The following is a 43,188-nucleotide window of genomic DNA, read 5'->3' as shown; positions in this document are numbered from 1 at the left end:
GGTTGATAGGCCGGATCTGGAAGCACGGTAACGTGTGGAGGTGACCGGTACTAATAGGCCGAGGGCTTGTCCTCAGTTGCTCGCGTCCACTGTGTCGGTTCTGAAACCACGAACAACCCCGCGCCCCTTGGTGGGTGCGGCCGGGTTGTCAGTTTCATAGTGTTTCGGTGGTCATAGCGTGAGGGAAACGCCCGGTTACATTCCGAACCCGGAAGCTAAGCCTCACAGCGCCGATGGTACTGCAGGGGGGACCCTGTGGGAGAGTAGGACACCGCCGAACAATTCTTGAGAAAGCCCCCGTGCCATTCGGCACGGGGGCTTTCTGCGTTTTCGGACCGCGGGCGGCGGGCCGGCCCTGACGCTCAGAGCCGGCCCGCCGCCTTCAAGGCGAGGTAGGCGTCCGCCAGTGCCGGCGCAAGATCCTCCGGGGTCGCGTCCACGACGGTGACGCCGTGGCGGCGTAGCTGCTCCGCCGTGCGGGTGCGCTCCGCCTGGGCCCGGGCTGCCGCCGCGGCCTCGTACACCGCATCGACGCTGCCGCGCGCTGTGGCCATCTGGGCGATGTGCGGATCGGCGACCGAGGCGAGCAGCACCGTGTGGCGCTGACTGAGGCGGGTCAGCGCCGGTAGCAGCCCCTCCTCCACGGGTGCCGTCTCGAGTGTGGTCAGCAGGACGATCAAGGAGCGGCGCGGTGCCGTACGGAGCGCCGTGGCCGTCAGTCCTCGGGCGTCCGTTTCGATGAGTTCCGGCTCCAGTGTCGCCATTGCGTCGACCAGGGCCGGCAGCAGCTCACGAGCCGCCCGGCCCTGGACCAGGGCACGTACCCGTCGGTCGTAGGCCAGCAGGTCCACGCGGTCGCCCGCACGGGACGCCAAGGCGGCCAGGAGCAGCGCTGCGTCCATGGAGGCGTCCAGGCGGGGCGCGTCGCCGACCCTTCCGGCGGACGTCCGGCCCGTGTCCAGAACCAGCAGGATGTGGCGGTCGCGCTCGGGCCGCCAGGTGCGTACGGCGACCGTGGTCTGGCGGGCCGTGGCACGCCAGTCGATGGAGCGGGTGTCGTCGCCGGGGACGTAGTCGCGCAGGCTGTCGAACTCCGTGCCCTCGCCTCGGATCAACACGCTGGTCCGGCCGTCCAGTTCACGGAGGCGGGCCAGCTTGGAGGGAAGGTGTTTGCGGCTGGCGAAGGGCGGCAGGACCCGTACCGTCCACGGGACCCTGTGGGTGCCCTGACGGGAGAAGAGGCCGAGGGGGCCGTAGGAGCGGATCGTGACGCGGTCAGCGTGCCGGTCGCCTCGGCGGGTCGGGGTGAGACGGGTCGTGACCCGGCGGCGTTCGCCCGGAGGGACCGTCAGGCGGTGGCGGGACGCGGTCACTTCGGTTCCCGGCTGCCAGCTGCTGGGCGGCCACGCGTCGCGGAGGTGGGCGCGCAGCGGACGGCGGGAGGGGTTGGCGACCGTGAGCGTCACGTCGGCGGCCTCGCCCAGTCGTACGGAGGTGTCGCCGGACCGGCTCAGGCCGAGGCGGCGTACGGGCGCGGCCAGTGCGAAGTCACAGGCGCAGGCCAGGGCGAGTGGGCCGTTGACGGCGAGGATGCCCGTCCAGTCCGGTGACCAGATGCCGACGGGGAGGGTGCCGAGTGCCGCGAGGAGCGCGGCTCGTCCGGTGAGTGCCATCAGCGGGGCACGGGGACGTGGGCGAGGATCGCGTTGATGACGGAGTCCGCGGTCACCCCTTCCATCTCCGCCTCCGGGCGCAATTGCACGCGGTGACGGAGTGTCGGAAGAGCCAGGGCCTTTACATCGTCGGGGATGACGTAGTCACGGCCCGTCAGCCAGGCCCAGGCACGGGAGGTGGCCAGGAGCGCCGTCGCGCCGCGCGGTGACACGCCGAGAGTGAGCGACGGCGACTCGCGGGTGGCGCGGCAGACGTCCACCACGTACGCCGTGATCTCGGGGGAGACCGTCGTCTTGGCGACGGCGGCGCGTGCTGCCTCGAGGTCGACGGCGCTTGCCACCGGGCGTACGCCGGCGGCGCGCAGGTCGCGGGGATTGAAGCCGGCGGCGTGGCGGGTGAGGACGTCGATCTCGTCCTGCCGGGACGGCAGAGGGATCGTCAGTTTGAGCAGGAAGCGGTCCAGTTGGGCTTCCGGGAGCGGGTAGGTGCCCTCGTACTCGACCGGGTTCTGGGTCGCGGCGACCAGGAACGGATCGGGGAGCGGGCGCGGGGTGCCGTCGACCGTGACCTGACGCTCCTCCATGGCTTCGAGGAGGGACGACTGCGTCTTCGGTGGGGTTCGGTTGATCTCGTCAGCGAGCAGCAGATTGGTGAAGACCGGCCCGGGCTGGAAGGAGAACTCCGCGGTCCGCGCGTCGTAGACGAGGGAGCCGGTGACATCGCTCGGCATCAGGTCCGGTGTGAACTGGACGCGTTTGGTGTCGAGTTCGAGGGCGGCGGAGAGGGCGCGGACGAGCAGGGTCTTGGCGACCCCGGGGACTCCTTCGAGGAGCACGTGTCCGCGGCAAAGGAGGGCCACGACGAGACCGGTGACTGCGGGGTCCTGGCCGACCACGGCTTTGGCGATCTCGGCGCGCAGAGCCTCCAGGGAGGCCCGGACGGCGTCCGTATCCCCGGCGTGCCCGGCGTTGTCAGTGGTCGGGTCCATCATGGACGGCGTACCTCTCTTTCGAGGGCGTCGAGTTGGTCGGCGAGTGCGATCAGGGCCGCGTCGTCGCCGGGCGGCGGGCCGAAGAGGAGGGAGTGCAGGGATTGTCCGTCACCGTGGAGGTGGGCGGACAGCGCTGGCAGCAGGGCCTCGGGCGTATGCGCCTGGGCGAGGGGGATTCCCACGAGGGCGGCGAGGCGGGTGCGGGTGGTGGAGCGAAGAGCGGCGGCCGCGCGGTCGCGGGCACGCGCCTTGCGGTAGAGGCGGGCGCGGCCTTCGACGGTTTCGGAGGCGCGGATCGCGACAGGAAGTTTTTCGGGCACGAGCGGGCCCAGCCGGCGTGCCCGCCACAGGGCGGCCAGGGCCGCGGCGATGAAGAGTTGCAGTGTGCCCCAGAGCCAGCCCGAGGGGAGCAGGTCGAAGAAGCTGCGGCGGCCCGAGTCGGTGGCCGAGGTGTCGGAGAGCGAGGGGAGGTACCAGACCAAGTGGGAGCGCGAACCGAGCAGTTGGAGGGCGAGGGAGGCGTTGCCGTGCTCGTCGAGGCGGTTGTTGTAGAAGACGTCGGGCGCGCCGAGGACGACGGTGTCGCCGCTTCCGGATGCGGCCGGGAGCCGCACCAGGGTGGGCAGGCCGTCGCTGGGGTAACAGCGGTCGGCGTGGGCGCCGGCCGTGAGGTAGCGGACCCCGCCGGTGTCGGCGGTGCCCGCGCGCCGGGTGGCGGGAAGCGCGCAGCGGGGACTGAGCAGCGAGTCGAAGCTGGGCGCGGGGTCCGCCGAGACGCCGGGGGCGAGGCCGTCGACGGAGATCTCGGGCGCGATCAGGACCGTCCGTCCGCCGGAGTTCTGCACCGCCTTTTGCAGGCGGCTCTGTTGATGGTGGGTCAGAAGGTCCGGCGCGGCGACCAGAAGCGTGGTGTCGGGGCCGGTGGCGGTGCGCGCCGCGTCGAGGGTGGTGACGACCCGGGTGGAGACACCGCGTTCGGCGAGGAGCGCGGCGACGGCGTGGCTGCCGTAGGGGTCGGCCGAGCGCGGGTCGAGGCGGCCGTGGTGGGCGCTGGAGCGGACCACGGCGATCACGACGGCGGCGACCAGCAGGAGGACGACGGCGAGCAGCAGGCCGCGCGACCGGGTCCACAGCCGGCGGGCGGTGGGCGAGACGGAGGTGGCGGGGAGGGTGGCCTCGGACGTCATCCGGCGGCTCCCGTGGGGGCGTCGGGGGCTGTGGTGGGGGCGCTGTCGGTGAGCTGGGGCCTGGTGCGCTCGAGGTCGTCGTCGAGGTCGGCGAGCCGACGGTACGTTCCTTCGGCCGCGGCCCGGCCGCCGTATGTGACGTCGTCGAAGTCCCGGGCGGCCACCCGCAGTCGGTCCGCGTGGTCGGGGAGTGCGCGGCCGGCCTCGACGGCGGCCTCGTCCGCGGTACGGCCGGGGCGTACGTCGAGCAGGGCGCGTTCCTCCAGCGAGCGGACGACGGCGCGCATGCGTTCCTGGACGGCCTGGCTCCAGTGGCTCTGGGCGGCGTGCGCCTCGGCGGCCGCCCGGTGTTCGGCGGCGCTCTTGGGGCGGTCCTCGAAGAGGGCGGCGGACGAGGTGGGCATGCGGCGTGGGGTACCCAGGCGCCACCACAGGGCCCCGATGAGCGCCAGGACCGCCAGCGCGATGACGAGCAGGCCCACGGAGCCGCCCGGCGCCGCGGACGAGGCGGTGTCGAAGAGGCCGCCGACCCAGTCCCAGAAGGCGTTCAGGGCGCGCTGCAGCAGGCCGGGGTCGCTCTCGTGGTACATCCGCTTGGACAGCTCACGCCGAGCCGCCTCCCGCGCCGGGTCGCGCGGGATCGTGACCGGTGGCTGGTCGCCCGAGCGCCACAGCACCCGCACGGCCTTCCCCACTCCCCCCGTCGGGCTCACCCCATCAGCTCCCCGGTGTGGCGTCGGTGACGGCGACGCCGTAGCCCTGGACGCCGGCGGCGCGGGCCAGGTCGAGGTCGAGGGCCTCGCGGCGGATGCGCTGGTCGATGTAGAGCAGCACGGTCACGCCGGCGCTGATCGGAAAGGTGAGCGTGCTCCCGATCACCGAGCCGACACCGCTGATGATCAGGAACGTCCAGCCGGGGCCGCCTCCGGCGCTGTTGAAGAGGCTGCTCATGCCGTCACCGCTGAGGATGCCGGCGACGACGGCGAAGGGGATGACGACAAGCGCCCCCACGATGCTCGCGATGATCTGGGCGAGCGCCTGAATGCTGCTGACCCGCCACCACGAGCCGCGCATCAGCTTGGCGGAGCGGCTCATCGACGTGCGGATGCTCTGCCTTTCGAGCATCAGCGCGGGCGAGGCGAGCGAGAAACGCATCGTGATCCATATGGCTACCACCGCGGCGCCGAGGCCGCCGAGGAAGGCCAGCGAGATCCCCGCGGCGGTCGCGCCGGCGGCCGCGATGAGGATGCCGGGCACTGTGCCGATGGCGAAGATCACGAGGGCGATGAGCGGCAGCACGAGCGTCAGACCGGCCAGCTTCAGCAGCTGCGGGCGGGCGTCGCGCCAGGCTTCCGCTATGGTCACCGGCTTGCCGAGCACCGCCCGGCTGGTGACGGTCGTGAGCAGGGCGGTCGCCACGATGGTGCCGATCATGGTCACCAGGAAGACCACTCCGGAGCTCAGCAGCACCCCGCCCAGGGCGCGGCCCACCTCGCGGGGGGAGGAACTGGGGTCGCTGAGGGTGTCGGCGGTGGCGCGGTCGTCGAGGACGAGCTTCTGGAACAGGATGGCGACGATCTCCGTGAAGACGGAGACGCCCAGCGTGATGCCGAGGACCGAGCGCCAGTGGGTGCGCATGGTGGAGACCGCGCCGTCGAGGATTTCGCCGACCCCGAGCGGCCGCAGCGGGATCACACCGGGTTTGGCGGCGGCCGGCGGGCCCCAGGCGCCTCCCCAGCCGCCGGGACCGCCGACGGGAGCCCCGTAGCCGCCGGGACCGCCGACGGGAGCCCCGTAGCCGCCGGGACCGCCGGGCGGGGCGCCCCAGCCCGCTCCGGGCGGGGGCGGCGGGACCTGACCGGGAACCTGAGGGTGCGGAGCGCTCCACTGCCCGGGCGGGGGCTGCTCCTTGGACCACTGCGTCGGCGGCTGCGGCTCATCGCCACCGCCCTGGTCCGAGGGCTGCTGCGGGGGCTGCACACCGGTGGCGTCCGGCTGCGTCCCCTCGGAGGGGGCAGATCCGGGCGAAGCCCAGCCCGGAGTGTCGTTCATCGTCGCTCCTTCACGGTGCCCGCTCCGCGGATGCGGCGGCGAGTTGGCAGACATCGTGCCACGCTGTGTCCGGCGGGGGACCAGGGGTGGTGTGGGCTGTACACCTTCAATTGTCGGCCGGGTACGGGGCAGACTGACCGCATGGCTGATCAGTACGCGCGTGCAGGCGAGGACAAGCAGTCGACGGAGACACCCGTGATCCGCTGGGAGGAGCCGCCCGAAGGGCCCGTACTGGTCCTTCTCGACCAGCGGAGACTGCCGGCCGAGGAGGTCGAGCTCGTGTGCACGGACGCGTCCGCGCTGGTGGACGCGGTCCGCACGCTGGCCGTGCGGGGAGCGCCGCTGCTCGGGATCGCCGGGGCGTACGGTGTCGCGCTCGCCGCGGCGCGTGGCTTCGACGTGGACGAGGCCGCCACCGCGCTGGAGGGCGCCCGGCCGACCGCGGTGAACCTCGCCGTCGGCGTGCGCAGGGCCCAGGCGGCGTACCGGGCCACGGCCGCCGGCGGCGGTGATCGGCGGCAGGCCGCCGAGGCGACGCTGGCCGCGGCGCGCGCCCTGCACCGGGAGGACGCCGAGGCCAGCGCACGGATGGCACGGCACGGTCTGGCGCTGCTGGACGAGCTGCTGCCCGGGGGCGGGCACCGGGTGCTGACCCACTGCAACACCGGGGCGCTGGTGTCCGGGGGTGAGGGCACGGCGTTCGCGGTGGCGCTGGCGGCCCACCGGGCGGGGCGGCTGCGCAGGCTGTGGGTGGACGAGACGCGGCCTTTGCTGCAAGGTGCTCGCTTGACGGCGTACGAGGCGGCCCGCAACGGGATGGCGTACACCTTGCTCACGGACAACGCGGCCGGTTCCCTGTTCGCGGCGGGCGAGGTGGATGCCGTGCTGATCGGGGCGGACCGGATCGCGGCCGACGGTTCGGTGGCGAACAAGGTGGGGAGCTATCCGCTCGCCGTTCTGGCCAGGTACCACCATGTGCCGTTCATCGTGGTGGCCCCGGTGACGACGGTGGATCCAGGCACGCCCGACGGGGCGTCCATCGAGGTGGAACAGCGGCCCGGGCACGAGGTGACGGAGGTCACCGCGCCCCGGGTACCGGTGGCGGGAGCGGAAGCGGGAGGCGGGATACCGGTGGCACCCCTGGGAACCCAGGCGTACAACCCGGCGTTCGATGTGACGCCGCCCGAGTTGGTGACGGCGATCGTCACCGAAGAGGGCGTCGTCTCTCCTGTGACGGCCGATGCACTCGCTGCGCTGTGTGACAGGTCACGCCAGGTAACAATTTAGTTAATGGGATGATGTGGTCCATGAAGGGACGAGTCCTTGTCGTCGACGACGACACCGCACTGGCCGAGATGCTCGGCATCGTGCTGCGTGGTGAAGGTTTTGAGCCGTCTTTCGTAGCTGACGGCGACAAGGCGCTGGCCGCTTTCCGCGAGACCAGGCCCGACCTGGTGCTGCTCGACCTGATGCTGCCCGGTCGGGACGGCATCGAGGTGTGCCGCCTGATCAGGGCGGAGTCCGGCGTGCCGATCGTGATGCTCACCGCCAAGAGCGACACCGTGGACGTGGTGGTCGGCCTCGAGTCGGGTGCGGACGACTACATCGTCAAGCCGTTCAAGCCGAAGGAGCTGGTGGCCCGGATCCGGGCGCGGCTGCGCAGGTCCGAGGAGCCGGCGCCGGAGCAGCTCGCCATCGGCGACCTGGTCATCGACGTGGCCGGTCACTCGGTGAAGCGGGACGGTCAGTCGATCGCGCTGACGCCCCTGGAGTTCGATCTGCTGGTGGCGCTGGCGCGCAAGCCGTGGCAGGTGTTCACCCGTGAGGTCCTGCTCGAGCAGGTCTGGGGCTATCGCCACGCGGCGGACACCCGTCTCGTCAACGTGCACGTCCAGCGGCTGCGCTCCAAGGTCGAGAAGGATCCGGAAAGGCCGGAAATCGTGGTGACCGTCCGTGGCGTCGGTTACAAGGCCGGACCGAGCTGACGTGCCGGGGGACAGTGCCGCTTCGGCCCCCGGTCGCCCGGTGGCCCGCCCGGAGCGGCCTGTCGGACGGCGCACGGCGGGCTCCGGGTGGGAACGGTTCTTCGAGGGCGGGTTGCTCCAGGGCGGAGTCCAGGGCAGCCCGGTCCTCCGGCTCGTCATGCGCTGGGTGCGCCGTCCGCTGCTGCCGGTGATGCGGCTGTGGCGGCGCAACATCCAGCTAAAGATCGTCGTGACGACGCTGCTGATGTCCCTGGGCGTCGTGCTGCTGCTGGGCTTCGTCGTCATCGGGCAGGTGCGCAACGGTCTGCTGGACGCCAAGGTGAAGGCGTCCCAGAGCCAGGCCGTCGGCGGCTTCACGGTCGCCGGGCAGAAGGCGGACAGCGCGGCCAGCGCGAGCGGCGGCGACGACAACGCGGGCACGGGCAACAACCCGGTGCAGAACGTCAGCGGGTGGATGAGCGACCTCGTCGAGTCGCTGTCCAGTGGCGGCCAGGGCGCCTTCGACGTGGTCACGCTCAGTACCACCGTCGTGGACAGCGGCGACAACCGTGGCTTCGGGCCCCGCGCGTCGGGTGATGTGGACCCCAACCTGAGCGTGCCGGAGGCCCTGCGCCGGCGCGTCGGTGCCGGCATGGGCGTGGCGCAGAGCTACACCCGCATCGTCTACACCGACAGCGACCGCGATCCGCAGCCGGCGCTCATCATCGGCAAGCAGATCAACGACCCGAACGGGCACCCCTACCAGCTGTACTACCTCTTCCCGCTCACCCAGGAGGAGAAGTCGCTCAGCCTGGTCAAGGGGACGCTGGCGACCGCGGGGCTGTTCGTCGTCGTGCTCCTCGGGGCCATCGCCTGGCTGGTGGTGCGCCAGGTCGTCACCCCCGTACGGATGGCGGCGGGCATCGCCGAGCGGCTGTCCGCCGGGCATCTGCAGGAACGTATGAAGGTCACCGGCGAGGACGACATCGCACGCCTGGGCGAGGCCTTCAACAAGATGGCGCAGAACCTCCAGTTGAAGATCCAGCAGCTGGAGGATCTGTCGAGGATGCAGCGGCGGTTCGTGTCGGACGTGTCGCACGAGCTGCGTACGCCGCTGACGACCGTGCGGATGGCGGCCGACGTCATCCATGAGGCCCGCGTCGACTTCGACCCGGTGACCGCGCGGTCCGCCGAGCTGCTCGCCGACCAGCTGGACCGTTTCGAGTCGCTGCTCGCGGACCTGTTGGAGATCAGCCGTTTCGACGCGGGCGCGGCGGCTCTGGAGGCCGAGCCGATCGACCTGCGCGAGGTCGTGCGGCGGGTGGTGAGCGGAGCCGAGCCGCTTGCCGAGCGCAAGGGGACGCAGATACGCGTCGTCGGCGACCAGCAGCCCGTTGTCGCGGAGGCCGATGCCCGGCGTGTGGAGCGGGTGCTGCGCAACCTCGTCGTCAACGCGGTCGAGCACGGTGAGGGCAAGGACGTCGTCGTCAAGCTCGCCGCGGCGGGTGGCGCGGTGGCGATCGCGGTGCGGGACTACGGCGTGGGGCTCAAGCCGGGCGAGGCGACCCGGGTGTTCAGCCGGTTCTGGCGGGCGGACCCGGCACGCGCGCGTACCACCGGCGGTACGGGCCTGGGGCTGTCCATCGCCCTGGAGGACGCCCGGCTGCACGGAGGCTGGCTCCAGGCGTGGGGCGAGCCGGGAGGCGGTTCGCAGTTCCGGCTGACGCTGCCGCGGACCGCGGACGAGCCGCTGCGGGGCTCCCCGATACCCCTGGAGCCCATGGACTCGCGGCGCAACCGCGGGCTGAACGACGCCGGGCTGCCCCAGGGCGGCTCGGGCAAGCTCGCCACGGTTCCCGCACAGGCGACGGGCGAGCGGGCCCCGATCGCGCCGAGAATGGCAGCCGTGACGCCCACGGCCGACCCGACCGCGCTGCCGGGCAACGGCGCGCGGGTGGTGCCGCGGCCCACCGGTGCCGTGCGGCACCGGGAGGACAGCACACAGGACCCGTCGCGGGGCGACGGGCCGCACGAGTGAAGTGAGCAAGGGGAGGCAATCCGTGGGCGCTGTGGGGGGCGGACGGCGGCGTGTGCCGCGCACCGGCGTGTTCGTCGGCTGTGGTGCCGTGCTGCTGGCCGGGTGCGCCTCGATGCCGGACAGCGGGGATCTGCGCGGGGTCGAGTCGACGCCCCGGCAGGACCCCCAGGTCCGCGTGTTCGCGATGCCGCCGCGCGAGAACTCCGGGCCCGAGGAGATAGTGCAGGGCTTCCTGGAGGCGCTGACCAGTGACGACCCGCAGTACGAGACGGCCCGCAAGTATCTGACCGCCGGGGCGTCGCGCAGATGGCGCCCGGACCTGTCCACCACCGTGCTGTCCGACGGACCGAACCCGGTGCCTCAGCACAGGAGCCGGGAGGCGGCCGACGACTACTCATACACGCTGACGGGCAGCAAGTTCGCCGTCGTGGACGGCCAGCACGCGTACACGCCGGTCTCGGGCACGTACGGCAGGACGGTGCACCTCACGCTGGACAAGAAGACCGACCAGTGGCGCATCGACTCGCTGCCGCAGGGCGTGATCATGGGCCGGTCCGACTTCCAGCGCAACTATGTGTCGGTCAACAAGTACTACTACGCCTCGAACGTGCCCGCCGCGGAGGGCGGACAGCTGAGGACCGTCGCCGACCCCGTGTATGTGCGCAGCAAGGTCGACGCCGTCACCTCGACGGTCCGGGCGCTGCTGAAGGGCCCCACACGCTGGCTGGACCCCGTGGCGACCTCGAGCTTCCCCTCGGGGATCGCGCTCGGGAAGGGTGTCACCTCGCTGTCGCCCGACGACCAGAACAAGCTGACGGTGCCGCTCAACGACAAGGCCGACCGGGTCGGGCGGACGCAGTGCTCGCGGATGGCGGCGCAGCTGCTGTTCACGCTGCAGGACCTGACACCGACCGGCGTGACCCAGGTCGAGCTGCGGCGCTCCGACGGCAGGAAGCTGTGCGAGCTCAACGAGAGCCGGGCCGAGATCATCGCCTCCCACGGCACGGCCAGGCGGCCCGAGTACGAGTACTTCGTCGACGGCAAGCAGCGGCTGGTCCGCCTGGGCGGCAGTGGCTCCAATCAGTTCACCCCGGTGCCGGGGGCTCTGGGTGAGGGGAACAGGAAGCTGCGTGCGGCCGCCGTGGCGCGTGACGAGGACAGGGCGGCCGGGGTCTCGTTCGACGGGCAGAGTCTGTACGTCGTGCCGCTGGTGGCGGGTGCCCCGCTGGGGAACACGGTGCTGACCAGCCGGGGCCTGTCCGAGAACGACCGGCTGACGACCCCGAGCTGGGACGGCGCGGGCGACCTGTGGGTGGCCGACCGCGACCCGAAGAACCCCCGGCTGGTGATGCTGGAGCAGGGCGCCGGCCAGCCGATCGAGGTGCGCACACCGGACCTCGACGGGCGCATCGAGGCGGTGCGGGTGGCGGCCGACGGTGTGCGGATCGCGCTCATCGTGGAGAAGGACGGCAAGACGTCCCTGCAGATCGGTCGCATCGACCGGGAGACCGGGGCCGATGGGCGGCCCGCCGTGTCGATCTCCGCACTGCGTTCCGTCACTCCCCAGTTGGAGGAGGTCACGGCCATGTCGTGGGCCGGGGACAGCCGGCTCGTGGTGGTGGGACGCGAGTCGGGCGGGGTGCAGCAGATGCGCTACGTGCAGGTCGACGGCTCCATGCCGGCGGGCAACGCGCCGCCCTCGCCGACCGGGGTGAAGCAGATCGCGGCGTCGGAGGACGAGCGGCTGCCGCTGGTGGCGTACTCGGAGGACGGGATCGTACGGCTGTCGTCCGGGGCGCAGTGGCAGAAGGTCGTGAAGGCGGGGACGGCTCCGGTCTATCCGGGGTGAGCCGTCCCCGGCGTGCCGGGGCCCGGCGGGGAGGTGGAGTTTTCCACAGGCCTGGCGGGCCGCCTTCGGCCTTGCCACAGTGGTGGTCATGCGGGGGTGGTGGCACGACCTCACCGATCTGGTGCTGCCGGCCGAGTGCGGAGGCTGCGGGAGGCCGCGCACGGTGCTCTGCCCGGAGTGCCGAGCGGCCCTTCACGGGACCGCACCGCGGCGGGTGCGTCCGGTCCCGGAGCCGGCGGGGCTGCCCTCGGTGCATGCGGCGGCTCCCTACGCGGGCGCGGTGCGCGCCATGCTCCTGGCCCACAAGGAGCGGGGCGTCCTGACCCTCGCGAGACCGCTGGGTACGGCGCTGGCCGGAGCCGTACGGGCGGGGCTGGGCGAGGCCGGGTCCCGTGCCGTCGTTCGCCGGCAGGCCGAAGGCGCGGTGCGGGAAGGCGGTCGGCCGCCTGTGCTGCTGGTGCCCGTGCCCTCCGCGCGTCGGGCCGTGCGGGCGAGGGGGCACGATCCCACGCGGCGGATCGCGCTCGCGGCCGCGGGGGAGCTGCGCCGGACGGGGACGGTGGCCCGGGTGGTGGCCGTGCTGCGGCAGCGGCGGGCGGTGGCCGACCAGTCGGGGCTCGACGCCCGGCAGCGGCTGGACAACCTGGCAGGAGCGCTGGAGGTGGCCGAAGGGGGCGCGCGGCTGCTGGCCGACGGTCCGGTGGTCCTCGTCGACGACCTGATGACGACGGGAGCCTCGCTGGCGGAGGCGGCGCGCGCGGTACGGGCGGCGGTGGGGCACCCTCGAAGGAGGGACACGGAGGTGTATGCGCGCGCGGCAGGGGAAGCAAGGGGGGAACGAAGAACAGTGGAGACGATGGCAGTGGCGTCCCGAAGCCGGTTGTTCCCGGGAATGCCCGCTGCTCTCGGCGTCGAGGAAGGGATCCGCGCGGCCGTGATCGCCGTGTCGCCGGGTTCCTTCGAAATCAACCGGAACTGACTGGCAACTTACGTCGTTGCAGGTAATGAGCAGGTCAATTCACCGGAACGGAGGTACGCCGCAGTAGAGGGTGACGACATCCGGCCGGGCGAGATATGTTCGGTTGTGAGAGAAAGGCGCAGGCCATCCCTCACTTATCCGAATGCCGTGCTGCGGGCTTTCTGTAATCACCCGCAGCGGTGGGATGGAGATCTCGCCCACGGGGGAGGAGGAGGTGGAAGTCACCGAGTCCGTGGCTCCGGAGCTCACCGGAGCCTGGTGCACAAGGGAGATGCTCCGCCGGGAATGCGGAGCGATCCGGGAACGGAGTTCTGCGTGGACATCGTCGTCAAGGGCCGCAAGACCGAGGTGCCCGAGCGGTTCCGGAAGCACGTGGCCGAGAAGCTGAAGCTGGACAAGATCCAGAAGCTGGATGCCAAGGTGATCAGCCTCGACGTCGAGGTGTCCAAGGAGCCCAACCCCCGACAGGCCGACCGTTCCGATCGAGTGGAGATCACCCTCCGCTCCCGCGGTCCGGTGATTCGGGCGGAAGCAGCGGCCAGCGATCCTTACGCGGCACTCGACCTGGCGGCGGAGAAACTCGAGGCGCGACTGCGCAAGGAGCACGACAAGCGCCACACTCGCCGCGGGGTCCGCAGGCTCACGGCAGCCGAGGTGCCCGACCACGTCCCGGGTGCCGCGATCCTCAACGGCAACGGCCTCCTCGTGCACGAGGAGCCGGAGGTGCCGACCAAGAAGATCGGATCGCTCGAGGTGAAGGGTGAAGGCCCCCTCGTCGTCCGCGAGAAGACACATGTCGCGTCGCCGATGTCGCTCGACCAGGCCCTCTACGAGATGGAGCTGGTGGGGCACGACTTCTATCTGTTCGTCGACTCCGAGACGAAGCAACCCAGTGTCGTCTACCGCCGGCACGCCTATGACTACGGCGTGATCCACCTGAGCACCGACCAGATGGTGGCTCAGGCGCAGTCGGTGACGGCAGGCGGAGCGCTCGGCGGCTGACCCGCCGGGTGACGGCTGTACCGGTGTGCCCCTGGGGGAGCCTGTGCGCCCCCGGGGGCATCGGTGTGCGGCCATTTCTCGCCGCGCACTGTCACCTGGTGGTGGCCCGGGCATGGAATCATGGCCGCAACGGCCCAATCGGTGGGCCGTTGCCTTGGGTTGGCGATGGCCCCGGACCACAGGCCACAGCCTTCAGGGGGAGGAACGATGGCGGACAGCTTCGGACCGATGCAGGACGAGGATGCCGACGACGGCGTCGCCGGCATGGGCCCGGAGGCGGGCTGTGCGGGCGACGAGCCCATCCGCGTCCTCGTCGTGGACGACCACGCGCTCTTCCGCCGCGGACTGGAGATCGTGCTGGCCGCCGAAGAGGACATCCAGGTCGTCGGCGAGGCGGGAGACGGTGCGGAGGCGGTCGACAAGGCGGCCGATCTGCTGCCCGACATCGTGCTGATGGACGTGCGGATGCCCAAGCGGGGCGGGATCGAGGCCTGCACCTCCATCAAGGAGGTGGCACCCAGCGCCAAGATCATCATGCTGACGATCAGCGACGAAGAGGCCGATCTCTACGACGCGATCAAGGCGGGCGCGACCGGCTACCTCCTCAAGGAGATCTCCACGGACGAGGTGGCCACGGCCATTCGCGCGGTCGCCGACGGACAGTCGCAGATCAGCCCCTCCATGGCATCGAAACTCCTCACCGAGTTCAAGTCGATGATCCAGCGGACCGACGAGCGCCGGCTGGTCCCGGCCCCGCGGCTCACCGACCGCGAACTGGAGGTCCTCAAGCTCGTCGCCACCGGAATGAACAACCGGGACATCGCCAAGGAACTGTTCATTTCCGAGAACACCGTGAAGAACCATGTGCGCAACATCCTGGAGAAGCTGCAACTGCACTCCAGGATGGAGGCCGTGGTCTACGCGATGCGGGAGAAGATCCTCGAGATCCGCTAGTCCGGGGGCACGATCCGCTGGTCCGAGAGGCGCGCCCGCGGCGAGCTGCCGTGTCAGTCCAGGGTTCGCGCCAGCTCCCCGATCAGCGCCTCACGCAGGGCCGGGGCGTCCACCCGCTCCACGCGTACGTTCGTGCACTCCACCCAGGACGCCGCCTCCAGCAGGGCCTGGGCCACCGCCGGGACCGCCCGGGAGTCCTCCAGCGTGACCTGCTTCGCGACCAGTGTCCCGCCCTCGCGCGCCGGGTCCACACGGCCGACCAGCCGGCCGCCGGCGAGCACCGGCATCGCGAAGTAGCCGTAGACGCGCTTCGGCTTGGGGACGTAGGCCTCCAGGCGGTGGGTGAAGCCGAAGATCCGCTCCGTGCGGGCCCGCTCCCAGACCAGGGAGTCGAAGGGCGACAGCAGCGTCGTACGGTGGCGGCCGCGCGGCGGGGCCGCGAGCGCCGCCGGATCCGCCCACGCCGGTCTGCCCCAGCCCTCGACCGTCACCGGGACCAGGCCCGAGTCCGCGATCACCGCATCGACCTGCTCGCCCTTGAGGCGGTGGTAGTCCGCTATGTCCGCGCGTGTGCCGACGCCGAGGGACTGACCGGCGAGGCGCACCAGACGACGCAGGCACTCGGAGTCGTCCAGCTCGTCGTGGAGCAGAGCCGGCGGGACGGCGCGCTCGGCGAGGTCGTACACACGCTTCCAGCCGCGGCGCTCGACACACACCACCTCGCCGTACATCAGGGCGCGCTCCACCGCGACCTTCGTGCCGGACCAGTCCCACCACTCGCTGGTCCGCTTCGCACCGCCCAGGTCCGTGGCCGTCAGCGGGCCCTCGGCGCGCAGCTGCTTGATCACCTGGTCGTAGGCGCCGTCCGGGAGCTCGTGGTTCCAGTGCGGGCGGGAGCGGTAGGCACGGCGACGGAAGGCGAAGTGGGGCCACTCCTCGATCGGGAGGATGCAGGCGGCATGGGACCAGTACTCGAAGGCGTGGGGGGACGCGGCCTGGCCGGCGGGCGACGACGTCCAGTACGCCGCGTCCACCGCCTTGCGGCCTATCGCGCCCAGGCGGGCGTACGGAATGAGTTCGTGGGAGCGGGCGAGGACCGAGATGGTGTCGAGCTGGACCGCGCCGAGGTGGCGCAGAACCCCGCGGACGCCGGCCTTTCGGTCGGGGGCCCCGAGGAAGCCCTGGGCCCGCAGGGCGATGCGGCGGGCTTCGTCGGCGGTCAGTTCGGCGGCGGGACGCGGCAGACTCGGCATGGTCACACCGTAGGGTGCGCCACTGACAACGCCGGGCGGCCCCCGTGTCCCGGCACACGGCACGGCGGGCGACTGTGACGTCCGGCACGGCACGCGGTGCGCCGGGCCGGCCACCGCAGCCGGCTATACCGGCCGGGACGGTGCCGGCAGATAGGGCGCCGCCGACGGCAGGCCCAGGTCGGACGGCAGGAGCGAGCCCACCCAGCAGTCCCGGCGGACCCCCTTGTTGTTGACCGCGGCGCGCAGGACGCCCTCGACGACGAAGCCCGCGCGTTCCGCGACCGCGCGCGATCCCGCGTTGCCGACCTCGGCACGCCACTCCAGGCGGTCGATCGACAGGTGCGTGAAGGCCCAGCGGGCCGCCGCGAGGGTCGCCTCCACGATGTAGCCGTTGCCCCGGTGTTCCTTCGCCGTCCAGAAGCCCACCTCGGCGACGCCCAGGGAGCGCATCGTCAGGCTCAGCATGCTCACCAGCTCCCCGGAGGGCAGGAACACACCGAATGTGAACATCGAGGCGTCGGCCCAGCCGTCGGGCGCCATCTGCCCGACGAACACCTCCGCGTGCTCGCGCAGATACGGCGACGGAATCGTGGTCCAGCGCTGGATCTCGGGGTCCTGGGCGGCCGCGAACACCGCGTCGGTGTCCTGCGGGCCCACGGGACGCAGCAGCAGGCGTTCGGTGGTCAGGGTGACGGGGTCCATCGCCCGATTCTGCTCGGCTCCCCGCCCCGCCGCCACGACATTTCGTGCCCCGGCCGGGCTCCGCCGTCGTATGCTCGCCCTCCGGCGGACCACGGTCGCGGCCGCCGCCGCGCCCGGTGGGACGGCTGTCACCGCCGCCACGCCGTCGTCTCTCCTCCTCCGCCACCGGGTGAGAGGCCGGTTACTTTTCGTGGCACGGACGCGGCACCTTCCGTCGCGCCCGTCCGTTGTCCTAGTGGCTGTCGGCGACAGACCTCCCGGCGCGGCGGGGTCCTCGCTTACGATGGCCGTTGCTCAAGCTGTCATAAGTAACCGACCGTCCCAGGCCCGACCGGCAAGGAGACAAACCCCCGTGTCCGTCCTCTCGAAGATCATGCGTGCAGGCGAAGGCAAGATCCTGCGCAAGCTGCACCGCATCGCGGACCAGGTCAACTCCATCGAAGAGGACTTCATCAACCTCTCCGACGCCGAGCTGAGGGCCCTCACCGACGAGTACAAGCAGCGGTACGCCGACGGTGAGAGCCTCGACGACCTGCTGCCCGAGGCGTTCGCCACCGTCCGCGAGGCCGCCAAGCGCGCCCTCGGCCAGCGGCACTACGACGTGCAGCTGATGGGTGGCGCCGCGCTCCACCTCGGCTATGTCGCCGAGATGAAGACCGGTGAGGGCAAGACCCTGGTCGGCACGCTGCCCGCTTATCTCAACGCCATCTCCGGAGACGGCGTCCACATCGTCACGGTCAACGACTACCTGGCCGAGCGCGACTCCGAGATGATGGGCCGCGTCCACAAGTTCCTGGGTCTCAGCGTCGGCTGCATCCTTGGGAACATGACCCCGGCCCAGCGCCGCGAGCAGTACGCGTGCGACATCACCTACGGCACGAACAACGAGTTCGGCTTCGACTACCTGCGCGACAACATGGCGTGGTCGAAGGACGAGCTGGTGCAGCGCGGCCACAATTTCGCCATCGTCGACGAGGTCGACTCCATCCTCATCGACGAGGCCCGTACGCCGCTGATCATCTCCGGCCCGGCCGACCAGGCCACCAAGTGGTACGGCGACTTCGCCAAGCTGGTCACGCGCCTGAAGCGCGGTGAGGCGGGCAACCCGATGAAGGGCATCGAGGAGACCGGCGACTACGACGTCGACGAGAAGAAGCGCACGGTCGCCATCCACGAGTCCGGCGTCAGCAAGGTCGAGGACTGGCTGGGCATCGACAACCTCTACGAGTCGGTGAACACCCCGCTGGTGGGCTACCTGAACAACGCCATCAAGGCCAAGGAGCTCTTCAAGCGCGACAAGGACTACGTCGTCATCGACGGCGAGGTCATGATCGTCGACGAGCACACCGGCCGTATCCTCGCGGGCCGCCGCTACAACGAGGGCATGCACCAGGCGATCGAGGCGAAGGAAGGGGTGGACATCAAGGACGAGAACCAGACCCTCGCCACGATCACCCTGCAGAACTTCTTCCGCCTCTACAAGAAGCTGTCCGGCATGACCGGTACGGCGATGACCGAGGCCGCCGAGTTCCACCAGATCTACAAGCTCGGCGTGGTCCCCATCCCGACCAACAGGCCGATGGTCCGCATGGACCAGTCGGACCTGATCTACCGCACCGAGGTCGCGAAGTTCGAGGCGGTCGTCGACGACATCGCCGAGAAGCACGAGAAGGGCCAGCCGATCCTGGTCGGCACCACCTCGGTCGAGAAGTCCGAGTACCTCTCGCAGCAGCTCAGCAAGCGCGGTATCCAGCACGAGGTGCTGAACGCCAAGCACCACGAGCGCGAGGCGGCGATCGTCGCCCAGGCGGGTCGCAGGGGCGCCGTGACCGTGGCCACCAACATGGCCGGCCGTGGTACGGACATCAAGCTCGGCGGCAACCCCGAGGACCTCGCCGAGGCCGAGCTGCGCCAGCGCGGGCTCGACCCCGAGGAGCACATCGAGGAGTGGGCGCACGCCCTGCCCGCCGCCCTGGAGCGGGCCGAGCAGGCGGTCAAGGCGGAGAAGGACGAGGTCGAGGGCCTCGGCGGCCTGTATGTGCTGGGCACCGAGCGCCACGAGTCCCGCCGTATCGACAACCAGCTGCGCGGTCGTAGCGGCCGTCAGGGCGACCCCGGCGAGTCGCGTTTCTACCTCTCCCTGGGTGACGACCTGATGCGCCTGTTCAAGGCCCAGATGGTCGAGCGCGTCATGTCGATGGCGAACGTCCCCGACGACGTGCCGATCGAGAACAAGATGGTCACGCGCGCGATCGCGTCCGCCCAGTCGCAGGTCGAGACGCAGAACTTCGAGACCCGGAAGAACGTCCTCAAGTACGACGAGGTCCTCAACCGGCAGCGTGAGGTCATCTACGGCGAGCGGCGCCGCGTCCTGGAGGGCGAGGACCTGCACGAGCAGATCCGGCACTTCATGAACGACACGATCGACGCCTACGTCCACGCCGAGACCTCCGAGGGCTTCCCCGAGGACTGGGACCTGGACCGGCTGTGGGGCGCCTTCAAGCAGCTCTACCCGGTGAAGGTCACCATCGAGGAGCTGGAGGAGGCCGCGGGCGACCGTGCCGGGCTGACCGCCGAGTTCATCGCCGAGTCCATCAAGGACGACATCTACGAGCAGTACGAGCAGCGCGAGGCGCAGCTCGGCTCCGAGATCATGCGTGAGCTGGAGCGCCGCGTCGTGCTGTCGGTCCTGGACCGCAAGTGGCGCGAGCACCTCTACGAGATGGACTACCTCCAGGAGGGCATCGGCCTGCGGGCGATGGCGCAGAAGGACCCGCTGGTCGAGTACCAGCGCGAGGGCTTCGACATGTTCACCGCCATGATGGAGGGCATCAAGGAGGAGTCCGTCGGCTATCTGTTCAACCTGGAGGTCCAGGTGGAGCAGCAGGTCGAGGAGGTCCCCGTCGAGGAGGCCAAGCCCTCCCTGGAGAAGGAAGAGGCCGTGGCGGCCCAGGCGGCCCGCCCGGAGATCCGCGCCAAGGGCCTGGACGCCCCGCAGCGCCGCGAGCGGCTGCACTTCTCCGCCCCGACCGTGGACGGCGAGGGCGGCATCATCGAGGGCGACTTCGCCAGCGACGACGGCGAGCCGGTGCGCTCGGAGGCCGACGGCCTCACGCGTGCTGAGCGCCGCAAGCAGGCGAAGGGCGGACGCCGCCGCAAGAAGTGACGCGGCTGTAGCGCCAGGAGCGTCGTCGTCCGGCGGCAGGGCCGGATGAGGGGCCGGGCACCCGACCAGGGTGCCCGGCCCCTCGTGTCATGGCGCTCAGTCGTCGTCCGCCCGTTGCGACCGGGGCCCGCCCAGTTCCACCGCGGTGCAGCGCCAGCGGTGGTCGGAGCCGCACTCCAGACGGAACGCCATGGCGCGCAGCTGGTCGCCCGCGCCGATCCGGGCGAAGGCCTCGATGGCCCCCGGGCGCGGGACGTAGTAGCCGATGTCGCGGACGACGGGACGGGTGCCGCGGGTGCGCAGCGGGCCGCGTTCGGCGAGCCGGGCCAGCTCGTCGTAGGCCCGGCCGACGGTGTGGCGGAGCATGCTGTGCACCGGGCGCTGACCGCTCAGCACGGACAGGAGGCGGTCGGCGAAGAGGTCGGTCGGGCGGGGCTGGGGGACCGTCGCCGTCCGGCCCGGAGCGCGGGGCGGTGCGGTCTCCGGCGTGTCCTGACCCGGTGCGAGGGCCGGTGTGCGGTGGCCCGGTGCCTTGGCGGGTGGGCGGTCGCCCGGTGCCGTACCGCGGGTCGTGCCCTCGCCGGGGGCCGTGCGGCGAGGAGTGCCGCCGGGGCGGCGGCTGTCGTGGCGGACCGGCGGGCGTCCGTCCGGCCGGGCCTTCGCCCGGGGGTGTGTGCTGTTCCTGGTCATCACCTTGTTCATGCGGGATCCCCGTTTCGCGGGACCGGCGGATACCGGTCGGTAACTTCTCGATGGGAATCCTGTACGCGGCGGACCGGGCGCGCAGGGAAGCCGGCGCCGGGCGGAGACGGCCGGAGGGTTCACCTATCAGGGTGGGCGGCGAGGCGGCGGCCCTCGGCACGGCCGGGAGGAACGGGTGACCGGCAAGCGCCCTGGTTGACGGCGGGGAACGGTGCCGACGGGGCCCGAAGGGGGACGCCCGCACGTATCCTGGGGTGACCGCCGGAGGAGCGGAACGATCTCCGCGGGGGCCCTGCGGGGTCGCCCGGCGTCCCTGACCGACTACGAAAGCGGCTCGTCAATGCGCGTCTACGTCCCCCTGACCCTCTCCGGTCTCGCCGAGGCGTACAAGACGGGCGAGCTGGGCGCCGGGCCGGTCGTCGCATACGCCGTCACCCCCGCCCTGCGGGAGTGGTACCTCTCCGACGACATCGAGGAGCTGGAGTACGCGGCGCTCAGCCGGGCCTCGCTGGCCTCCCTGCGGCTGCTGGCGGCGGACCCGGGGGCGCCACGGCGGCGGGTGGTCGTCGCGGTCGACGTGCCGGACGGCGCGGCCGCGGCCGACCCGGACCGCGGCCTCGACCCGGCCGCGCTCGGCGAGGTGCGGATCGCGGGAACCGTGCCGCTGGCCAAGGCGGCCGCCGTGCACGTCGACGCGGCCGACGCGGAGGCGGACGTGACCGAGGCGGCCCGGGTGCTTCCGGCGGCGGAGGACGGGGACGACGACGCGCAGTTCGTCGTGGACGGGGCCGAGGACCACGAACTGCTCTGGTACGCGACGCAGGAAATCCCGAATCTCCTGGGGCCGGGCCGCTGACCTGGGGGATCCCTCTCCTCGTGGTCGCGGCACCGGTGAGTGTCGGTGGTACCGGGTACGTTTTCCGGCATGGGGACGTACAAAAGCGCGCACATTGTGTGGGACTGGAACGGGACGCTGTTCCACGACAATGAGGCGATCATCGGGGCGACGAACGCGGCGTTCGCGGAGCTGGGCCTGGAGCCCATCACGCTGGAGAAGTACCGGACGCTGTACTGCGTGCCGGTGCCGAAGTTCTACGAGCGGCTGATGGGACGGCTGCCCGCCGACACCGAGTGGGAGGTCATGGACGAGATCTTCCACCGCTACTACGCGGAGCACCGGATCCGGTGCGGGCTCACCGAAGGCGCGGTGGAGCTGCTCGCGGGCTGGCGGTCGGCGGGCCGCAGCCAGTCCCTCCTGAGCATGTACGTCCACGAGGAACTCGTGCCGCTCGTCCGGGGATTCGGGATCGAGGGGCACTTCGTGCGGGTGGAGGGGCGGACCGGTCCCTCCGGGGGCAGCAAGGCCGAACACATGGTCCGCCATATACGGGCCCTCGACGGCGTCGATCCCTCGCGCACGGTGGTGATCGGGGACGCCGCCGACGACGCGGTCGCCGCCCTGCACGTCGGAGCGCGGGCCGTTCTGTACACGGGGGGCTCGCACGGCCGCGCCAGCCTGGAGGGGGCCGGGGTGCCGGTCGTCGACACACTGGAGGAGGCGGTCGCGGAGGCCGAGCGCCTGGCGGCGTGAACGGACGCGGCGCCCGCAGGCGCCGCACCCGCACGCACGCTCCGCCCAGGCACCGCTCCCCCCGTACCGCACCCCCGCGAGGCGGCTCAGGTCGCCGGTGCCTTCGCCCGCAGTACCGTCAGGAACTCACGCATCCAGCCGGGGTGGTCCGGCCAGGCGCGGGACGAGACGAGGGTGCCGTCGACGACCGCCTCGGTGTCCTGGAAGGTCGCGCCGGCCGCCTGCATGTCCAGCTCCAGGGCCGGATACGCGGTGACGCGACGTCCGCGCAGGGCGTCCACCGCGGCGGTCAGGAGGGGGCCGTGGCAGATCTGGGCGACCGGCTTGTCGGTGTCGAAGAACGCCTTCACGATCTTGCGGAGCTCGGCATCGTTGCGGAGGTACTCCGGGGCGCGCCCGCCAGGCAGGACGAGGGCGACGTAGTCACCGGGGTCGACATCGGAGAAGGCCAGGTCGGCGGGCCAGGTGTAGCCCGGTTTCTCGGTGTAGGTGTCGAAGCCGGGTTCGAAGTCGTGGACGACGAAGCGGAGGGTCTTCCGGGTGGGTGCCGCGATGTGGACCTCGTAGCCCTCCTCGCGCAGGCGCTGGTAGGGGTACAGGACCTCCAGCGATTCCGCCGCGTCCCCGGTGACGATCAGGATCTTCTGCGTCATGTCCGCCGTGCTCCCCTCGGTCGTGCGGGCGGCCCCGTCGGGTGCCTTCCGGCAACGTGCCTCAAGCCGGGGACGCTGCCAAGGGGGCCCGTACGGTTCGTACCGCCATGCTCGCACCGAAGGCCCTGCACGGCAGTGCCTCCCTGGCCCCTGTGCAGAACGTCAAACTTCGACCCCCTCTTTTGTACACATACGGCTCATGACGTGCCCCCCGTGGGGAGCGATAGCCTGGTGGCGTGATCAGCGCGATACCTCGCGGGGACGTCGTCGTCCCTGCCTTGCGCCCGGTGAGCACGGACGACATCCGTGACCGGGCGGCGGTCGCTGGTCTTCGCAGGCGGGGCCGGTCGGACAGGGCGCCGCAGGCGCCCGGTACGGCAACCGGGGCGCCGGGGACGCGAGGGGCGCGAAGCGCGCCGAGAGCAGCGTCACAGTCGCCGAGGGCGTCGGAGTTGGCCGATAACCCCCCACCCATCTCTCCATGCGGCATAGCGTCGAACCAGACCGGACACCCCGCGTCGCGGCGTTACGCCGGAGAAGAGACCGTACTTCCTTCTACGTCACGCAACGGCGCGCGACAGGAGCCAGAGGACAATGCAGACCAAGCTGGACGAAGCCAAGGCCGAGCTGCTCGAGAGGGCCGCCCGGGTAGCTGAGAACAGCCCGGTCGGGGGGCACCTACCGACTGGGACGACGGGCGCGGGAACCCCGGACCGGGACACCGTGCTCGCGTTCCTCCAGCGCTACTACCTGCACACCGCCCCGGAGGACCTGGCCGACCGCGACCCGGTCGACGTCCTGGGAGCCGCGTTCTCGCACTACAGACTGGCCGAAACACGTCCCCAGGGCACGGCCAACGTGCGGGTCCACACCCCCACCGTCGAGGAGAACGGCTGGACGTGCAGCCACTCCGTCGTGGAGGTCGTGACCGACGACATGCCCTTCCTGGTCGACTCCGTGACCAACGAGCTGTCACGGCAGGGCCGCGGAATCCACGCCGTCGTCCACCCGCAGTTCGTCGTCCGCCGCGACCTGACCGGCAAGCTGCTCGAGGTGCTCCCCGAGGCGCCCGGCGGCGAACTGCCGCACGACGCTCACGTCGAGTCCTGGATCCACGTCGAGATCGACCGGGAGACCGACCGCTCCGACCTGAAGCAGATCACCGCCGACCTGCTGCGCGTCCTGTCCGACGTCCGTGAGGCCGTCGAGGACTGGGAGAAGATGCGCGAGTGCGCGCTGCGCGTCGCCGAGGGGCTCCCGAAGGAATCGCTGCCCGGGGATCTGCCCGAGGCCGAGCTCGAGGAGGCCGGCGAGCTGCTGCGCTGGCTGGCCGCCGACCACTTCACCTTCCTCGGCTACCGCGAGTACGAGCTGCGGGAGGACGACGCGCTGGCCGCCGTGCCCGGCACCGGACTCGGCATACTGCGATCGGACCCGCACCACGCGGGTGGCGAGAGCCACCCGGTCAGCCCGTCCTTCGAACGGCTGCCCGCCGACGCCCGCGCCAAGGCCCGCGAGCACAAGCTGCTGGTCCTCACCAAGGCCAACAGCCGCGCGACCGTGCACCGGCCGTCGTACCTCGACTACGTCGGCGTGAAGAAGTTCGACGGAAACGGCAACGTCATCGGCGAACGCCGGTTCCTCGGCCTGTTCTCGTCCGCCGCCTACACCGAGTCGGTGCGTCGCGTGCCCGTCATCCGGCGCAAGGTCGACGAGGTCCTCAGGGGCGCCGGATTCTCCCCCAACAGCCACGGCGGTCGCGACCTGCTCCAGATCCTGGAGACCTACCCGCGCGACGAGCTGTTCCAGACCCCGGCCGACGAGCTGCGCTCCATCGTCACCTCCGTCCTCTACCTCCAGGAGCGCCGCCGGCTGCGGCTCTACCTGCGCCAGGACGAGTACGGACGCTACTACTCGGCCCTCGTCTACCTGCCGCGCGACCGCTACACCACGGGCGTGCGACTGCGGATCATCGACATCCTCAAGGAGGAGCTCGGCGGTACCAGCGTCGACTTCACGGCCTGGAACACCGAGTCGATCCTCTCCCGGCTGCACTTCGTCGTGCGTGTCCCGCAGGGCACCGAGCTGCCGCAGCTGTCCGACGCCGACAAGGAGCGCATCGAGGCGCGGCTGGTGGAGGCCGCCCGCTCCTGGACCGACTCCTTCAACGAGGCGCTGAACGCCGAACTCGGCGAGGAGCGCGCCGCCGAGCTTCAGCGCCGCTACACCAACGCCTTCCCCGAGGGCTACAAGGCCGACCACACCCCGCGCGCCGCGGTCGCCGACCTGGTCCACCTCGAGCAGCTCAGCACCGAGGAGGGCGGCCGGGACTTCGCGCTCAGCCTTTACGAGCCGGTCGGTGTCGGCCCCGGCGAGCGCCGCTTCAAGATCTACCGCAGGGGTGAGTCGGTCTCCCTGTCCGCGGTGCTGCCGGTGCTCCAGCGGCTCGGCGTCGAGGTCATCGACGAGCGCCCCTACGAGCTGCGCTGCGCGGACCGTACGAACGCGTGGATCTACGACTTCGGTCTGCGCCTGCCCAAGTCGCTCACCGGCAACGGCGACTACCTCGGCGACGACGCCCGCGAGCGGTTCCAGGACGCCTTCACCGCCACCTGGACCGGGCAGGCCGAGAACGACGGCTTCAACGCCCTGGTGCTGAGCGCCGGGCTCACCTGGCGGCAGGCGATGGTGCTGCGCGCCTACGCCAAGTACCTGCGCCAGGCCGGTTCCACCTTCAGCCAGGACTACATGGAGGACACCCTCCGCAACAATGTCCACACCACCCGGCTGCTGGTCTCGCTGTTCGAGGCGCGGATGTCGCCGGAGCGGCAGCGGGCGGGCCTGGAGCTGACCGACGCCCTGCTGGAGGAGCTGGACGCCGCCCTGGACCAGGTCGCCTCGCTGGACGAGGACCGTATCCTGCGCTCCTTCCTCACCCTGATCAAGGCCACCCTGCGCACCAACTTCTTCCAGGAGTCGCGCGCCGGCAAGCCGCACGACTACGTCTCGATGAAGTTCGACCCGCAGGCCATCCCGGACCTGCCGGCGCCGCGCCCGGCGTACGAGATCTGGGTGTACTCGCCGAAGGTCGAGGGCGTGCACCTGCGCTTCGGCAAGGTCGCGCGCGGTGGTCTGCGCTGGTCCGACCGGCGTGAGGACTTCCGCACGGAGATCCTCGGCCTGGTCAAGGCGCAGATGGTGAAGAACACCGTCATCGTGCCGGTGGGTGCCAAGGGCGGCTTCGTCGCCAAGCAGCTTCCGGATCCGGCGGTGGACCGCGACGCCTGGCTCGCGGAGGGCATCCGCAGCTACCGCACCTTCATCTCGGCGCTGCTCGACATCACCGACAACCTGGTGGCCGGCGAGGTCGTGCCGCCCGCGGACGTGGTCCGGCACGACTCCGACGACACCTACCTCGTGGTGGCCGCCGACAAGGGCACGGCGACGTTCTCCGACATCGCCAACGAGGTCGCCGAGAGCTACGGCTTCTGGCTCGGTGACGCCTTCGCCTCCGGCGGCTCGGCGGGCTACGACCACAAGAAGATGGGCATCACCGCCCGCGGCGCCTGGGAGTCCGTGAAGCGGCACTTCCGGGAGCTGGGCGTCGACACCCAGACCGAGGACTTCACCGTGGTGGGCATCGGTGACATGTCCGGTGACGTGTTCGGCAACGGCATGCTGCTGTCCGAGCACATCCGCCTGGTCGCGGCGTTCGACCACCGGCACATCTTCCTCGACCCGAACCCGGACGCGGCGACCTCGTACGCGGAGCGCCGCCGCCTGTTCGAGCTGCCGCGCTCGTCGTGGGCCGACTACGACACCGGACTGCTGTCGGCGGGCGGCGGTGTGTTCCCGCGGTCGGCGAAGTCGATCCCGGTCAACGCGCACATCCGCGAGGCGCTCGGCATCGAGGGCCCGGTCACCAAGATGACCCCGGCCGACCTGATGAAGGCGATCCTCGCGTCGCCGGTGGACCTGCTCTGGAACGGCGGCATCGGCACCTATGTGAAGTCCTCGGCGGAGTCGAACGCGGACGTCGGCGACAAGGCGAACGACGCCATCCGCGTGGACGGCAAGGACCTTCGGGTCAAGGTCGTCGGCGAGGGCGGCAACCTGGGTCTGACCCAGCTCGGCCGGATCGAGTTCGCCCAGCACGGCGGCAAGATCAACACGGATGCCATCGACAACAGCGCGGGCGTGGACACCTCCGACCACGAGGTGAACATCAAGATCCTGCTCAACGCGGTCGTGTCCAACGGCGATCTGACGGTCAAGCAGCGCAACCAGCTGCTCGCCGAGATGACCGACGAGGTCGGCTGCCTGGTGCTGCGCAACAACTACGCGCAGAACGTGGCGATCGCCAACGCCCTGTTCCAGTCGAAGGACATGCTGCACGCCCAGCAGCGGTTCATGCGCCATCTGGTGCGCGAGGGGCACCTCGACCGGGCGCTGGAGTTCCTGCCCACCGACCGGCAGATCCGCGAGCGGCTCAACGCCGGTCAGGGCCTGACCGGTCCGGAGACGGCCGTTCTGCTGGCGTACACCAAGATCACGGTCTCCCGGGAGCTGCTGGAGACGCAGCTGCCCGACGACCCGTATCTGCGCCGCCTGCTGCACGCCTACTTCCCGACGGCGCTGCGCGACCGGTTCCCCGAGCAGATCGACGGCCACGCGCTGAGCCGTGAGATCGTGACGACCCTGCTGGTCAACGACACGGTCAACACGGGTGGTACGAGCTTCCTGCACCGTCTGCGCGAGGAGACGGGCGCCTCGCTGGAGGAGATCGTGAGGGCGCAGACCGCGTCCCGTACGATCTTCCACTCCGGTGCGGTGTGGGACGCGGTCGAGGCCCTCGACAACAAGGTCGACGCCGACGTCCAGACCCGTATCCGGCTGCACTCCCGCCGGCTCGTCGAGCGCGGTACGCGCTGGCTGCTGAACAACCGGCCGCAGCCGCTTCAGCTGGGCGAGACCATCGCGTTCTTCGGCGACCGCGTCGAGCAGGTCTGGAGCGAGCTGCCCAAGCTGCTGCGCGGCGCGGACCTGGAGTGGTGGGAGAAGATCTACGACGAGCTGACGGGTGCGGGCGTCCCGGACGAACTCGCCACGCGCGTGGCCGGGTTCTCCTCCGCCTTCCCGGCTCTCGACATCGTCTCGGTGGCCGACCGCACCGGCAAGGACCCGATGGACGTCGCCGAGGTCTACTACGACCTCGCCGACCGCCTCGGCATCACCCAGCTCATGGACCGCATCATCGAACTGCCGCGTGCGGACCGGTGGCAGTCGATGGCGCGGGCGTCGATCCGCGAGGACCTCTACGCGGCCCACGCGGGTCTGACGGCCGAGATCCTGGCCGTGGGCAACGGCGCCTCCACGCCGGAGCAGCGGTTCGAGGCGTGGCGGGAGAAGAACGGGGCGATCCTGTCCCGGGCCCGGACGACCCTCGACGAGATCGCCAACTCGGACTCGTTCGACCTCGCGAACCTCTCGGTCGCGATGCGCACGATGCGGACGCTGCTGCGGACGCACAGCTAGTCCCGGTACGAGGGCGGGGGCGCTCCCTGGAGGGGGCGCCCCCGTCGGCGTATCGATGGAGCATTCCCCGTCCGCCCGTCACGTACCGCTTTCTTGCCAAGACCTAGGGGAATTCCGGCGGTCACTTTACCCTCGCCCGCTAAACACGACATTTGGACTAGGTTTGGCGTGATCGTCGGACGAGCGTGGAGGACCCGTACCCGTGACTGTGAACCTCTCCGAGCAGCGGCCCCAGGTCGCTCGCCCGGTCGCCGAGCCCGCCGTCCCCATGCCCGTGAGCGCCCCCGTCCCGGCGCTCGTCCGGGTCCGGCGGCTCGCGCTCGAGGCGGCCAAGTTCGGGGTCGTCGGCGGCAGCGGTGTCGCGGTCAATTTCCTCGTCTTCAACGCCCTTCTGCACGGCCTGGCATGGGCCCCCATGACGGCGACCGTGCTCGCCAGCGTCATCGCCATGGGCACCAACTACCTGGGCTTCCGCTTCTTCGCCTACCGGGACCGGGCCTCGCGCACCCGGCAGCAGATCATGCTGTTCTTCGTCTTCAGCGGGATCGGTGTGGTGATGGAGAGCGTGCTGTTCTACGCCGGCTACCACGGCCTGGGCATGAACGGGCCGTTCGGCTCCAACGTGGCGAAGGCGCTGTCGATCGTGCTGGCGTCGGCGTTCCGCTTCCTGGTGTACCGCACCTGGGTGTTCCAGCACGAGGCGAAGCAGGGCCACGGCACCCGATGAGCGTCACCGCGCAGAACACCGGCGGAGGGCAGGGGGCCGGGGGACGACTCAGGGGGCCCGGGGGGCCGTTCGCGGCCGCCGGGACGCCGCGTGGTGCCGTGGGCGTCGCACTGTGGGCGGCCGCGGCGCTTCTCGTCGTGCTGATGCTGCTGGTGATCGAACGGCTGCCCTGGGCCGGCGATCTCGGCATGCACGCGGCGACCGTGGAGCGGCTGCGGCACCGGCTGCTGGACCCCGGCAACCCCCTCGTCGACGAGAACACACCGAGCCCGTACTACTCCCCGTGGACCGTCTTCCTCGGTGTGCTCGCCCGCCTCACCGGGCTGTCCGTCTGGGTCGTGCTGCGCATCGGCGCGCTGATAGGACTGACGCTGCTGGTGACGGGCGTGTGGCGATACGTCCGGGCGTTGACCGCGCACCGTCTCGCGCCGCCGCTCGCCCTGCTGTGCGTGGTGCTGCTGTGGGGCACCCAGGTGTTCAACTGGAGCGGCCTGCTCGGGCTCAACTCGCTGGCGCTGACGGTTGCCTACCCCAGCGTGCTGGCGCTGGGCCTCGCCTTCCACTTCTGGGCGCTGCTGACACGGGCACTGAAGGGCGGGTCCGCGGGGTGGGCCGTCTTCCTCGGGCTCGGCGCCCTGTGGGCGGTGATACTGCTCAGCCACCAGTTCACCGGAGTGGTGGCGACGCTGGGCGCGCTGGCGACGGTGGTCGGTGCGCGCGCCGGGCGCCGGGAGTGGCTGCGGCTCGGCGTCGGGATCCTGCTCGGTGTGCTGGTCCTCGCGCTGTGGCCCTACTACGACTTCTTCGCGCTGTTCCGGGTGGGCGGCCTGGAGGCGATCCACCGGTCGCTCTACCAGCATCTGTTCGCCCGGTTCTGCCTGGTCCTGGTCGGGGTGGCGGCGCTCGCCCTGCGGGCCCGGCGTGACCTGCGGGATCCGCTGGTGGTGTTCTTCCTGCTCGGCGTGCTGATGTTCGCGGCGGGCGGGCTGACCGGGCACTACTCCTGGGGGCGGGCGCTGCCGGCGGTGCTGATCCCGGCGCAGGTCGCGGCAGCCGTGGAGGTGGCCGGCGCGGCGCGCGGCACCCTGCGGAACGCGGGGGCGTGGGTGCTGGCGGCCGCGCTCGGGGTGGGCGCGTGGACACAGGTGCAGACCGTCGGATACGTGGTGGGGCGCAGCGCCCTGCCCGCGCCGGTCGCCGCGAAGTACCGGGTGCCGTGGGTGGGGTACCACTGGATCACGCCGTGGGTGCGGTACGGGGACGTGGTGATGGCGACGACGTATCCCGCGCGGCAGATTCCGGCGTACGGGGCGTACACCGTGGCTCCGGGGTATCCGGACTTCTTCCTGCCGGACGAGGCGAAGCGGGAGGCGGCGGTGCGGACGTACTTCACGGCGGGTTCGTCGCGGAGCGAGCGTCTGGGCGTGCTGCGGACGTACGGCGTGCGGTGGGTCGTGCAGCGCCCGGCCGACGGCGGACTGCCGCAGGGAGACCGGGCGTTGCGACGGGTGGCATCGGGGCCGGGCGGCCAGGTGCTGTACGAGGTGATGCACTGAGGCACCGCCGCCGGCCTCCAGGCTCCGGACCCTTACGGGCCCCGGCTCTTGCGGGTCCCGGCGGCGTCGACGTGCGGCCGGGGGTTCCGGGCCCGCCGTCCTTGCGGGCCCGTGGCTTCGATGGCCAAGACAGTGGGGCGGACCGATCGGTCCGCCCCACAACGTGTCACCGCAGGACGCTGCGGACCAGCCGTGCCGCCTCTCGCACCCGCGGTCCCGCCACCCTGCGTACCACCGGGCCCACCCGGGCCGTGAGGCCCACCGGGCGCCACCGGATCTGGAGGCGGCCCGCTCCGCGGCCCTCCGGCTCCACCGTCACCTGGTGCGGCAGCGTGCCGACCTGGGTGGCCGTCAGGACGGGGAAGGACAGCGGGGCCAGCAGGACGCCCGAGTTGGACATGCCCTGCTGGTTCAGGCGCAGCACCGGGTGACGGATGCCGTCGAAGCCCTGCACGGGCAGGTGCGCCGCCGCGATGTCCAGCCGGACCTGCCCCTCGAAGACACCGGGACGGACCGGGTCCAGGCGGAACGCCGTCGCCAGCTGACGCCGTCCGGGCGTGACCACGATGCTCGCCCGCTGCGGTCCCACAGGCAGCCGCAGGCCGGGGTCGTACGTCCGGATCGAGAGGTCGACCGAGGCGCCGGGGCCCGGCGTCACGGACGTGATCTCGTGGCGGAACTGCGCGCTGGAGAACGGCCGGTACTCCAGCTCCAGGTCGGTGATGTCGAGTTCCCGGCGCGCCCAGGTGGAGGACGGGATCTCGGCCCCCCAGTAGGTCCGGCCCGATTCGTCCGTCACCGTCCGGCGAGGGGCGACCCCGTGGCCGAGGCCTCGCGCCGCCAGCTGCGCCTCCGCCGTCCGCCGCTCACGCACCAGCTGGGTCACCACCCGCTCGGCACGCGGCAGCCGCGCGTACGCGGCGGGATCCAGCGTCTCCAGATACGGCGTCACCAGGTCCGCGAAGCCGGCCAGCCACTCCTCGTCGCGGTACGGCAGGTCACCCGCGTACATCCGGAAGTCGTGCTTGAGGAACTTGTAGTCCTTGTCCGCCCGGAGGGACTCATGGCCGCTCTCGGTCAGGAACGCGTCGATCAGGGTCTGCACATGGATGCGGTCGCGGACGTTGGAGAGCTTGTGCCGCTGGTTGGAGATCGACGCCGCCTCCGCCGCCACGTACGGGGCTATGTACCAGCGGTAGACCGGCTCCGGGATGACCGTGAAGGCGCGGGCCAGGCAGTACGCCTGCGCCGAGAACAGCTGGTCCTCGTAGTGGATGCCCTCGGGGAAGCGCAGCTCGTGCCGGTCCAGGAACTCCCGCCGGTACATCTTGCTCGTCGACAGGTGCTCGAAGAGCAGGCCCGGCTCGGACCCGATGCCCTCGACCGTGCGCCGCTCGGCTACCAGATGGGGCATCCAGGTCGAGCGCCCGCCGGTGTCGACGCGGATGCGCTCCACCGCGCCCATGGCGAAGTCGACATCACGCTCGCGGTGCGCGTTCAGCAGCAGCTCGACGGCGTTCTCGGGCAGTTCGTCGTCACTGTCCAGGAACATCAGGAACGGCGCCTGGGCGATGTCGATGGCCCGGTTGCGCGGGGCGCTGCAGCCGCCGCTGTTCTCGGGCAGGCGCAGATACCGCACCCGCTCGTCCTGGGCCTGAAGCCGGCGTGCCACCGTCGGGGTGTCGTCCGTCGAGTGGTCGTCGCTGATGATCACTTCGATGTTGGTGTACGTCTGCCGCAGCAGCGAGGCCACCGCGCGCGGCAGGCGTTCCGCGTCGTTGTAGACGATGACGGTGATCGTCACATCGGGGGTACGGGTCGTCGTCACGCCGTCGCCTCCTCGGGGGTCGGGGCCGGGGTCCGTTCGTCCACCGGGATCACGGGTGGGAGCGACTTCTCGCTCTCGCCCAGGAAGACCCGGCGCACCACCCGCTCGGCCGCCCGTCCGTCGTCGAACTCGCAGAACCTGCGCCGGAAGGCGGTGAGGGCCTTTCGCGCGGCCTCGTCCCGCCATGCGCCCGTCTCGAAGACGGCCGCCAGCTCCTCCTGGGTGTGCGCCACCTGGCCCGGCGCCTCGGCCATCAGGTCGAAGTAGACGCCCCGCGTCTTCGCGTACGTCTCCCAGTCGTCGGCGTAGATCACGATCGGACGGTTCAGGTTGGCGTAGTCGAACATGATCGACGAGTAGTCCGTGACCAGGGCGTCCGCCGCCAGGGAGAGTTCCTCGACCGGGTCGTACGACGACACGTCGATCACCCGGCCCGAGCGGCGCAGTCCGGCCAGCGGGGAGGCCGCGCCGCCGTAGAAGTAGTGGCCACGGACCAGCAGGACCGTGTCCTCGCCGAGCCGGTCGGCGAGGGAGGCGAGGTCCAGGCGCGGCGTCCAGCCCGCCTCGTAGTCGCGGTGAGTGGGGGCGTACAGGATGGCCCGGCGCCCCGGGGCTATGCCCAGGCGGTCGCGTATGGCGCGGACGTCCTCGGCCGTCGCCGAGTAGAAGACGTCGTTGCGCGGGTAGCCGTAGTCCAGCGAGGTGTAGCGCGAGGGGTAGGCGCGCTCCCACATCCGGGTGGAGTGGCCGTTCGCCGAGACGCTGTAGTCCCACTTGTCGATCCGGGCCAGCAGGGCGTCGAAGTCCAGCCCCTTGGAGGCGGCGGGGAAGTCCACCTGGTCCAGGCCCATGCGCTTGAGCGGGGTGCCGTGGTGGGTCTGCAGATGGACCGCGTCCGGGCGCTTCACCACCGCGTTGGGGAAGTTGACGTTGTTGACCAGGTACTTGGCCTTCGCCATCACGTCCCAGTAGCGGCGCGTGCCGGGGACGATGTGGTCGGTGCCCGGCGGCAGCAGGGCCGCCTTGCTCCGGGAGACCACCCACACGGCGTGGATGTGCGGGGCGAGTTCGGCGAGCTTCGCGGCGATCGCGGCCGGGTTGCAGGCCACGCCCCGGTCCCAGTACGCCGAGAACACGGCCAGGTGGGGGTCTACGGGCTCCGTCAGCGCGCGGCGGTAGCGGTGGTCGCGCAGCTTGGCGCCGACCTGCCGCTTGCCCGACGCGACCGCGGACCGCACCTCGCGGCGCTTCTGGTTGGCGGCCTGGAAGACGCGGTACTTGGTGTACGCGTTCTCCTCCAGGAAGGCGTGGCGGACACCCTCGAAGCCGGCCGGGCGCCGGTGGTGCTCCGGCCGCCACCGCACGGCGGCCTGGGAGGCGCGGCCGAAGAACTCCCGCGCCTCGGACTCCGGCATCCCGCTGCGGCTGAAGACGCGCAGCAGGTCGCGGACCATCAGGTCGTACAGCACCGCCCGCGGCCCCTCCGGGGCGCCGCGCGCGGCGAGCAGCCGGTGCAGCCGCTCGTACCGTTCGAGGGACTGGTAGCGCTGTGCCGTGGTGACCGGCGGCAGGCTCTGCTCGCGCAGCTCCCGTATCTCGTAGGCCACCTCGTCGAGCGCGGCGATCTCGTCGGCGTGCAGGAGCACGGCGAGGGCGGTGTACGTCTCGTCTTCGCCGAAGTCGGCGTCGGCCAGGTCGTCGCAGACGGCCCGGGAACGCCAGAAGTCCGCGCGGATGATCCGGTTGCCCAGGACCGGGGCCATCCAGAGCAGCTGGGGGAAGTCGCCGAGCGGGGCGGCACGGCGGCCGGCGCGAGCCAGGTACCGGCCGTCCTGGCCGGGCCTGCCGGCGGTCTGCCAGGTGGAGCGGACATGGTCGACGACGAGGACGTCCGCCGAGTCGGCCAGTTCGGCGGTGCGGTCGGCGATCGACCGCAGGGCGCCGGCGGGCAGCCCGTCCTTGGCGTGTACGAAGTGCAGCCAGCGGCCGGTGGCCCGGTCGGCGCCCGCGGCCCGGGCCGCGCCGTCGCTCGTGCCGTCCGGCAGCGGCAGTACCACCATCCGGGGGTCGTCGGCCGCGCGCTGCTCGGCCTGTTGTCTGGCCCAGTCGCCCACGGCCGCGACGATCACCTCGGCTCCGGTGAACGGCTGGGCGGTGAGGGAATCCAGGAGTTCTCCCAGATGACCTTGGGGATCGGGGCCGTGGACGATGACGCTCAGCCCTGGTTGCACGTGGTCTCCTTGCTCTACAGACGCCCACGGCGGCACTGCTGTCGATGGTCGGTGTGTTCGAGCGTTGTACTGGCTCAAGAGTGAAGAGCCGCCTTTGCGGGTTCCGGTTGCTTCTGCCGCGGTTTCGGTGGCGGGGCTGTCTTCTTCTCGCCCCCCGTGAAGGCCTCGTACGCCTCGAGGACCTCCTCGGTCGGGCCGTCCATGCGCAGCTCGCCCCGCTCGAGCCACAGCACCCGGTCGCAGGTGTCACGGATCGACTTGTTGTTGTGACTGACCAGGAAGACGGTGCCCGCGTGCCGTCGCAGCTCGCGGATGCGTTCCTCGGAGCGCTTCTGGAAGGAGCGGTCGCCGGTGGCGAGGGCCTCGTCGATGAGGAGGACGTCGTGGTCCTTGGCGGCGGCGATGGAGAAGCGCAGACGGGCGGCCATGCCGGAGGAGTAGGTGCGCATGGGCAGCGTGATGAAGTCGCCCTTCTCGTTGATGCCGGAGAAGTCGACGATCTCCTGGTAGCGCTCCTTGACCTGCTCCCGGGACATGCCCATGGCGAGGCCGCCGAGGTGGACGTTCCGCTCGCCGGTGAGGTCGTTCATCAGGGCGGCGTTCACGCCCAGCAGTGAGGGCTGGCCGTTGGTGTAGATCCTGCCGTTCTCCACGGGCAGCAGCCCGGCGACGGCCTTGAGCAGCGTCGACTTGCCGGAACCGTTGGTGCCGATCAGGCCGACGGCCTCGCCCTTGTACGCGGTGAAGGACACATTCTTGACGGCGTGCACCCGGCGTACGCCCGCGGCCTTCTCCGTCTGCTTGCGGCGCACGATGCGGTTGAGCGCGGCGGTGGCGGTGCCTCGGCCGGCGCCCGTGCCGTTGACGCGGTAGACGATGTCGACGCCCTCGCAGATGACGGTCGGGATGAGCTGGTCGCTGATCGGGTTAGCCACGGCCGTACGTCTCCTCAGCCTTCCAGAAGTAGATGAAGCCTCCGACACCGGCGAGCAGGGCCCAGCCGGTGGCCGCCGCCCACACGTGCGGGGGCAGCTGGTGCGCGTGGAAGCTGTCGATCAGCGCGAAGCGCATGAGGTCGATGTAGACGGCGGCCGGGTTGGTCTCCAGGGCGATCGTCACCAGGCGCGGCAGATGGTCCTTCGCGGTGAGCTTGTCGATGCTCCACATGACGCCCGACACGTACATCCAGGTCCGCAGGATGAACGGCATCAGCTGCGCGATGTCCGGCGTCTTCGCACCCATCCGGGCCATGACCATCGACACGCCGGCGTTGAACATGAACTGAAGGGCCAGGGCCGGGATCGCCAGCAGCCAGGAGGCGGCGACCGGCACGCCGAAGAACAGCAGGATGACGACCAGGGCGGCCATCGAGAACAGCAGCTGCTGGAGCTGCTGGAGGCAGAAGGAGATGGGCAGCGCGGCGCGCGGGAAGTGCAGGGCGCGCACAAGGCCCAGGTTTCCGGAGATCGCGCGGGTGCCCGCCATGATCGAGCTCTGTGTGAAGGTCCAGATGAACACGCCCGTGACCAGGAACGGGACATAGTCCGGGACGCCGTGCTTGGTGCCCAGCAGCACACCGAAGATGAAGTAGTACACCGCCGCGTTCAGCAGTGGCGTCATGACCTGCCAGACCTGACCGAGCTTCGCCTGGCTGTACTGGGCGGTGAGCTTGGCCGTGGCGAACGCCGTGATGAAGTGGCGGCGCGCCCACAGCTGGCGGACGTACTCGGGCAGGGAGGGACGGGCGCCGCTGACCGAGAGGCCGTACCGGGCGGCGAGCTGTGCCGGGGTCTCGGCCGCTTCGGATGCCGTGGGGGGCGGTGTGTGGAGGACCTGGCTCACATCCGCTGCTTTCGCTCGGGGGGGTCGGTTGCGCGAACCGGTCCGCAGTCTTCCGCCATAGCGCCCCTTCCGGTACCACTGTCCGGCTTTTCTCACTTTTCTTGCCGGGGTCTTGCTGGACTCTAGGGCTCTTTTGCTGCTCTTGGGACTTTTGACTACTGCTTTTTACGTCGGAACGGGACCGTATCGTCGCCACGTGAGCGTAAGCCGTTCTGACGTCGGAACGCAACCGTTCCGTCGTCACGCCCTATGCTGGTCCGCATGACCACGAACGCCGACACTCCCCAGGTGAATCGGCGCCGCAGGGCGCCCGCGGGTGCGGCGGTGCTGCGCGAGGACGTGACGGAGGCCATTCGTGCGGCCGTCTTCGAGGAGCTCGCGGCCGTCGGCTACGCCCGGATGTCCATCGAGGGCATCGCGCGCCGGGCGGGCGTCGGCAAGACCGCGGTGTACCGCCGGTGGCGCTCCAAGCTGCACCTGGTCCTCGACCTGGTCTCGGCGGTCGCGGTCCAGGGTCTGCCGGCCCCCGACACGGGATCCCTGGAGGGAGACCTGCGTCTGCTGTACGAGCTGACGTCACGCGCCCTGCGGCACCCGGTGGCCGGGCAGATCATCCCGGATCTCCAGGCGGAGGCGGCCCGCAACCCCGAGATCGCGGAGGCCATGCAGAAGGCGCTGCGGGAGGGGCAGCAGAGCGTGGCGAGCGGCATCGTCGCGGCGGCCGCCGTCCGCGGCGAGATCGGTGAGGGCATCGACCAGGACCTCGCCCTCGACCTGATCTCGGGACCGCTGTACTGGCGAGCGGTGGTGGTACGGGGCCCGAAGCTGCCGAAGGGATACCTGGCGGGTCTGGCCCGGGCCACCGCGGGGGCGCTGAAGGCGTTGTGAGGCGGGCGCCCGCCCGAGCCCGTGGTGTCGGCCGGTGTGTCCGCGGCAGGTGACTGATCCGGGCTGCGGTGGTCCACCGGGCCTGCCGGGGCATCGGGCGCCGGCAGCCCAGGGCGAACGCCGTCCGAGGCGGTACTAGCTCGTGCGCGTGCTTCGGAGAGCCAGGCTCCGGGCCAGCTCCACCAGTTGGGGCGACCTCAGCACGCGGTCGCCGAACCCCGGCAGCGGGACGTGCAACAGCTCCGCCCAGCGCTCCGGGATCGCGGCCGGGCCGTACACCGCTCCGGCCAGCCCGCCGGTCACCGCCGCGACCGTGTCCGTGTCGCCGCCGAGGTCCACGGCGGCACGTAGGGCGTCCTCGTACGACGTGGTGGTCCGCAGTGCCCAGACGGCGGAGCCGAGACATGGCCAGACCGCCCCGTTGAACTCCGTCGCCAGGTCCGGATGCCAGCCGGGGGCCAGGACGGTCGCGTAGCGGTCGCGGTGGTCGGGGTGGACGGCCGCGAGGGTGCCGGGGAGCGCGGCAAGGGGGTCCTCGCCGGTGAGTGCCACGCGGATCAGCTCGTGGAAGATCGCCGTGCCCTCCCAGGCCGCGCGGTCCCCGTGGGTGAGGGCGGCGATCCGGCGGGCGGCGCCCATGGTGGGCTCCCGGCCCTGGGGCGCGAAGTAGACCGCCGAGGTGGCCGCGCGCATCAACGCGCCGTTGCCCGCGGCCCGTTGGTTCACCTGGAAGTGCAGCGCCGCCGCGAGGTCCCAGGGGTCGCCGCTGGAGAGGACGGCCTCGGTCTGCAGGCGATGTCCTTGGGGCCGGCCGCCGCCCAGCGCCGGAACCGGTCGAAGACGTCCCGGAGTTCGAGGCCGCCGCGCTCCAGCAGTGACTCCCCGAGGAGCGCCGCCATCCGTGTGTCGTCGGTCGCCTCGCCCGGATCCCAGCCGCCGCCCCCGCACATCTCGCCGCCGTGGCCCCGCCGGGGGAAGCGGGCCGAGAACGCGCCCTCCGGCCCGAACTCGAAGGGCGCGCCCAGCGCGTCGCCGACGGCGGAGCCGAGGACGGTGGCGATCGCGCGCTCGATGGGGGTCGGGTGCCTCATCCGTTCATCTCCGGAGCGCAGCCCCGCAGGATGTACGCGATCAGCTCGTCCAGGTCCTGTGCGCACACTTCCGGCGGCAGGGAGTCGCTCGCCGCGAGGGACGCGTAGCCGTGCAGGGTGGAGAAGACCCCGACACCCACGCGCTCCGGGGGGCCCTCGCGCACCTCTCCGCGACGCTGTGCGTCGGTGATCAGGCCCACCATCTCCTCGGTCCACCGCTGGGCCGCGGCGCTCAGCTCCTCGGACGCCTCGGGGGTGTGCTTGATCGAGTACATGAGGTCGAGCAGCTCCGCGTTGGCGGTGGCGAAGTCCACGTACGCACGTGCCCCCGCCCTCAGTCTTTCGGCGAACGACTCGCCCGTCTCCTTCAGTGCCGTCGTCATCGCCTCCGCGAGCCGGCCGAAGCCGGCCAGCGCGAGCGCGTCCAGCAGTGCCTGCTTGTCCTTGAAGTGGCGGCTCGGCGCCGCGTGGCTCACGCCCAGGTCGCGCGCGAGTTCGCGGAGGGACAGCGCGGCCGGTCCCTTTTCGCGGAGCGTCTCCTCGGCGCGGGTCAGCAGCGCGGCGCGGAGGTCTCCGTGGTGGTAACGGCGTCGAGTGTGCATACAGGTCAGTGTAGCCACGATGTGGTCGACGCCTACTTTGTTGACGGCGACATCATTGTTGTCATTGACAGCATTGTTGTCGGCGCCTACTTTGGCTCTATGCCCACGACACAGAGCACCCGGACCACGAAGACCACGAAGACCACGAAGACCACGAAGACCACGAAGCAGACCAAGTGGAACGCAGGTGACATCGCCGACCAGACCGGCCGCACGGTCGTCGTCACCGGCGCCAACAGCGGCATAGGCCTCGCCACCGTCGACGTCCTCGCCCGGGCCGGCGCACGCGTGGTGCTCGCCGTACGCGATCCGAAGCGCGGCGAGGCGGCCGCCGCCACCCTGCGTGGTGCGAAGGGACACCTCGAGGTGCGCCGTCTCGATCTCGGCGACCTGGCGTCCCTGCGTGAGTTCGCCGACGGGTGGCGGGGTGACATCGACGTGCTCGTCAACAACGCCGGTGTAATGAACGTCCCGGAGGGCACCACCAAGGACGGCTTCGAAACCCAGTTCGGCACCAACCACCTGGGCCACTTCGCCCTGACGAACCTGCTGTTGCCGTATGTCAGGGACCGCGTGGTCACCGTGTCCTCGGGCATGCACCGCTATCCCGGCGCGCGCATCCACTTCGAGAACCTGAACCTGACCGGCGAATACGCCCCCATGGCGGCGTACGCCCAGTCCAAGCTGGCCAACCTGCTGTTCACCCTGGAGCTTCAGCGCCGCCTGACCGAGGCCGGCTCACGCGTACGGGCCCTGGCCGCGCACCCGGGCTGGGCCTCCACCAACCTCCAGGGCCACGACGCCAACGCCCTGCGCCGGGTCGCGATGCAGGTCGGCAACCGCCTGTTCGCCCAGGACGACAAGGCGGGTGCGCTGCCGACCCTGTACGCCGCGACCCAGGACCTGCCCGGCGTGAGCTACATCGGCCCCGACGGCATGAGCGAGATGCGCGGCGCCCCGACCTTGGTCGGCCGCTCGCACGCGGCCAGCGACCCGGCGACGGCCCGGCGCCTGTGGACGGTCTCCGAGGAGCTGACGGGCGTCACCTTTCCGGAACTCCCGGAGCTCTCGCCGGGCGTGAAAGCCTGACCGTCCTACCGCCGCGCCGCCCCCGGATGCCTGCGCACCCATCCCTCCCAGGCGGAGGTGATCATGTCCTCCACGTCGCGTTTCGCCGTCCAGCCCAGCCGCTCGGCGATACGGTCGGCCGAGGCGACGACGCGGGCGGGGTCGCCGGGGCGGCGAGGCGTGACGGCCGGCGCGATGTCGTAACCCGTGACGGCGTTGATGCGGTCGATCATCTCGCGCACCGACACGCCTTCCCCGCGCCCGATGTTGAGGGTCAGGTCCGTGCCGGGGGCGGCCCCGAGCGCGCGGGCCGCCGCCACGTGGGCCTCCGCGAGGTCGACCACGTGGATGTAGTCGCGCACGCAGGTGCCGTCGGGGGTCGGATAGTCGTCGCCGAAGATGCGCGGAGCCGCCTGCTGTGTCAGCCTCTCGAAGACCATGGGGACGAGGTTGAAGACGCCGACGTCGGCCAGCTCCGGGGCCGCCGCCCCCGCCACGTTGAAGTAGCGCAGGGAGGCCGTCGCGAGGCCCGTGGCGCGGTTCGTCGCCCGGACCAGCCACTCACCGGCCAGCTTGGTCTCGCCGTACGGCGACATCGGGACGCACGGCGTCTCCTCCGTCACCAGATCGACGTCCGGCATGCCGTACACCGCGGCGGAGGAGGAGAACACGAAAGAGGGAACCCCGGACGTCGTCACCGCGTCCAGCAGGACCCGCAGGCCCTCCACGTTCTCCCGGTAGTAGTGCAGCGGCAGCTCGACCGACTCACCCACCTGTTTCTTCGCAGCCAGATGCACGACCCCGCTCACCGCGTGCTCCGCCAGCGTGCGGCGCAGCAGCTCGCCGTCCAGCGTGGACCCCACCACCAGCGGCACCCCGGCGGGCACGCGCTCGGCGATGCCCGTGGACAGGTCGTCGTACACCACGGCGCGCTCGCCCGCCTCGGTCATCGCGCGGACGACATGCGCCCCGATGTAGCCGGCGCCGCCGGTGATCAGCCAAGTCATGTACGGCCGTCTCCTCGTCAGTTGGCCCAGTGTCCGTCTGTGGTCATGCCCAGTGAAGCAGCCGTCGGAGCCTGCGGCCCACGACCGCCGTCACTCCGCGTACGCCGGATGCCACGCGCAGGGCCAGCGCCCCGGAGTGCGTCGCGTACGGCTGCGTCAGCAGCACCCCGTGCCGCACGCTCGGCACCACGCACCGGCCCAGCAGGCCGGGGCCCTCCAGAGCGTGGGCCGTGGTCTCCCGGCTCGTGCCGTCGTCGAAGCGCAGCGTCAGTTTCAGGTCCCAGGTCCCGGCGGCGAGCGCCACGAGGTCCACGGGCGTCTCGGCCGTCCAGCCGCCGAGGTCCGCGTCCGGCCGGAGCGCGGCCGTGGCGGCGAGTCCCACCCGGGTCTCGTCCTCCCGCTGCACGAACGCCACGTCCACCCGGTGCGGGCGCGCGTTCTGCACCCGCCCGTACAGCTCGTGCAGGCGCAGCCGCAGCCGGGTGCCCCGCGCGCGTGGACGCAGTTCCGCGTCGACGGCGACCGGGAGGTGCCCCATGGGGCGGTGCAGCAGGTGCTCCAGCCGGACCTGCGGCAGATCCGCCGACCAGACTGGAGCACCGCCCTCGGTGGTCGCGTAGGGCGGGGTCAGCCGCGCCGGGTGGGCCGCCAGCTCCTTGAGCCGGCGCAGATCGCGGGGTTGGTCGGAGGCGAGCACCACCTGCGCCACGACCCGTCCCGGCACGGACGCCTGCGCGAGGTCGGCGGCGTCGAAGTCCGACAGGTACGCGCGCGTGAGTTTCCACCACTCGTCCCGGTACCCGGGGTCGCGCAACGGCAGTTCCCGCGCGTACATGCGCAGCCCGCGGTCCAGGAAAGTGGCACGCGCCGCGCGCGCGAGCCGCTTCTCACCGGCGCCCAGCAGGATCTCGTACGCCTGCCGGTTGGCCTCCATGCGCGCCTTCCAGTTGTCGATGTCGGCGCGGTCGAGGGAGATCGACAGCCGTTGCGCCGAGCGGCGCACATGCCAGACGTACACGGTGTCCGGCACCAGGGCGATGCTCGGTCCGGCGGCCAGTACGCGCGCGGTGAACACGAAGTCCTCGTAGGGGAAGCGGCCCTCGGGGAAGCGGATGCCGTGCTCGCGCAGGAAGTCGGTGCGGTACAGCTTGTTGACGCACAGCGTGTCGTCCACCAGCCGGGGGCGCCGGGAGGGGCGGGAGACCAGCGCGGGCGTCTCGTACAGCTCCGGCTGCCAGGGGACCTCGCGGCCCGACGGCAGCTCACGGCGCACGCACAGGCCCGCGGCGAGCGGGGTCTCGTGGGCGACGGCGGCCATGAGCAGCGCGTCCACCGCGCCGGGCGGCAGAATGTCGTCGCTGTCCAAAAACATCAGATACGGGGCGGTCGCCGCGTCGATCCCGTCGTTGCGCGGGGTGCCGCAGCCGCCGCTGTTGGTGCTTCTGCGCACCACTTTCACCCGCGGGTCCTCGGCCGCGAGGGCGTCCAGCAACGCGGGGCTGCCGTCCGTGGAGCAGTCGTCGACCGCGATCACCTCGCGGACGATCCCGCCTTGGGCCAGGGCCGAACGCACCGCGTCCGTCACATGAGTGGCGTCGTCGTAACCGATGACGACGACGCTGACCTGTGCATCGTGAGGGTGCATCGAATCCACGAGCCGCAGCCTAGGGATACCTGGTAATTATCTGTTAAGAGCCGATTAACCGCCTGTGCGGAAGAGGGCAGGAACGCGGCCGGGGTTCCCCGGCGGGATGTCCGCTTCCAGCGGTTCCGGGGCGGGGCGCCGGCCCGAGCGCCACAGGCGGACGAAGGACAGCACCGCCGCGGACGCCAGCAGCCCGTTGCGTACGACCATGAGCAGACATCCCACCCAGGTGCTGTCGATGACGTCCCCGTAGAGGGCCGGGTACTCCACCGTGCTCACCGCGCTCGCCGCCAGGACCAGCGGGGCCACCGCGCGCTGCGTGGTGTGGCGTGAGGTCAGGCAGACCGCGGTCAGCCCGATCAGCCACACCATGTACTGGGGGCTGATCACCCGGCTTGTCACCGTGAACAG

Annotated in this window: 32 protein-coding genes, 2 rRNA genes and 1 pseudogene (1 of these 35 running past the window's edge); 17 read left to right on the top strand and 18 right to left on the bottom strand. The window is 71.1% G+C overall.

All coding sequences use genetic code 11. The features are described 5' to 3' along the window. A 23S ribosomal RNA gene (locus ABZ876_RS23180) occupies nt 1-74 on the top strand; the annotation flags it as partial. Nucleotides 75-163: 89 nt separating this feature from the next. Then, nucleotides 164-280 (top strand): 5S ribosomal RNA (gene rrf, locus ABZ876_RS23175). 82 nt (nt 281-362) lie between these two features. Here the strand turns inward: rrf and ABZ876_RS23170 are convergent. The 5 genes from ABZ876_RS23170 to ABZ876_RS23150 are packed head-to-tail and all read right to left on the bottom strand — an operon-like array spanning nt 363 to nt 5,904. Continuing rightward, the gene (locus ABZ876_RS23170) at nt 363-1,673 is read right to left on the bottom strand and encodes a DUF58 domain-containing protein (RefSeq protein ID WP_361784250.1); all 1,311 of its coding nucleotides are present in this window, start codon (nt 1,671-1,673) and stop codon (nt 363-365) included. Then, the gene (locus ABZ876_RS23165) at nt 1,673-2,662 is read right to left on the bottom strand and encodes a MoxR family ATPase (protein WP_361784247.1); all 990 of its coding nucleotides are present in this window, start codon (nt 2,660-2,662) and stop codon (nt 1,673-1,675) included. The genes ABZ876_RS23170 and ABZ876_RS23165 overlap by 1 nt, the downstream gene beginning before the upstream one ends. Beyond that, nucleotides 2,662-3,852, bottom strand: a complete 1,191-nt coding sequence (locus ABZ876_RS23160; RefSeq protein ID WP_361784244.1) for a DUF4350 domain-containing protein — start codon at nt 3,850-3,852, stop codon at nt 2,662-2,664. The genes ABZ876_RS23165 and ABZ876_RS23160 overlap by 1 nt, the downstream gene beginning before the upstream one ends. Beyond that, nucleotides 3,849-4,565: a DUF4129 domain-containing protein gene (locus ABZ876_RS23155; protein ID WP_361784241.1), complete on the bottom strand. Its 717-nt coding sequence runs from the start codon at nt 4,563-4,565 to the stop codon at nt 3,849-3,851. The genes ABZ876_RS23160 and ABZ876_RS23155 overlap by 4 nt, the downstream gene beginning before the upstream one ends. A 4-nt stretch (nt 4,566-4,569) precedes the next feature. Further along, nucleotides 4,570-5,904 carry a hypothetical protein gene (locus tag ABZ876_RS23150; RefSeq protein WP_361784238.1) on the bottom strand — a complete coding sequence of 445 codons (1,335 nt, stop codon included), beginning with the start codon at nt 5,902-5,904 and terminating at the stop codon, nt 4,570-4,572. Nucleotides 5,905-6,045: 141 nt separating this feature from the next. Between ABZ876_RS23150 and mtnA the strand changes: the two genes are divergently transcribed. The 7 genes from mtnA (at nt 6,046) to ABZ876_RS23115 (ending at nt 14,690) form a co-directional block, all read left to right on the top strand. Next, entirely contained in the window at nt 6,046-7,191 is a 1,146-nt protein-coding gene (mtnA, locus tag ABZ876_RS23145) for an S-methyl-5-thioribose-1-phosphate isomerase (RefSeq protein WP_361784235.1), read from the top strand. 8 nt (nt 7,192-7,199) lie between these two features. After that, entirely contained in the window at nt 7,200-7,889 is a 690-nt protein-coding gene (gene mtrA / locus ABZ876_RS23140) for a two-component system response regulator MtrA (RefSeq protein ID WP_361784232.1), read from the top strand. A 1-nt stretch (nt 7,890) separates the two neighbouring features. Continuing rightward, nucleotides 7,891-9,906, top strand: a complete 2,016-nt coding sequence (gene mtrB / locus ABZ876_RS23135) for an MtrAB system histidine kinase MtrB (protein ID WP_361784229.1) — start codon at nt 7,891-7,893, stop codon at nt 9,904-9,906. Between the two features lie 22 nt (nt 9,907-9,928). After that, a complete protein-coding gene (locus tag ABZ876_RS23130; protein WP_361784226.1) occupies nt 9,929-11,755 on the top strand; it encodes an LpqB family beta-propeller domain-containing protein in 1,827 nt (608 codons plus the stop codon). An 88-nt stretch (nt 11,756-11,843) separates the two neighbouring features. After that, nucleotides 11,844-12,734 carry a ComF family protein gene (locus ABZ876_RS23125; RefSeq protein WP_361784223.1) on the top strand — a complete coding sequence of 297 codons (891 nt, stop codon included), beginning with the start codon at nt 11,844-11,846 and terminating at the stop codon, nt 12,732-12,734. A gap of 285 nt (nt 12,735-13,019) precedes the next feature. Continuing rightward, the gene (raiA, locus tag ABZ876_RS23120; RefSeq protein WP_361784220.1) at nt 13,020-13,736 is read left to right on the top strand and encodes a ribosome-associated translation inhibitor RaiA; all 717 of its coding nucleotides are present in this window, start codon (nt 13,020-13,022) and stop codon (nt 13,734-13,736) included. Nucleotides 13,737-13,943: 207 nt separating this feature from the next. Beyond that, nucleotides 13,944-14,690 (top strand): response regulator transcription factor, encoded by a 747-nt coding sequence (locus tag ABZ876_RS23115; protein ID WP_361784217.1) that lies wholly within the window; start codon nt 13,944-13,946, stop codon nt 14,688-14,690. Between the two features lie 53 nt (nt 14,691-14,743). Here ABZ876_RS23115 and ABZ876_RS23110 read toward each other — a convergent pair whose 3' ends face one another. Both ABZ876_RS23110 and ABZ876_RS23105 read right to left on the bottom strand, forming a co-directional pair. Next, nucleotides 14,744-15,943 (bottom strand): crosslink repair DNA glycosylase YcaQ family protein, encoded by a 1,200-nt coding sequence (locus ABZ876_RS23110; protein WP_361784214.1) that lies wholly within the window; start codon nt 15,941-15,943, stop codon nt 14,744-14,746. Nucleotides 15,944-16,066: 123 nt separating this feature from the next. Continuing rightward, entirely contained in the window at nt 16,067-16,645 is a 579-nt protein-coding gene (locus tag ABZ876_RS23105) for a GNAT family N-acetyltransferase (RefSeq protein ID WP_361784211.1), read from the bottom strand. 352 nt (nt 16,646-16,997) lie between these two features. Between ABZ876_RS23105 and secA the strand changes: the two genes are divergently transcribed. Beyond that, nucleotides 16,998-19,811 carry a preprotein translocase subunit SecA gene (gene secA, locus ABZ876_RS23100; protein WP_361784208.1) on the top strand — a complete coding sequence of 938 codons (2,814 nt, stop codon included), beginning with the start codon at nt 16,998-17,000 and terminating at the stop codon, nt 19,809-19,811. Between the two features lie 96 nt (nt 19,812-19,907). Here the strand turns inward: secA and ABZ876_RS23095 are convergent, their stop codons facing one another. Continuing rightward, nucleotides 19,908-20,513, bottom strand: a complete 606-nt coding sequence (locus ABZ876_RS23095) for an Rv3235 family protein (RefSeq protein WP_361784205.1) — start codon at nt 20,511-20,513, stop codon at nt 19,908-19,910. A 340-nt stretch (nt 20,514-20,853) separates the two neighbouring features. Here ABZ876_RS23095 and ABZ876_RS23090 point away from each other — a divergent pair, with 340 nt between their 5' ends. After that, nucleotides 20,854-21,369, top strand: coding sequence for a hypothetical protein (locus ABZ876_RS23090; protein ID WP_361784202.1), 516 nt, complete (start codon nt 20,854-20,856; stop codon nt 21,367-21,369). Between the two features lie 69 nt (nt 21,370-21,438). Continuing rightward, a complete protein-coding gene (locus ABZ876_RS23085) occupies nt 21,439-22,104 on the top strand; it encodes an HAD family hydrolase (RefSeq protein ID WP_361784199.1) in 666 nt (221 codons plus the stop codon). A gap of 86 nt (nt 22,105-22,190) precedes the next feature. Here the strand turns inward: ABZ876_RS23085 and ABZ876_RS23080 are convergent, their stop codons facing one another. Then, on the bottom strand, nt 22,191-22,757 hold the full coding sequence (locus ABZ876_RS23080) for a DJ-1/PfpI family protein (protein WP_361784196.1): 567 nt from the start codon (nt 22,755-22,757) through the stop codon (nt 22,191-22,193). A 594-nt stretch (nt 22,758-23,351) separates the two neighbouring features. On the opposite strand from ABZ876_RS23080, the gene ABZ876_RS23075 reads away from it, so the two are divergent. The 3 genes from ABZ876_RS23075 to ABZ876_RS23065 all read left to right on the top strand — a co-directional run bounded on the left by ABZ876_RS23075 (nt 23,352) and on the right by ABZ876_RS23065 (nt 30,575). Further along, nucleotides 23,352-28,292 (top strand): NAD-glutamate dehydrogenase, encoded by a 4,941-nt coding sequence (locus ABZ876_RS23075; protein WP_361784193.1) that lies wholly within the window; start codon nt 23,352-23,354, stop codon nt 28,290-28,292. Between the two features lie 202 nt (nt 28,293-28,494). Further along, nucleotides 28,495-29,019 (top strand): GtrA family protein, encoded by a 525-nt coding sequence (locus tag ABZ876_RS23070; protein ID WP_361784190.1) that lies wholly within the window; start codon nt 28,495-28,497, stop codon nt 29,017-29,019. 143 nt (nt 29,020-29,162) lie between these two features. Then, nucleotides 29,163-30,575 carry a hypothetical protein gene (locus tag ABZ876_RS23065; protein WP_361784276.1) on the top strand — a complete coding sequence of 471 codons (1,413 nt, stop codon included), beginning with the start codon at nt 29,163-29,165 and terminating at the stop codon, nt 30,573-30,575. 166 nt (nt 30,576-30,741) lie between these two features. Here ABZ876_RS23065 and ABZ876_RS23060 read toward each other — a convergent pair whose 3' ends face one another. The 4 genes from ABZ876_RS23060 to ABZ876_RS23045 all read right to left on the bottom strand — a co-directional run bounded on the left by ABZ876_RS23060 (nt 30,742) and on the right by ABZ876_RS23045 (nt 36,476). Next, on the bottom strand, nt 30,742-32,403 hold the full coding sequence (locus tag ABZ876_RS23060) for a glycosyltransferase family 2 protein (RefSeq protein WP_361784187.1): 1,662 nt from the start codon (nt 32,401-32,403) through the stop codon (nt 30,742-30,744). Then, nucleotides 32,400-34,634 (bottom strand): CDP-glycerol glycerophosphotransferase family protein, encoded by a 2,235-nt coding sequence (locus ABZ876_RS23055; RefSeq protein ID WP_361784184.1) that lies wholly within the window; start codon nt 34,632-34,634, stop codon nt 32,400-32,402. The genes ABZ876_RS23060 and ABZ876_RS23055 overlap by 4 nt, the downstream gene beginning before the upstream one ends. A gap of 74 nt (nt 34,635-34,708) precedes the next feature. After that, entirely contained in the window at nt 34,709-35,569 is an 861-nt protein-coding gene (locus tag ABZ876_RS23050) for an ABC transporter ATP-binding protein (protein ID WP_361784181.1), read from the bottom strand. Beyond that, nucleotides 35,562-36,476 (bottom strand): ABC transporter permease, encoded by a 915-nt coding sequence (locus ABZ876_RS23045; RefSeq protein ID WP_361784178.1) that lies wholly within the window; start codon nt 36,474-36,476, stop codon nt 35,562-35,564. The genes ABZ876_RS23050 and ABZ876_RS23045 overlap by 8 nt, the downstream gene beginning before the upstream one ends. A gap of 249 nt (nt 36,477-36,725) precedes the next feature. Between ABZ876_RS23045 and ABZ876_RS23040 the strand changes: the two genes are divergently transcribed. Continuing rightward, nucleotides 36,726-37,364, top strand: coding sequence for a TetR/AcrR family transcriptional regulator (locus tag ABZ876_RS23040; protein WP_361784175.1), 639 nt, complete (start codon nt 36,726-36,728; stop codon nt 37,362-37,364). A gap of 135 nt (nt 37,365-37,499) precedes the next feature. On the opposite strand, the pseudogene ABZ876_RS23035 reads toward ABZ876_RS23040, so the two are convergent. Continuing rightward, nucleotides 37,500-38,455: pseudogene (locus ABZ876_RS23035) on the bottom strand (ADP-ribosylglycohydrolase family protein). After that, complete coding sequence (locus ABZ876_RS23030; RefSeq protein WP_361784172.1) at nt 38,452-39,057, bottom strand: TetR/AcrR family transcriptional regulator; 606 nt, start codon at nt 39,055-39,057, stop codon at nt 38,452-38,454. The pseudogene ABZ876_RS23035 and the gene ABZ876_RS23030 overlap by 4 nt, the downstream one beginning before the upstream one ends. A 99-nt stretch (nt 39,058-39,156) precedes the next feature. On the opposite strand from ABZ876_RS23030, the gene ABZ876_RS23025 reads away from it, so the two are divergent. Next, the gene (locus ABZ876_RS23025; protein ID WP_361784169.1) at nt 39,157-40,146 is read left to right on the top strand and encodes an oxidoreductase; all 990 of its coding nucleotides are present in this window, start codon (nt 39,157-39,159) and stop codon (nt 40,144-40,146) included. A 5-nt stretch (nt 40,147-40,151) separates the two neighbouring features. On the opposite strand, the gene galE is transcribed toward ABZ876_RS23025, so the two are convergent. The 3 genes in view from galE to ABZ876_RS23010 are tightly spaced (at most 54 nt apart) and all read right to left on the bottom strand, a layout consistent with a single transcriptional unit that may run on beyond the window. Beyond that, nucleotides 40,152-41,132 carry a UDP-glucose 4-epimerase GalE gene (galE, locus tag ABZ876_RS23020; protein ID WP_361784166.1) on the bottom strand — a complete coding sequence of 327 codons (981 nt, stop codon included), beginning with the start codon at nt 41,130-41,132 and terminating at the stop codon, nt 40,152-40,154. A 43-nt stretch (nt 41,133-41,175) separates the two neighbouring features. Continuing rightward, the gene (locus ABZ876_RS23015) at nt 41,176-42,777 is read right to left on the bottom strand and encodes a glycosyltransferase family 2 protein (RefSeq protein ID WP_361784273.1); all 1,602 of its coding nucleotides are present in this window, start codon (nt 42,775-42,777) and stop codon (nt 41,176-41,178) included. 54 nt (nt 42,778-42,831) lie between these two features. Next, nucleotides 42,832-43,188: the 3' end of a glycosyltransferase family 87 protein gene (locus ABZ876_RS23010; RefSeq protein WP_361784270.1), read on the bottom strand. Its footprint extends 843 nt past the window's final position; the window shows 357 of its 1,200 coding nt (coding positions 844-1,200); its start codon lies off the right edge, out of view; the stop codon is at nt 42,832-42,834.

The organism is Streptomyces sp. NPDC046931 (genome assembly GCF_040644655.1).
GTDB lineage: Bacteria > Actinomycetota > Actinomycetes > Streptomycetales > Streptomycetaceae > Streptomyces.
The sequence above is the reverse complement of the archived record's forward strand: the minus strand, read 5'-3'. Positions and strand labels throughout refer to the sequence as shown.

What these genes read in the sequence shown, in the direction of transcription:
- ABZ876_RS23170 (WP_361784250.1), bottom strand. Translation starts at nt 1,673, where the DNA reads ATGGCACTCACCGGACGAGCCGCGCTCCTCGCGGCACTCGGCACCCTC.
- ABZ876_RS23165 (WP_361784247.1), bottom strand. Translation starts at nt 2,662, where the DNA reads ATGGACCCGACCACTGACAACGCCGGGCACGCCGGGGATACGGACGCC.
- ABZ876_RS23160 (WP_361784244.1), bottom strand. Translation starts at nt 3,852, where the DNA reads ATGACGTCCGAGGCCACCCTCCCCGCCACCTCCGTCTCGCCCACCGCC.
- ABZ876_RS23150 (WP_361784238.1), bottom strand. Translation starts at nt 5,904, where the DNA reads ATGAACGACACTCCGGGCTGGGCTTCGCCCGGATCTGCCCCCTCCGAG.
- mtnA (WP_361784235.1), top strand. Translation starts at nt 6,046, where the DNA reads ATGGCTGATCAGTACGCGCGTGCAGGCGAGGACAAGCAGTCGACGGAG.
- mtrA (WP_361784232.1), top strand. Translation starts at nt 7,200, where the DNA reads ATGATGTGGTCCATGAAGGGACGAGTCCTTGTCGTCGACGACGACACC.
- ABZ876_RS23125 (WP_361784223.1), top strand. Translation starts at nt 11,844, where the DNA reads ATGCGGGGGTGGTGGCACGACCTCACCGATCTGGTGCTGCCGGCCGAG.
- raiA (WP_361784220.1), top strand. Translation starts at nt 13,020, where the DNA reads ATGCGGAGCGATCCGGGAACGGAGTTCTGCGTGGACATCGTCGTCAAG.
- ABZ876_RS23115 (WP_361784217.1), top strand. Translation starts at nt 13,944, where the DNA reads ATGGCGGACAGCTTCGGACCGATGCAGGACGAGGATGCCGACGACGGC.
- ABZ876_RS23110 (WP_361784214.1), bottom strand. Translation starts at nt 15,943, where the DNA reads ATGCCGAGTCTGCCGCGTCCCGCCGCCGAACTGACCGCCGACGAAGCC.
- ABZ876_RS23105 (WP_361784211.1), bottom strand. Translation starts at nt 16,645, where the DNA reads ATGGACCCCGTCACCCTGACCACCGAACGCCTGCTGCTGCGTCCCGTG.
- ABZ876_RS23095 (WP_361784205.1), bottom strand. Translation starts at nt 20,513, where the DNA reads ATGAACAAGGTGATGACCAGGAACAGCACACACCCCCGGGCGAAGGCC.
- ABZ876_RS23090 (WP_361784202.1), top strand. Translation starts at nt 20,854, where the DNA reads ATGCGCGTCTACGTCCCCCTGACCCTCTCCGGTCTCGCCGAGGCGTAC.
- ABZ876_RS23085 (WP_361784199.1), top strand. Translation starts at nt 21,439, where the DNA reads ATGGGGACGTACAAAAGCGCGCACATTGTGTGGGACTGGAACGGGACG.
- ABZ876_RS23080 (WP_361784196.1), bottom strand. Translation starts at nt 22,757, where the DNA reads ATGACGCAGAAGATCCTGATCGTCACCGGGGACGCGGCGGAATCGCTG.
- ABZ876_RS23075 (WP_361784193.1), top strand. Translation starts at nt 23,352, where the DNA reads ATGCAGACCAAGCTGGACGAAGCCAAGGCCGAGCTGCTCGAGAGGGCC.
- ABZ876_RS23065 (WP_361784276.1), top strand. Translation starts at nt 29,163, where the DNA reads ATGCTGCTGGTGATCGAACGGCTGCCCTGGGCCGGCGATCTCGGCATG.
- ABZ876_RS23040 (WP_361784175.1), top strand. Translation starts at nt 36,726, where the DNA reads ATGCTGGTCCGCATGACCACGAACGCCGACACTCCCCAGGTGAATCGG.
- ABZ876_RS23030 (WP_361784172.1), bottom strand. Translation starts at nt 39,057, where the DNA reads ATGCACACTCGACGCCGTTACCACCACGGAGACCTCCGCGCCGCGCTG.
- ABZ876_RS23025 (WP_361784169.1), top strand. Translation starts at nt 39,157, where the DNA reads ATGCCCACGACACAGAGCACCCGGACCACGAAGACCACGAAGACCACG.
- galE (WP_361784166.1), bottom strand. Translation starts at nt 41,132, where the DNA reads ATGACTTGGCTGATCACCGGCGGCGCCGGCTACATCGGGGCGCATGTC.
- ABZ876_RS23015 (WP_361784273.1), bottom strand. Translation starts at nt 42,777, where the DNA reads ATGCACCCTCACGATGCACAGGTCAGCGTCGTCGTCATCGGTTACGAC.